Genomic DNA, 48,070 nt, shown 5'->3' with positions numbered 1-48,070 from the left:
GGTGGTGGTCATCGCTGCTCCTCAGCCAGTTCGTTCAGCATGCCGACGATGACGTTGCGGGCCAGTGGGAGCTTGAAACCGTTGCCCGACAGGGGTCTCGCTGAGGCGAGTTCGGCCTCGGCGGCCGCGCGGAAGGTGGCCTCGGTGGCCGGAGCGCCGAGGAGCATCTCCTCGGCCGTCGTCGCCCGCCATGGTTTGTGCGCGACACCGCCGAGGCCGATGCGTACCGCGCGCACGGTGCCGCCGGCCACTTCGAGGGCGACGGCGGCGGAGACGAGGGCGAAGGCGTAGGAGGCGCGGTCGCGGATCTTGCGGTAGTGAGAGCGGGCCGCGACCGGCAGGTGCGGCAGATCGATGGCGGTGATCAGTTCGCCGTGTCCGAGCACTGTGTCTCGTTGGGGGGTGTCCCCGGGGAGTCGGTGGAACTCGCCGAACGGGATGTTCCTTTCGCCTTCGGGCCCCTGTACCCGCACGACCGCGTCCGTCGCCGCGAGCGCGACCCCCATGTCCGAGGGATGCGTGGCGACGCACTTCGGTGAGGTGCCGAGGACGGCGAGGTCTCTGTTGTGTCCCTCGATCGCGGAACAGCCGGATCCGGGCTCGCGTTTGTTGCAGGGGGTGGTGACATCCTGGAAGTACACGCAACGGGTGCGCTGGAGAAGGTTGCCGCCGCACGTCGCCATGTTGCGCAGTTGCCCGGAGGCGCCGGCCAGCACGGCCTGGGACAGCATGGGGTAGAGCCGACGGACCCGCGGGTCGGCGGCGAGGTGACTGTTCGTGACGGCCGCGCCGATCCGCAGTCCGCCGCCGGGCAGGTCGTCGATCGTGCTGGAGGTGAGGCGGCGGACGTCGACGAGGACATCGGGCGTTTCCACTCCGAGCCTCATCAGATCGACGAGGTTGGTGCCTCCGCCCAGATACCTGGCGCGCGGCTCCCGTGACAGCAGGTCGACGGCGGCGGTCGCATCCCCCGGCTTCTCGTAGCGGAAGGGAATCATCGCGCCACCTGCTCGATCGCGGCTCGGATGTTGACGTAGGCGGCGCAGCGGCAGAGGTTGCCGCTCATCCGCTCGGCGATCTCCCCGTCGTCCAGCACGACTTTCTCGGCGGTGAGGTTCCCGGTCACGGCGCTGGGCCAGTCGGCGTCCGCCTCGGCCAGCATGCCCACCGCGGAGACGATCTGACCCGGTGTGCAGTATCCGCACTGGAACGCGTCGTGGTCGACGAAGGCACGCTGCATGGGATGCGGCTCGTCCCCGTCGGGGAGGCCGGCCGCCGTCACGATGTCCGCTCCCTGGTGGGCGACGGCCAGTGCGAGGCAGCTGAGCGCGCGCTCGCCGTCGAGGAGAACGGTGCAGGCACCGCATTGGCCGTGGTCGCAGCCCTTTTTCGGACTGGTGTTGCGCAGCCGTTCGCGCAGGGCGTCCAGCAGCGTGGTGCGGGTGTCCACCGTAAGCCGGTGCTCTACCCCGTCCACCCGGAGCATGATGTCCGCGTCCAAGACGTCGTTCCTCTCAGGAGTCCCTATCAGGAATGCGGCTGTCAGAGCCGCGATGCGCCGGCGGATGGCCGCTCGGGCGGCCATCGTTCTGGTTCGGTGTCAGCCGTGGGCGTCCGGCGTGGGGCGGGAGCTGGGGCCGTTGCCCGGCGGGCTGGGGCTTGAATCGAGGGCCACGGGCCATCGCTTCCAGATGGCCACGTGCAGGATGACTCCCATGCTGAGGGCGCTCACGCTGTAGGAGACCCAGTCGTCAGGGTGCAGGCGTCCCCAGTCCACGGTGTCCGCGTAGGAGTAGAGGGCCCAGTACATCAGTCCCGCCACGGCGATCGAGGTGAGCACGACGCCGGTACGGCCCGGTGGCGGGGTCAGCAGCGTCCACGGCCAGCGGTCGAAGAGCATCGCCACAACCAGAATGGCCGCGATTCCGCAGCTGCAGGCCGCGGTCACCTGCCGGGCAGTCATGTCCAGGGCATGACGCAGGAGCGTGTAGGTGGCCCAGGCACAGGCAATCACGACCACATTGGACAGCGGAAGACGGACGGCCCTGCGTCGCACGGCCGTGAACGGCCATCCGCGCAGCACCATGAAGAACACCAACTGCCAGGCGCCCAGTGCGGTGAGCCACGCCCCGTAGACGACGGATGAAACGGGGCCTCCGGGATCGCGGAGGCCGTCCTGCGCGGGTGTGTCGAGGTGTACCAGGAGGAGGTAGGCGCCTGCCCCCACGGCCCAGGCCGTCGCGAGTGCCGCGACACCGGAGGTGAGTCGGCCGAGCCGGCGGAAGGGCCAGCCCTCGCACACCAGCGTCAATTGAAGGAACGCGGTGAACACCCCCGCGGCGACGGGCAAGGTGTGCGGGAAGGTCTCCACGTGTCCGGGACCCGGTTCCGGATCAAACAGGGCGCTTGTGTCGAATCCCGCGACAACGGCCTGGCCGAGAAGAGTGAGAACCACCGCCGCGGCGACGGCGACCAGCGTGTCCGTCAGTCCCGACCAGCCCGCACGCAGCGTGCTGCCGGGCCAGTCCTCCCACCAGAAGGCGATGGTCGCGATGGCCGGAAGAGCGAAGGTGGTGAGCGGGGCCAGTACCTTGAGGGACGAGACCGGCCCGCCGGCGCCGAAGGCCAGCAGGAAGAACAGCGGGAGCAGAAAGGTCAGCCCGGCGAGGCCGATGAGGGGCTGCCCCCGCCCCGGAGCAGGGGCCGGCGCCCCCATACCGGGGGTCGGCGCACTGATCGGTGGCCGGGCCGGCAGCGGAGGAGTTCCGACATATCCCCGGGCCCGGTCGCCGCCGGCCGCCGGAACCGGCCCGGATGTGCCGCTCCCGGCGACCGCGCTTACCGGCAGGTGATGGCTGCTGCCTCTCATTGCTCGTTCCGGTCCTGCCGGGGCAGGGGTTGCCCGCACTCCGGAACACCGGGTCGCGCGCTGCTGGGAAAAGCCGTCTCTCCGGTGGCGACAAGGACGGTGGGGGTGTCGATGCGCACACTCCTCGATCGTCTGGCCAGGTCAAATTCTTCGTTCAGTTTGCACGTTTTAATACACTTTGCCAGCGAATCGCCGATCCGGGTGTGTTTCGTAGATGTCGGCTTCGGCGTTCCCGTCGGACGCGGACGCGAGTGACGTGCTGCAGCCGGGCGAAGGGCGCACCACCACCCGGCGGCAGCTCCTGTGCCTTGGAGCGCGCCGCTCCCCGGACCATTCGGCACCGCCCCTCAAGGCGGCCGTTCAGTGTTGGGTGCCGGTCGGCCACTCCTGCGAGGCGTCCGCTCCCCAGCTGGCCAGCAGGCGAAGCGCCTCCTGTGAGGGCGAGCCGGGCTCGGCGTGGTACGTCGTCAGCGACTGCTCCTGATCGCCGGGGAGCGCGAGGGTCTCGTAGCGCAGCGTCAGCTCGCCCACCATCGGATGTGACAGGCGCATGATGCCGTGCGTCTTCCTCTTGACGTCGTGGGCGGCCCACAGCCTGCGGAAGTCGTCGCTCTTCATGGACAGTTCACCGATCAGTGAAGCGAGGAGCGGATCGTCCGCGTGCAGACCGGCCCACAGCCGCAACTGTCCCACTACGTCGGACGCCTTGGTCTCCCAGTCCGTGAAAAGCTCCCGGGACGCCGGGTCGAGGAAGGTGATCCGGGCCCAGTTGCGATCCTGCGGGGCACGGGCCGCCCAGTCGCCGAAGAGGGCGGAGGCGGTTTGATTCCACGCCAGTACGTCCGCCCGGCGGCCCCACACGTACGCCGGTACGCCTTCCATCGCCGTCAGCAGCTCCCGCACCGCGGGCCGCACCTGCTGGGGCCGCGGCGCGGGCTGCGACCGGGGCCGCTTGGGCCGGGCCAGGCGCAGCAGGTGGGCGTGCTCGGCGTCGGAGAGTCCGAGCACGCGGGAGATCGCATCAAGCACCTCGTGCGAGACGTTGCGGGCGTTGCCCTGCTCAAATCGCGTGTAGTACGCCGCGGAGACTCCGGCGACCTGCGCCAGCTCCTCCCGCCGCAGGCCCGGCACACGGCGTCGCCGGCTGTGGTCGGCGAGCCCCACATCGGCCGGCTTGAGGCGAGCCCTGCGGGTGCGCAGGAACTCACTCAGCTCCGCACGCGGATCAAGTCCTCCGTGCGGGTCGGGCCCCGGAGCCGGCTCCAGGGCGGCTGACAGTCCGGTGCGGGTGACGCGATGCATTGCCATGTTTCGAGTATCGCTCCGACTCCGCGGCCCAGCCTGTCCCTACTGGTGATAGCCACACGAGACGTAGACGAAGCGGGTGTCTGGCTAACACCGTGCGCCCGCAGCACGCTCGATGTGGCCCTGACCAGCGGCTCGCAAACCATGCCGCACCCCGTGCGGCACTTCACCGGGAACAGCCTGTCCTGCGTCGGTGGCCTCCCGTCAGGGTGCCAAAAGCCCTCGGGCCACACCCAGCTCCTGGAAAGGATCATGACCGACACCATCACCGGGTCCACAGCCCCGACCGCGACGGCTGCCCGGCAGGACCGCCTCCCGGGCAAGGCCCTGCTCGGCCTCTTCCTGGCCGGCTTCATCAGCATCCTCACCGAATGCCTCCCGGCCGGTCTGCTGCCGGAAATGAGCCGCACGCTCGACACCAGCGTCTCGCTGACCGGTCAGACCGTCACGATCTACGCCCTCGCCACCGCTCTGGGGGCCATCCCCCTCGCGCGGATGACGGCCGCCTGGCCGCGCAAGCACGTCCTGCAGCTCGCACTGGCCATGGTCGTCGTCACCAACGTGCTCACCGCGCTGTCCGGCAACTACACACTGACGCTGGCCCTCCGCTTCGCCGCAGGTCTGGGGACCGGACTCATCTGGCCTCTCCTCGGCGGTTACGCCGCCCGCCTCGCACCCGCGGGACGGCAGGGCCGTGCCATCGCCATCGCCCTGGCCGGAACCCCCATCGGGCTGGCCCTGGGTATCCCCCTGGGAACCTGGCTCAGCAGCCTCGGCAGCTGGCAGCTCGCCTTCTACGCCTCGGCCGCCGTGAGCGCGGTGACCATGGCATGGGTCCTCGTGGCACTACCGAACCTGCCGGGACAACCGGTCAAGGCGCGTTTCACGATCCCGCAGGTGCTGGTCATCCCCGGGCTGCGCCCCATCCTGTTCGCGCTGGCCACCTACATGATCGCGCACAACATCATCTACACGTACATCACCGACCTCCTCTCCTACGCGGAAATGACCGACCAGACAGGCTGGATCCTGTTCACCTTCGGGATCACCTCCGTACTCAGCGTTCTCGTGGTCGGTACGCACATCGATCGTCACCTGCGCACGCTCGTGGTGAGCAGCACGGTGCTCTTCGCGGCCTGCGTGCTCGTACTGGCCGTCTTCGCGGATACGCCGGCGCTGGTCTACGTCGCCGTCGCGGTCTGGGGCTTCGCATTCGGCAGCTCCCCGAGCCTGTTCATCGGTGCCGCGATCAACGCCACCAAAGAATCCGCCGACGTGGCCCAGTCCCTGACCATCACAGTCTTCTCCGCCTCCATCGCGGCCGGCGGCTTCATCGGTGGCCTGCTCCTCGTGAACCTGAGCACCGCCTCGATCACCTGGGCGGCACTGATTCTCCTGACTGCCGCAGCCGCGACCACTGTCGCCGGCACGAAACACGCCTTCCCCCAGAAAGCGTGACGCGGTGACACATCGCAGCCGCAGCGCTCCACCAATAAACGATCCATCACCTGGGGCAGCCCAGCGAACCGAATACCGGAGATCTCGAAATGAGCAGCATCCCTCCAGCGCCCACCCAACGCACGCGAACCGGACACTGCCTGTGCGGCTTGGTCAGCTACCGATTCGATGCCCAGCCCGAGACTGTCGTCCTTTGCCACTGCGCCCACTGCCAGCGACACAGCGGCGCGGCGTTCTCAGTGAACGTTCTGGTGGCCCGCGACGCCCTGGAAATTGAAGGAACACCGAAGTCCTACCAGACCGTCGGGGTCGAGAACGGCAACCTGCGGGACAGGCTGTTCTGCGGCGAGTGCGGTACTCCGATCCTCACGATCCTTCACGAACGGCCCGATCTCGTGATCGTCAAGGCTGGCACCCTCGATGACCCATCGGGACTGGAGCCGTCCGCCGAGGTGTGGTGGCGCCGGGCCCAGGACTGGATCGAACCGGACCCGAAGCGAGCGAGATTCGACGGGGACGCGAAGTAGAACCCCGCCAGAACCACGGCTGTGCCACCCCTGTGCGCCGAGGGTCTGGCGAGAACCACACCTCCCCTATCCAGTAAAAGAAAAGCACCAGGAGTGGATCATGACCTTTCGCACAGTCAACCCGGCCACCGGTGAACTCGTGGAAGAGTTCCCGCTGCAGTCGGACGAGGACGTCTTCGCCGCACTGGAAACCGCGGACACGCTTTACCGTGAAGACTGGAAGTTCAGGCCGGTCGCGGAACGGGCACGAATCGTCAGCCGAGCCGCTCAGATTCTGCGCGCGAAGCGGGATGAATACGTGGAACACCTGACCCTGGAAATGGGAAAGGTCACCCGCTTCGGCTACTTCGAAGTCGACCTGGTCGCCGACATTCTGGACTATTACGCCGAGCACGGCGAGAAATTCCTCGCGGAACAGCCGCTGCCCGGCGAGCCCGGAGCGAAACTGACCGCCGAGCCCATCGGCGTCATCCTGGCGATCGAGCCGTGGAACTTCCCCTACTACCAGCTGGCCCGGGTCGCCGTGTCCCAACTGGTCGCGGGCAACGTGGTCATGATGAAGCACGCCGAGAGCGTGCCGCGGTGCGCTCTGGCGTTCGCGCGGCTCTTCGAGGAAGCAGGAGCGCCCGAAGGGGCTTACACGAACCTGTTCTGCGACATCGAGCAGATTGCCACGCTGATCGACGACTGCCGGGTACGCGGCGTCACCCTGACCGGCAGTGAACGGGCTGGGGCATCGGTCGGCGAACGCGCCGGACGCAATCTCAAGAAGGCGGTCCTGGAACTGGGCGGCAGCGACCCCGCCCTGATCCTTGAAGGCGCGCCTCTGGACCACGCCGTGGAACAAGTCGTGATGGGACGCACCTACAACTCGGGGCAGGGCTGCGTCAACATCAAGCGCGTCATCGTGGTCGGCAGGGAACGCGGCGCGCAGATGCTGGCCGCGCTGGCGGAGCGCTTCGCCGCGATCGAGGTGGGCGATCCGAAGGACGAGACCACCCTGGTCGGCCCCCTGGCCAGTGAGCGGGGCCTGGAAGGGCTGCTACGGCAGATCGAGGACGCGAAGGCTGCGGGAGCCAGGATCGTGCACGGCGGCAACCGCGTCGACCGCCCCGGGTTCTACCTCGAACCGACGATCATCACGGACATCGACGAGAACAACCCGCTCTACCAGGAGGAAGCCTTCGGGCCAGTGCTGTCCTTCTACGTCGTGGACAGCGAGGAAGAAGCGATCCGCGTGGCCAACGCCACGAGGTTCGGCCTGGGGAGCTACGTCTTCGACGCCGATGTCGAGCATGCCCAGCAGGTTGCCTCTCGCATCGATTCCGGCATGGTCTACATCAATTCCTGCTTCTCCGACTCACCGAGCCTGCCCTTCGGAGGAGTCAAGAACTCCGGATTCGGACGAGAACTGTCGGAGCTGGGCATCGGCGAATTCCTCAACCGCAAACTGGTGAGGATCGCGCCATAGCGTGCGCTGCCGACGAATGCCTGTGGCAGCGGCCCGACGGCGAAACAGGGCCTGGCACCTGGCCCACCGCGCTCACCCATGTCGCCAGGGGTGAGCGCGGTGGGCCAGCCGGTGTCCGCAGGTGCTCGATGTAGGTCTCCGCGTCACCGGCGAAACACCCGCAACGTCGTCCTGGGAAGACGGGTCTGATCCGGACGCTGGAAACCTCCTGACCCCCGCGCATGCTTGCCGAGCGGTCACCGGACGGGTGGCCGGTAAAGCAGCAGGAGGAACAGATGAGCATCAGGACACACGCGGTGGGTGGCCAGGGACTGACGACGTCGGTCGAGGGACTGGGCACGATGGGGATGACCGCGTTGTACGGCAGCCGGGACGACGCCGGGTCGGTGGACACCATCCACCGGGCGATCGAACTCGGAGTCACCCTCTTCGACACCGCCGACATGTACGGCCCGTTCACCGGCGAAGAGCTCGTCGGACGCGCACTGGCGCCCCACCGGGACCAGGTCATCGTCGCGACCAAGTTCGGCGGCATGCAGCTCGACACCACCGGCAAAATCCTCGGCGGCCCGAACGGTCGTCCCGACTACGTGCGATCCGCGGTGGAGGGCTCACTGAGGCGGCTCGGCACGGACCGCATCGATCTGTACTACCAGCACCGCGTGGACCCCAATGTGCCCGTGGCCGAGACCTTCGGCACCCTCGGCGAGCTCGTCGCCGAGGGCAAGGTCCGCTACCTGGGCATCAGCGAGGCATCTGCCGAAACCATCCGGGAAGCTCACGCCGCGGCGCCCCTCTCAGCCGTGCAGACCGAGTACTCCCTGTTCACCCGAACCGTGGAGACCAACGGCGTACTCGACACCGTACGGGAACTGGGCATCGGTTTCGTCGCCTACTCACCGCTGGGTCGCGGGCTTCTGACCGGTCAGCTCCGCTCGCTCGACGAGCTGCAGGCGGACGACTGGCGCCGTACCGCGCCCCGTTTCAGCGAGGAGAACTTCGCCCACAACCTCGCCCTCGCCGACCGTGTGCGGGTGCTCGCCGAAAAGGCCGGCGTCACTCCCGGGCAGCTGGCCCTGACGTGGGTGCTCACCCAGGGGGTCACCGCGATTCCCGGCACCAAGCGGCGCGCCTACCTGGAGGAGAACGTCGCCGCCGCGACGCTCACCGTGGACGCGGATACGCTGAACGCGCTCAGTGAGGCGATACCGGCCGGTGAGGTGGCGGGTGAGCGTTACGTCACGCAGGCGATGCGGGCAATCCAGGAGTGAACAACGCTATGGACCACAACGACCTGGGAAGCTTCCTGCGGGCACGGCGCGAGGCGCTGCGGCCGGCCGACGTCGGCCTGGTCGCCGGCGGCCGGCGCCGCACCCCCGGGTTGCGGCGGTCCGAGGTCGCGCTGCTGGCGGACGTCTCCGTCGACTACTACGAGCGCCTGGAGCAGTCCCGCAACGCGCACCCCTCCCCGGCCATGCTGTCGAGCCTGGCCAGGGCGTTGCGACTGTCCGGCGACGAACGCGACCACCTCTACCGGCTGGCCGACTACGCGCCGCCGCTGACCGGTGCGACGGGCCGGTACGTGGACCCCGCGATGATGTACCTGCTCGACGCTCTGACCAACGTGCCCGCGCACATCTTCGACGACCTCTCCACGATGCTGGCGCAGAATCGGCTCAGCAAGGCGCTCTTCGGCTCCTGGGCAGTGGGCGACGACCGCGCCGGCAACGTGACCTGGCGCTGGTTCACCGACCCCTCCTCCCGAACCTTCAACATCACCGAGGAGCACGCCGGGATCGGACGGAGCTACGCGGCAGACCTGCGTGCGGCTACCGCCCGCAGAGGTGATGACCCGGTGGCCAACCGGCTCATCACTGACCTGCTGCGGGAGAGTGAGGAGTTCGGACAGTACTGGCGGGAGATGGCCGTGGAGCCGCTCCGCTCCACCCGCAAGCACCTGATCCATCCGCACGCGGGGCCCCTCGATGTCCAGTGCGACGTCGTTCTCAGCTCAACCACCGGCCATCGGATGGTGATCTTCCGGCCGCAGCCCGGATCGCCCACCGCGGAGAACTTCAAGTTTCTCGACGTACTCGGCGAACAGACATTCAGCGACTGACTCATCCGGTACATACCAGGATGGGTGGAAGCCCTCGTAGCAGAGAAACCGCATTGAATGCGACGTGGACAACGGACAACCTCAAACCCTGTCCATAACTTCCGCTCTGTCTCCCGCCCGAAGCCGTTGTGCGACGGGCTGTTGCACGTGTCAGGCGGGAGGCAGTAGCGAGATGACGTCCGCATCGGAATGGACGCGTTCGGCGTAGTTCGTCATGTGCCGCTGTCCTGAGGCGTAGTCGAGGCGTTCTTTGTGCTTCGCGAGGCGCTGCTCACACAGGTCGATCATCTGCCCCCAGTCGTAGACCCAGATGGAGGTCTGCCCATCGTCCTGAAGACAGTTTTCTGGCAGCCTGTTGCTGCTCATGGCCCAGGCGAGATCGGTGTCGATGGAGTTGCCGACCAGCCAGAAGACCCAGCGTGTCGTTTTGTCGTGGCGGAAGCGTTCGTCCTGGGTGACGGCGCGCGCGTAGGAACGGATCTGCTGGGCTTCCGTCTCACCCAGTCGGACGGTGGGCCGCTTCAGTTCCACCACGAGGTGGCGTTTGGTCGAGTCGGCACCGGCGGCGCACGAGAGCATCAGGTCCAGGCGCCCCGCTAGACCATTGGCTCGCCGAATCGGTTTGCGGGCGCGCGGAACCTTCGGCTGGAGAAGGGCAAGGTGACGGTCGCACGCTTCTGTGAGGCCGATTTCACTGGCGGCGCCGGTGTACTCGTCGCCGAACACCCATAGTTCCTTCTCCAGCATGCGGTGCAGCTGGTCCTTCTCTCGAAGGTCCTGGCGAGACTCCGGCTCGAAGAGCAGCTTCTTGAGCAGTGCGAGGAAGTCGATGCGATCCAGTACGAGAGCGTTGGCGGCGATCAGGTTGGACAGCGGCGTCTGACGGACCAGCGTCTCCAGGCGTTCCTTGTCGGACGACGAGAGCTGGAAGAGCTCGTCCAGGACACGTGGCATTGCGGCCGGCTGTCTTCTCAGTGCCTCGCGCAGGAGGACGAGTTGGGTGCGCTGCGTTTCCTTGGTGCCCTTCAGCCGTTTTCTGATCAGTACGGCGACTTCGTCGAAGGTCTCTCTTTCCGCCGCTGCGGTCTCGCTGGTTGGTTCCCCCGCGTACGGGTACACACCTTCCCTGATCCATCTCTGGACCTGGTCGCGGGTGCGTTCGCGCTCCCGCTCGTGGAAATAGGCCCGTAGTTCTTCCCTGGCTGCCATGACGGCCAGGCCCAGTGGGGTGTCGTGGTGCTCGAACTCCCCCTCAAGCAGGTTGTGTTCGGTGATGTGCGCGAACTTGTCCCAGAGCAGGTACGCGCTGTAGTGGAAGTCCGGCGCTGGTACGCCGGCTTTGAGGGTGATGCGGTGTACGCCGTCGCCGTCGCAGATCAGCAGCTCGCGATTGGTCGGTTTCGTCTTCCACTCGATGACCCGCAGTACAGGGCCTTGTCCCTCGAAGCCTTGCAGGATCAGCGGCACCTCGTGACGGCGGTCGATAGCTTCTTCGGGGTCGAGTGCTTCCCCCTGCCACGACACGGTGACGCCCGGATACTTCATCAGGTACATCGCGAATCGGCGTGTCATGTCGTCGCGCACTGCCCCGATGGTCAGTCGGTTCTTACGGGGCGCTTCACCGATGACGCGGACCACCGTGCCTGTCTGCCCGACATCGGGCTGGGGCCCCTCGTGCTCGAACTCGGTCGCCCCGTCGGTGAATCTGACAGCTGAGCGATCACGCGCGCCCGCAGTGCCGTCGGCGACCGTGGTCCACGAGGCGGTGGAGCCGAGAGCCAGAACGCGAAAGCGCCCGTAGCCGTGGCGCCCGTGCAGCTGTCGGCCCTGTTGCAGGGTGCCGGGAGCACCGCGCTTCCATGAGCCGCCTATCCCGCTGAACGCTGCCGTCACCGACTCGCTGGGGATACCGAGCCCGTCATCAGTGATGACCACTGCGTCCACAGCCTCGAACTCATTGATCTCCAGGTCGACGCTGACGTTCGTCGCATCCGCGTCAACCTCAACCGCCCCCAACGGGTCGTTCCTGCGGGCGACGTTCTCCAGAAAGTCAGGCATGACCTGAACGGGAATCCGCATCGAGCCAGCATTCCACTCAACAGTGGTCAAGCAGGCCCTTATCCGTTGGATAGCTCCCCAGAGCCGCGTTTTTCCCAGCTTCCGCTGCTGCCGCGCTCGCCCCTGTCCGACGGTCGTTACGCGCGGTGGTGACTGGCGAGGGCGAGGCCCGCCGCGATCGCCGATATGCCGCCAAGGACCAGGTACATCGTCGGGTAGCCGCCCAGCGGTACGGCGAGGGCGGCTCCGGCGAAGGGGGCCAGAGCGGCGGCTGCCGTGGTTGGCGCTCCGAGGAGTCCGGACAGGCGGCCGTAGTGGGCTGTTCCCCAGCGGTCCGTGACGGCGGTTGCCTGGAGCAAAGTGAGGTTCCCGCGGACCATCCCTACCGCGATGGACAGGGTGACCAGTAGAACGTAGGGGCCGGGGGCCAAGGCGAGTGCCGCGGTGGTGGCGCCCCCGAGGGCGATCAGTGTGGTGGTACGGGCTGTTGCCCCGGTACTGCGAGCCAGAGGGGCGTAGAGGGTGCGGCCGAGGGTTTGTCCTGCGCCGCCGAGCCCGAGTGCCCATGCTGCTTCGGCGCTGGTGTAGCCCCGCTCCAGGATGAGCGGGACGAGGGCGATCACTGCGGCGGAGACGGTGAACGCGGAGAGCGTCAAGGCGGCGGCCAGTGTCCAGAACGGGCCGCTGCGGGCGACGCGGTCTGCTCCGATGCTGAGCTGCTGGGGGCCCTGAATGGCTTGCGGCCAGGGCGCGTTGAGTGCGAGTGCGTGGGTGGGGACGGTCACTGCGGCGAGGACGAGTGCAAGGACGCCGTACGTGGCTCGCCAGGACATGTGGTCGGCGAGCGCGGCGGTGATGGGTGCGAAGACGGTGGAGGCGAGGCCGCCCGCGAGGGTGACGATCGTGAGGGCGCGGACGTGGTCAGGGGCCCACCAGCGGGTGAGGGCGGCGAAGGCGGGCTGGTAGAAGGTTGCTGCCATCGCGAGGCCGGCGAGCAGCCAACCGGCGATGAAGAGCGGCAGGTTCGGGGCGGCGGCGATGATGAGGAGGCTCACGACGCCGAGGAGGGAGCCTGCGGTCATGACGGTGCGCGGGCCTCGGTGATCGATGATGCGGCCGACGCGGATGCCGGCGAAAGCGGAGATGAGCAGCGCGAGGGAGAACGCTCCTGTTGTGGCGCCGGGCGGCCAGCCGATGTCCGCGGTGATGGCGGGGTTCAGTACGGGGAAGGCGTAGAAGATGATGCCCCAGCTGGTGATCTGTGTGGCACACAGTGCGGGGAGCACGGCGCGGGGCCGCGACCGGTCCCCTGTTCCGGTCGCGGCCCCGCGGGTGTGAAGCTCCGTCACGAGCAGCAGCCGCCAGGGGCCTGCTCACCGTCGGCCGCTCCGGTCGCCGTGGCGCCGATCTGCACGAGCGCGGGTTCCGGTGCGCAGCAGCCCCCGCCGTCGCTCTGCTCCGTGCCGGCGGGGTCGTCGAAGAGGCCGGCGCCGCCGCAGACTCCGCTCTCGGGAAGGGTGAGTTCGACGCGGTCGGCGGATTCGGTGTCTCCGGCGATGGCCGCCACCACGGAGCGGACCTGCTCGTATCCCGTCATCGCGAGGAAGGTGGGCGCGCGGCCGTAGGACTTCATGCCGACCAGGTAGATACCGGGTTCGGGGTGGGACAGTTCGCGGTGTCCGTGGGGGTAGACGGTGCCGCATGAGTGCTGGTTGGGGTCGATCAGCGGTGCCAGTTCGACCGGTGCCTGGAGTCGCTCGTCCAGACGGAGGCGGATCTCGGAGAGGAAGGACAGGTCGGGGCGCAGGCCGGTGAGGACGATGATCTCGTCGACCGGGTCGAGGCGGCGGCCGTCCTCGCCGGTCAGGACCAGGCGTCCGTCCCTGGCGGGCTCGACGGACTCGGTGCGGAAGCCCGTAACCGCGTCGGCGTATCCGTTGTCGACGGCGGCCTTAGCGGCCAGGCCGAGCGCGCCGCGGGCGGGCAGCTGGTCGGCGGTGCCGCCGCCGAAGGTCGAGCCGCTGATACCGCGCCGCAGGATCCACACCGTGTGCGTGCCCGGTTCGTCCTTCGCGACTTCGGCAAGGGTGGCGAGGGCGGTGAACGCGGAGGCGCCGGAGCCGATCACAGCGGTGCGCCGGCCGGCGTAACGGGCGCGGACGGCCGGGTCCTTGAGGTCGGGGACGCGGTAGGAGATACGCGCGGCAGCGGCGCGTTCGCCGAGCGCGGGCAGTCCGTCGGAGCCGATGGGGCTGGGGGTGGTCCAGGTGCCGGAGGCGTCGATCACGGCGCGGGCGAGGATCCGCTGCTCGGTGCCGTCGGTGAGCCTGATGCGGACGGTGAAGGGCTGCTGCTCGCGGTCGGCGTCGACAATACGGTCGCGCCCGAGCCGGGAGACACCGGTGACGGTCGCGCCGCAGCGGACCTTGTCGCCGAGGAGGTCGGCCAGCGGCTGGAGGTACTGCTCGGCCCAGTCCGCGCCGGAGGGGTAGGCGGCGCCGTCGGGGGCGGTCCAGCCGGTGGGCTCCAGGAGCTTCTCGGCGGCCGGGTCGACGAGTTCGGACCAAGTGGAGAACAGCCGTACGTGCCCCCACTCGCGTACGGCGCTGCCCGCGGCGGGCCCGGATTCCAGGACCAGGGGCTCGATGCCGCGCTGGGTGAGGTGGGCGGCGGCGGCCAGGCCGACGGGGCCGGCTCCGATCACCACGGTCGGCAGGGCGGTGGTGGACACGTCGGTGAGCGGCGCAGACACGGCAACTCCTCCTTGGTTCGACATCCGTCAATGACTTGCACGCCCAGCCTGCCATCTGATTCGATGACCGTCAACATAGACGTTTATCGAATCAGTGGGAGTGTGTGATGGAACGGCTTGACGTCGCGGTCATCGGGGGCGGGCAGTCCGGTCTCGCCGCCGCCCACGCCCTGCGCGGACAAGGACTGAAGCCGGTGGTCCTGGAGGCGTCCGATCAGGCGGCTGGTTCCTGGCCGTACTACTACGACAGCCTCACCCTCTTCTCGCCCGCCCGGTACAGCTCACTGCCCGGTCTGCCGTTCGGCGGCGACCCGGACCGCTACCCCCACCGCGACGAGGTCGTCGCGTACCTCCTGCGGTACGCCGACCGGCTGGACGCCGAGATACGCACCGGCCACCGGGTGCGTGAAGTCCACCCGGACGGGGACGGGTTCACGCTCACCATGGCTGACGGATCCGAGGCCGGCGCCCGAGCCGTGGTGGCCGCGACCGGCGGCTTCGGCCGGCCCAAGCGCCCCGCGCTGCCGGGCCTGGACTCCTTCACCGGAAGAGTCCTGCACGTCACCGACTACCGCAGCCCCGAGCCCTTCGCCGGGCAGCGCGTCGTGGTGGTGGGCGCCGGCAACTCCGCCGTGCAGATCGCCTCGGAACTCGCCCTGCGCTCCCGTGTCACCCTCGCCAGCCGGGCGCCGGTGAAGTGGTTCAAGCAGCGCCCGCTGGCAGGGAAGGACCTCCACTTCTGGCTCAAGGCCACCGGCCTGGACACCGCACCGCTCGGCCGCTTCCAGAAAGCTCCGGCCACCATGGCCGTCATCGACGATGGCCGCTATCGGGCGGCCCTCGCGGCACGGGCGCCCGACCGTCGCCCGCTGTTCACCGGCACCGACGGCACCGAACTGACCTGGCAGGACGGCACGACCGAGCACGTCGACACCATCGTCCTCGCCACCGGCTACCACCCCGACCTCGCCTACCTCGCCGCCCTTGGCGCACTGGACGGGCACGGACGCCCCCGTCACCACGACGCAGCCTCCCTCACCCATCCCGCTCTGGCGTATATGGGCCTGGAGTGGCAGCGCAGCCTTTCCTCCGCCTCCCTGCGAGGCGTCGGCCGCGACGCCCAGCGCGCCGCCCGCCGGCTCGCTGCGCGCCTCACCGCCGCGTAACGGCCGACCGCGGCGGCAGCCTCTCGGCGCTTGGTTCGATGTGTGTCAACATAGACGTATGTCGAATGTGCAGGTGTTGCCGCTGCTGGAGCCCGAGGCTGCCGTCGCGCCGTGCTGCCCGCCGCTGACCGAACGGCCATTCAGCGCCGAAGAGGCCGAGGTGGCCGCCAGGATGTTCAAGGCGCTCGGCGACCCGGTCCGGCTCCGCCTGTTCTCGGCCGTCGCCTCGCACGAGGGCGGCGAGGCGTGCGTGTGCGACATCTCCGACGTCGGTGTCTCCCAGCCGACCGTCTCCCACCACCTGAAGAAGCTCAAGGACGCCGGACTGCTGACGTCCGAGCGGCGAGGCACCTGGGTCTACTACCGGGTGGAGCCCAGCGTTCTGGCGGCGATGGGCCAGCTGCTGTCCACTGCGGCCGGCCCCTGACCTTCGCCTCGACCTACAGGAGCCACACCGTGTCCACCCACGTCGGACGGGCGCCCACCGTCATCGTGCCGCTCCGAGCCGCGCACGCCGACGAGGTGCTGGCGATCTACCAGGCCGGCATCGACGAGGGCAACGCGACCTTCGAAACCGCAACACCGTCCTGGGAGTCCTTCGACACGGCGAAACTGCCCGAGCACCGCTTCGCCGCCCTCGCCGACGACGGCACGGTAGCGGGCTGGGCAGCCGTTGCACCCGTATCAAACCGCCCCGCGTACGCGGGAGTTGTCGAGCAATCGGTGTACGTTCATCCCGGCGCCCGGGGGCGCGGTATCGCCTCCGCACTGCTCGGAGCGCTGATCGAATCCACCGAGGCCGCCGGCATCTGGACCATCCAGTCCGGCATCTTCCCCGAGAACACCGCCAGTCTCGCGCTTCACCAACGAGCCGGCTTCCGCATCATCGGCACCCGCGAACGCGTCGGCCGCCACCACGGCGTCTGGCGCGACGTCCTCCTCATCGAACGCCGCAGCGCCAAGGTCGTCTGAAGGGCACCCTCGTAAAGGCCGGGCGCGATGCCAGAGGCACCGGGGATGATGCGGTGATGAGTATCGACATCGACTGGGCGCGCGCCGAACTCGCTCAATTCCTGGAACTGACCAAGCTGTACCGGCCTCCCGACCCGCAAGGCGTGGTCAGCTTCAGTCCTCGGCTGGCCAACCGGGGGCCACAGGGGGACATCGTCGCCAGTGCCCAGGTGGTTGAGCAGATCCTGGACCGTGTACTGCCTCGTTGGCGAGCTGAGGTCCCCAACGACCGCAATACGCAGATCAACCGCTGGTATCAGCACCGCGAGGCCGTCCAGCGGGCCGACGTGGTGCTTGAGCGCGATGCCGAAATCCGCCAACGCCTCGGCGGCGACGCCCCGCAGTTGAGCGCCGGTTCGATGCATCCGTGGGTGTGGGACGGGGCTCGGGCGCTGTGGCAGAGCGGCCACTTCCGCGAGGCGGTCACCGCTGCAGCCCGAAAGGTCAACGCGGAGACGCAGAACAAGGTCGGACGCCGCGACGTGAGCGAGACCGCGCTGTTCCAGAACCTGTTCAGCAAGGATCCCGCCAAGGCCGGCCAGCCCCGGTTGCGGCTGATGACCGACGACGGCAGTGACACGTTCCGCAGCATCCATCGCGGCGCCGCCGCTTTCGCCGAGGGCTGTTACGCCGGCATCCGTAACCCCAACAGCCACGAGGACGGACTTGCCGAGCTCCCCGAGCACGAAGCTCTCGAACAGCTCGCGGCGTTCAGCGTCCTGGCCCGTTGGGTGGACAGTGCTGTCGTCGCCAACTGACAAGCTGCGCGGTGATACACCAGTGCCTGACGCCGGGCACGAGGAGATGTAGCCAGGGTCAGCGCAGCAGGGCCGCGACGTCGCGTGCCGCGTCCCGGGCGGGGCGGCCGACGCCGGTGAGGGTGGCGGAGGCGGGGCCGGTCCAGTCGCCGTAGCCGAGCAGGTGGAGACGGGGTTCGCCCGCAGCCTGTGTGCCGTTCGTGGGGATGTGGCCGCGTTGCCCGCGCAGGGCGAGCGGGGCGAGGTGGGAGAGGGCGGGGCGGAAGCCTGTGCACCAGATGACGGCATCGATCCGGGCGCGTGTGCCGTCGGACCAGGCGCTGTCGGAGGTGAGGCGGTCGAACATTGGCTGCGCTTTCAGCAGTCCGGCATCGCGGGCTTCCCGTACGGGCGGTACGGCGACGATGTCGCCGAGCGAGGCGACGCCGCCGGTGTCCGTGTGGCCTTCGTCCAGGGCGCGGCGGCGGGCAGTCGCCGCGTCGAACAGGGCGCGGCCGTCGATGTCGTCGGCGAGGAAGCGCGGCGGGCGTGAAGTCACCCAGGTCAGCTCGGTGCTTGAGGCGAGGTCGGCCGCGATCTGCGCGCCGGAGTTGCCCCCGCCGACCACGACGACGCGCTGCCCGGCGAATTCGGCCGGAGTCCGGTAGCCGGCCGTGTGGAGTTGGCGGCCGGTGAAAACGTTCATGCCGGTGAAAACGTTCATGCCGGGGACGGCGGGCAGGAACGGCCGCCACCACGTACCGGTCGCCGAGATCACGGCTCGCGCTGACCAGACACCGGACTCCGTCTCCACCCGCAGTCGTGTGCCGTCTCGTCGTACGGCGTTCACGCGCACCGGCCGGTGGACGGGCAGGTCGTAGCGGTGTTCGTAGTCGGTGAGGTAGTCCACGACGTGCCCGGCGTCCGGGTACTCCTGCCCCGCTTGCGGGGGCATGAGCCGGCCGGGCAGTGAGGAGTACGCCGCCGGCGAGAACAGGCGCAGCGAGTCCCAGGCATGTTGCCACGCACCGCCCGCCCGGGTCTGGGCGTCGAGGACGACGAAGTCCAGGCCGAGTCGGCGCAGGTGGTAACCGGCGGCGAGCCCGGCCTGGCCGCCGCCGATCACCACCACATCGACGACGGTGGTCACGCGTTCGTCGTACTCGTCGTGGTGATCGCTGTGGGGGCGAACTTCCGTCGCCAGGCCAGGGCCACGTACACCAGACCGATCAGGACGGGGACTTCGATGAGAGGGCCGACAACGCCGGAGAGCGCCTGGCCGGAGGTGACGCCGAAGGTGGCGATGGCGACGGCGATGGCGAGTTCGAAGTTGTTGCCCGCCGCGGTGAAGGCCAGGGTCGTGGTGCGGTCGTAGGCCAGGCCGATGGCCTTGCCGAGCGCGAAGGTGCCGAAGAACATGATCGCGAAGTACACGAGCAGCGGGAGCGCGATCCGGGCGACGTCCATGGGCTGTGAGGTGATCGTCTTTCCCTGGAGGGCGAAGAGGATGACGATCGTGAACAGCAGCCCGTACAGGGCCCAGGGGCCGATCTTCGGCAGGAACGTGGCCTCGTAGGACTCGCGGCCCATCTTCTTCTCGCCCATGCGGCGGGTCAGGAACCCGGCCAGCAGCGGGATGCCGAGGAAGATGACGACGTTCAGCGCGATCTTCCACATGGAGATGTCGAGCTTCTCGCCGTCGCCCAGGCCGAGCCAGCCGGGGAGCAGGTCGAGGTAGAGCCAGCCGAGCAGGCCGAAGGCGATGACCTGGAACACGGAGTTGAGGGCGACGAGGACGGCGGCTGCTTCGCGGTCGCCGCAGGCCAGGTCGTTCCAGATGATGACCATGGCGATGCAGCGGGCGAGGCCGACGATAATCAGGCCGGTGCGGTACTCGGGAAGGTCCGGCAGGAAGATCCAGGCCAGCGCGAACATGACGGCCGGGCCGACGATCCAGTTGACCGCCAGGGACGACGCCATGAGCCTGCGGTCGCCGGTGACGGCGTCCAGCTTGTCGTAACGCACCTTGGCCAGTACGGGATACATCATGATCAGCAGGCCGACGGCGATCGGCAGGGAGATGCCGCCGATCTCGACCTTGGCGAGCGCGTCGTTCAGTCCGGGGATCAGCCGGCCGAGCCCGAGACCCAGGGCCATGGCGAGCAGGATCCACACGGCCAGGAACCGGTCGAGCGTGGAGAGCTTGGCGACGACCGAGGCGTCCTGCCCGCTCTGCGGTGAGGTGGCGGCGGTCGTGGTCGGTTCGCTGGTCACGGGCAGGCCCGCTTGATGTCGGCGGCCTGGTTCAGGCGTGCGGTCGAGGCCAGGGTGGCGAAGGAGCCGGCGAGGTCTTCAATGACTTCGGGGCGCAGTTTGTAGTACGTGAAGCGCCCGCAGGGCTCGGTGTCCACGACTCCGGCCTCGCGCAGGACGCGCAGGTGGTTGGAGAGATTCGTCTGCTTGGCGCCGGTCTCCTCGACCAGGTGCGTGGTGCAGAGCGTCTCGCGGGCGAGCAGGGTCACGATCTGGAGCCTGAGCGGGTCCGCGAGAACGCGGATCAGATCAGTGTCGACTGACGTCATCATGGAGTGATACTTTCACATCAGTGGCGACTGACGCCACCGGGTGCTGATATCACCCGTGCCTGACTTCACCGTGAGACAAGAGAGCCCTTCTGATGCCCGAGAAGCCTTCTGTGCTGTTCGTGTGTGTCCACAACGCAGGCCGTTCCCAGATGGCCGCCGCATGGCTGACCCATCTCGCCGGGGACCGCGTCGAGGTCCGCTCGGCCGGCTCGAACCCCGGCGACGCGGTGAACCCCGCCGCCGTCGAAGCCATGGCCGAGGTCGGGATCGACATCTCCGCGGAGACCCCGAAGATCCTCACCGTCGACGCCGTCAAGGAGTCGGACGTCTGCATCACCATGGGCTGTGGCGACACCTGCCCCGTCTTCCCCGGCAAGCGCTACCTCGACTGGACGCTGGATGACCCGGCCGGCCAGGGCGTCGAGGCCGTACGCCCCATCCGTGACGAGATCAAGAAGCGCGTCGAGGTCCTGATCGAGGAGATCGTGCCGGGGAAGACGGCATGAGCGAGATACGCGATGTCATCGTCATCGGTTCAGGCCCCGCTGGCTACACCGCCGCGCTCTACGCGGCCCGCGCCCAGCTGAAGCCGCTGCTGTTCGGCAGCTCGATCTCCGTCGGCGGCACCCTGACGACGACCACCGACGTCGAGAACTTTCCGGGCTTCCCCGACGGGGTCGACGGGCCGGTCCTCATGGAGAACATGCGGGCCCAGGCGGCGAAGTTCGGTGCGGAGATGGTTGACGACGACATCGTCTCCGTCAACCTGACCGGCTCCGTCAAGGAACTCACCGACTCACAGGGGACGGTTCACCGCGCGAAGACCGTGATCGTGGCGACCGGCTCCAGCTACCGCAAGCTCGGACTGCCGCGCGAGAGCGAGCTCTCCGGGCGCGGCGTGTCCTGGTGCGCCACGTGCGACGGGTTCTTCTTCAAAGGCCGCGACATCGTGGTCGTCGGCGGCGGTGACACCGCGATGGAAGAAGCTACCTTCCTCACCCGCTTCGCCAAGTCCGTCACCGTCGTCCACCGCCGCTCCGCCCTCCGTGCCTCGCAGGTCATGAAGAACCGCGCCTTCGCCGACGACAAGATCTCCTTCGCGTTCGACAGCGAGATCGCGGAGATCAAGGAGGAGGGCGGCATGCTCTCCGGCCTCGTCCTGCGGGACACCTTCACCGGCAAGACGCGAGACCTTGACGCGACGGGCCTGTTCATCGCGATCGGCCACGACCCGCGCACCGAACTCTTCACCGGCCAGCTGGAGCTGGACCACGAGGGCTACCTCAAGGTCGACGCCCCCTCGACCCGTACGAACATCCCCGGCGTCTTCGCCGCCGGTGACGTCGTCGACCACACCTACCGCCAGGCCATCACCGCCGCCGGCACCGGCTGCGCCGCCGCTCTGGACGCCGAGCGCTACCTCGCCGCCCTCACCGACACCGAGAACGCCGCAGGCCGTGCGAGCACCGCCGAGGCGGACAGGGCCCCCGCCGGCGTCTGACCCCTCGTCTACGGCCTGTCAGTGAGGACTTGGACGAGCTGGTCCACGGTGGGCGCACCGGCGAGCCCGTCGCGGGGTCGCGTAGAGGCGGCAGGCAAGGCCGTAACTCTCGCCCGGGGCCGGGAAAGGGTCCTGCCCGTCGATGCGGATCGTGGGTGATCCGGAGAAGCGAAGAGCCTGGGCCGTCGCGTTCGTGTCCACGGAACGCAGGCGCACCTTCTGGCCGGAGCGGCCGGTGACGTTCAGGGCTTTGGCGAGGCGTTCGTGGGTGAGGTGCCAGTTGGGGCAGCCTTCGAAGTAGAACAATTCAATGTCCACGGGCCCATGATGCGCCCGGCCTCACCCCGCTGATTCCGCAAGTTCTTCTCCGACGGCTTGACCGGGCAGCGGCGCTCAGGCGGTGGTCGACTTGGCGAAGTGTGTGGTCGTGGCCACGTTCAGCTTGGGTGTGGGAGCGGGTGGCGCGCTCGAACACCCGGGCCGCTTCTCGCAGTTCACGCTGGTGTGGTCGGCGCTGGTGGTGGCGAGTGCGTCCAGAACTTCCCCAGCCGCCGACCGAGACGAGCGGCAGGGCGAAGGCGAGCCCCCCGCAGCCGGCCAGCCCGAGGACGGGAACGGCGCGCGGCGGGCGCCCTTCGGCCGGGGTGAGGGTGGAAGCGGCGGCGTTGGCGACGGCGTAGTAGGCCAGGACGCCGAAGGAAGAGAAGCCGATCGCGCCGCGCACGTCGACGGTGGCGGCGAGCAGTGCGGCGACCGCGCCGACGGCGAGTTCGGCGTGGTGCGGGACGCCGAAGCGCGGGTGAACCGCGGCCAGGGTACGGGGCGGGTGCCGGTCGCGCGCCATGCCAGGGTGGTGCGGGAGAGCCCGAGGATCAGCGCGAGCAGGCACGGGCCGCCGGAGCGAGCGCGGCGAAGATGCCCGCCCCGATCATCGACCCCAGGCCGATCACTACCGCGTCGGGCATCCCCAGGCGCCGCTTCAATTCGCCGCCGTCGGCCGCGGTCCCCACCGCCGTCATCGCCTGCTCCTTCCCGGCAACCCGTAGCCGAGTGTCCTGTCCGTACGATCCCGGCGCACCGTCACGGAGCGAGGTGTCCGGCCGAAGCCAGGACATCCAAGAGTTCGTGAAGGCGTCGAGTTCGCGAGGTGCGGGGAGGGCACTGTGAGCGTGCCGGTCACTGTGAAGTCGGCCGTGTATGCCCTGAGTGGCGGCCTCGCTGGTGGCTGGTCTGTTACCCGGCTGTGCGTCACGATCAGGGGATGTCGATGAGCCGGCCGGTGATCTCGTCCGGCAGCACCCGGATCCACAGGGGCCGCGACCCGCCCGCCCAGGGGCGTGCACCCGCCCGGTCAGCCAGTGGGCCCGTGGTCGCGGAATCTGTGAGGTGCTCGGTTGTCCCCGTCACCAGCACGCTCCAGCCGCGCATCCGCTCCTCGTCCAGACGGTCGGCCTCGAAGGCGAGTGGCGTACCCGCGTCGACCGCCCCGACGCTTCCGGGCCGGGTCCGGTAGACCACGCTCCGGCCGTCCACCAAAAAGTTGACCGGGACGATCACGGGCGCGGTATCCCCTCGGAGCCCCAGTCGCCCAACCCCGTGTGTTCCGAGCCGGTCCCAGCACTCACGCTCCGTGAGACGCATCAGACGCGGGTGGGCTCCGGCGTTCGCCTGACCCGGCGGCGGATCGACGCGTCCGTGAAGCAGCTCGTCGGACGTCATGTCCAGCGCCTCGGCCAGCCGGGCCAGCCCCTCCGGGTCGAAGTCGCCGTGCAGTGATGCCAGCTCCCGCAGGTAGGACGGGGACATCCGAGCGCTGTGCGCCAGCTCGGACAGGGAGAGCCCCAGCTGGATCCGGCGCAGCTCCATCCGGTCGGCCACGTCCTCCGACGTTCCGGGCTCACTCTCCGCCGCGCCGTCCGATGATGCCTGCTCGTCCTGCGCCACCCTCGCCTCCATCGCCGACGCTTATGGACCTGTTCCCAGATGAACACGGGGACTCGGAACCTCGCCAGCGGGACGGGGGCCGACCGGTCCTTCTGCGGGGCGTCGGGCCGACAGGCACCCGTGCGAGCGATTGCCCCTTCAGTCCCCGGTCAGGGCCTGTCGGCCCCTCCTCGGTCCCGATCGGCGCGGCCACACTCGGAGTGAGATGGAAGGTCCGATCGAGGAGGGACCATGCGTCACACGCTGTACGGGGTTGCCGATGTGATGTCGAACCCCGTTGTCGCGGTCGCTCCGCGGGCCGGGTTCAAGGAGATCGTCGAGACCTTGAGGAAGTGGAAGGTGAGTGCCGTTCCGGTCCTTGAGGGCGACGGACGTGTCATCGGGGTGATCTCCGAGGCCGACCTGCTCGACAAGGAGGGATTCCGGGACGCGGACCCCAGTCGTCTGGAGCAGATGCGCCACCTCGACGATCTGCGCAAGGCGGGCGGGGTGACGGCACGCGAACTCATGAGCGTGCCCGCCGTCACAGTCCGGGAGGATGCCACACTGGCTCAGGCGGCCCGGACCATGGCACTGGGTGGACTGAAGCGGCTGCCGGTGGTCGACGCCGCCGGGATGCTGCGCGAGATCGTCAGCCGCTCCGACCTGCTCAAGGTGTTCCTCCGGTCCGACGACGACATCGCGGAGGAGGTACGCACAGAGGTGGTCGAGCCTCTCTTCCGCGTGTCCCGCGAGAACGTACTGGTCACGGTCGTCGACGGGGTTGTCACGCTCAGCGGCGCGATCCAGGACACCGCCCTTGTCCCGGTGGCGGCCCGTATGGTCCGGGCGGTCGAGGGTGTCGTGGATGTCGAGTGCGACCTGGTGGGACCGCGAGCCGCGTCGATGGGCCTCGCGCCGTCGGAACCGCGGCCCTGAAGGACGCCGCCCCGAGCTGTGCTTCCCGTGAGCCCTGTCCAATCAGACCTCGTGAGCCCACTGTCCGGTCAGACCGAGCCGTGTTCCGGGACCGTCTCACCGGGAAAGCCGTCGGTGCGCCACGACCGGCCGTCGGGCAGCACCGCGAATCCTTCGTAGCCGTCGAGGGATTCCAGCCAGTCCCGTGCCGACTCCCCTCTCGCGAAGGCGGCGGTCGCGTAGACGTCGGTCATCGTGAGCCCTGCGCCGGTCACGGTGACCGATGCCAGGCCGTTCGCGGGTATGCCGAGGTGTGGGTTGACGATGTGGGCACTGCGTTCGGCTGTTCCGGAGGTGGCGACGGCCAGGTCGCCTGCCTCGACGGTCGCGCACAGCTCTCCGGGGCGCAGCGGGTGGGCGATCCCGATTCGCCAGGGAGTGCCCGGTGCGGCCTCGCCTCTCAGCCGCAGGTCTCCGCCACCGTTCAGGCAGGTGTTGCGGGCCCCCGCCTCGTACAGGATCTGGGACGCGCCCTCCACCGCCCAGCCCTTGACCAGCCCCGACGGGTCGAGGAAGCCGGTCGCGAGATGGCTGAACCAGCCGGCGGTGTTTCGTGCGGCGCTTCGGCAGAGTGCGAGGACCTCGCGTACCTCCGCGGAGCAGTCGGCGACCTCGATCTCGTGGCGGGCCAGGCGGCTGATGGCGCTGTCCGGCCGGTAGGTGGAGTACACCTCGTCGACGTGGTGCAGCCAGGAGACCGCTTCGCTCAGCGCCGCCTCGATCGCGGGGCCGCGTTTGTCGCGGATGTCGAAGGACACGACGGTGCCCATAACGTGCTCGACATGGCGCAGACCGCGCACGGTGTCAGACACCGGCCCGGTCCAGTGCGCTCTGCAGGGACTGGATGTAGCCCTGGCTGGTGTAGCTCGCACCGGAGACCGAGTCGATGTGCGCGCTGTGGCTGCCCAGTGCTTCTTGCGTCAGGCGTGGCACGGCGTAGGCGGCGATCTCCTGGTCGCGTCCGTTTCCGGACGGCACTTGGAGCATCTTGACCGCGGTCAGTTCTCCGGCCTTGACCGTGGCGGCGACCTGCACCGTGCCGTACTGGGTCTGTACGGCGTCCCCGGTGTAGGTGCCGGTGCCCCGTCCGCCCGGTGGTGTCGCCGTCCCGGTCGGAGCCGGAGACGTCCCCGCAGGCGGGGCCGCCCCGAGCGCCGGGATGCCCGGCTGGTGCGGTTTGAGGGTGAGCAGCAGCACGACCAGGGCGCTGGTCGAAGCGGCGGCGATTGCGGCTCTGCGCACGGCGGGCCTCCTTAGAACTCGAACGACTCGTGGTGGATGTGGCGGCGGGGCACCCCGGCGCCCCGCAGAGCGCCCTTGGCGGCGTCGGTCATTCCGGGCGGGCCGCACAGGTACACCTCGTGCGCGGCGAGGTCCGGCACCAGGGCGCTGAGGGCCCGCGCCGTCAGGGGTGAGTGGCTGGAGGCGGGTTCGCCCACGACGTAGTGCACGACGGCGCCCCGCGCCGCGGCTATCGCGTCGAGTTCGTCGCGCAGCGCCAGGTCTTCCGGGCGACGGGCCCGGTAGACCAGTGTCACCTCGCCGGGAAGGGTCTCGAAAAGGGCCCTGAGGGGTGTGATCCCCACACCTCCGGCCAGCAGCAGGATCTTCCGGGCTCTGGTGCGGTCCGCCGTGAAGGCACCGTAGGGCCCTTCGGCCCACACCCGGGTGCCCGGCCGCAGCCCTGCCAGCGCCGCGCTGTGCTGGCCCGCCGCTTTCACGGTGATCCGCAGATGGTGGGGGAGCGGCGGCGCCGAGAGGGAGTACGGATTGGCGCTCCACCACAGGCCGGGGGCCAGGAAGCGCCAGCGGAAGAACTGTCCCGGCCGCGCGCCCAGTTCCGCCAGGTGCTCCCCCGTCAGATGGACCGAGACGACGCCGGGGGCTTCGTGACGTACGTCCGCCACCCGCAGCCGGTGCCGCAGCGAACGCCGCACGGGAACCAGGAAGCGGTACCACCCGACGAGGGCGGCGACGGTGAGGTACAGCGTGTACCAGGCCACTTGGGCTGGCCGGTGTCCGACGAAGTCGGCGCCGTTGCTGAGCTGGTGTGAGAAGGCCAGGAAGACGGCCAGGTAGGTGGCGAAGTGCAGATAGTGCCAGGTCTCGTAGCGCATCCGGGGGCGCGCGGCGCGCGCCGAGACTGCCGCCGTGAGGACGAACAGCAGGAAGGCGGCGGTGGCCTTGAGCATGTCCGGGTAGTGGAGGACCAGGGTGCTCGTCTGGCTCACCACTCCGCTGCCCGACGTCAGCGCGTATCCCCAGATGATCAGCAGGACGTGGGCGAGGACCAGCGACATTGTGTAACGGCCGCCCATGGCATGCCAGCGCGCGAGCCGATCGGTGCCGATGTTGTGGTCGAGCAGGGGGACGCGGGCCATCAGCGCGACCAGTACGGCGCAGGCGTAACCCGCCAGGAGCCCGGTGATCCGGCCCGCGTCGGTCAGCCACGCGCCCGCGCCCACGACCGATGTGGTGTCACTCCACCAGAGGCCGAGAACACCCGCGGCGCCCAGCCAGATCGCGCTCTGGACGACCAGGGGGATCATCGAACGCGGCCGTCGCAGCCGTGGAGCACGCTCTGCCCGGTGCCGCGCGTTCGTCGTCGTACTCATGGGCCCTCTTCCGCCGGTTTGGACCACCGTCGCAGCGCAACCTCTGAGGCTCCTCTGATACCGGTCACCGTCGGCGCATTCAGAGGAAACTCAGAGCGAGTCCAGAGCCCCGCCGCCCCGTTTCGGGAGGATGCTGGAGGGACCATGAACGACCACAGCACCTCAGCCCAGACCCTGCGGGGCAGTGACGGCGGCCCCGTGCGGGTCCTCGTCGTCGACGACGAGCCGGATCTCACGGAGGTCCTATCCGGCGCGCTGTCGGGCGAGGGCTGGCAGGTGCGGACCGCGGCCGACGGCGCTTCGGCCGTGGAGACCGCGCGTGTGTTCCGTCCGCACGCCGTCGTCCTGGACTGGATGCTTCCGGACATGGATGGCCTGCGTGTCCTGCGTGGTCTCCGGGGCGATCTGGACAACGTGTGTGTGCTGTTCCTGACCGCACGTGATTCGGTCCAGGACCGCATCGCCGGCATCACTGCGGGCGGCGACGACTACGTGACCAAGCCCTTCAGCCTGGAGGAGGTCTGGCCCGGCTGCGCGGCCTGCTGCGCCGGGCCGGCATGGCGCGCGAGTCGAGCGACGACCGGCTGGTCGTCGGCGAACTGGTGATGGACGAGGAGGCCCGGGAGGTCACCCGTGGGGGTGAGATCGTGGAGCTGTCTCGTACGGAATTCGAACTCCTGCGGTTCCTGATGCGCAACCCCCGCCGCGTGCTGTCGAAAGCACAGATCCTCGACCGGGTCTGGTCCTACGACTTCGGTGGCCGCGCACACGTCGTGGAGCTGTACATCAGCTATCTGCGCAAGAAGATCGACACCGGCCGGCCCGCGATGATCCACACCGTGCGCGGCGTGGGTTACGTCCTGAAGCCGGAGTACTGATGCGACCAGGGTTTCGCCGGATCCCGCTGCCGCGCACCCTCCGGGCTCAGCTGACCACCGGGATGGTGGTGCTGCTGGCCGTGGCGTGCCTGGCGGTGGGGGTCGCCACGGTCCTCGCGCTCGAAGGCTTCCTCGTACGCCGCCTCGACCAGCAACTCACCGCCTCCGGGGGACGGTTCGCGGCAAGCCTGGAGCACGAGGCCCGGCCCGACGCCGACAACACGCCCGACACGCGCGGCCAGTCGGAAGGCACCTTCGGCGCCCGCCTGCTGAACGGCTCGGTCGACGAGGCGGCGGTCGTCACGGACGAGGCAGACGCCGACGTACGCCTGAACACCGCCGACCGACAGACGCTCGAACGCCTGCCCGTCGACGGGGACACCCACAGCCGGAGACTGTCGGCGCTGGGCGCGTACCGCCTCACCGCCCTCCGTGGAGACGACGGGGACATTCTCATCACCGGCCTGCCACTGCACCCGGTCGAGGAGACGGTGCACCGGCTCGAAGGAGTGGAAGCGGCGGTGTTCGCCGCCGCCCTCGTGGTCACCGGGATTCTGGCAGCGCTCTGGGTGCGCGTCTCCCTGCGCCCTCTGCGCCGGGTGACCAGTACGGCGGCGAGCGTGGCCGAACGCCCCCTGGCCAGTGGCGAGGTCGCCATGCCGGAGCCCGTACCGGCCGGCGACCCGCGCACCGAGGTCGGGCAGGTCGCCACCGCCGTCAACCGCATGCTCGGGCACGTCGGCGACGCCCTGGAACGACGACAGGCCAGCGAAGAACGCCTGCGGCACTTCGCCGCGGACGCCAGCCATGAACTGCGCACCCCCGTGGCGAACATCCGCGGACACGCGGAACTCGCGCTCCGCACCACGAGCCCCGTACCGGCCGAGGTACACCGCGCACTGGACCGCATCCAGTCCGAGTCCGAGCGGATGAGCCGCCTGGTGGACGACCTGCTGCTGCTCGCCCGCATCGACGCGGGCCGCGCCCTCAGCCGCTCCCGGGTCGACCTGACCCGGCTGGTCCTCGACGCCACGGGCGACGCACGCGCCGCCGGGCCGGAGCACCGCTGGCGGCTGGACCTGCCCGAGGAATCGGTGACGACGGAGGGCGACGAACACCGTCTGCACCAGGCCGTCGGGAATCTCCTCGCCAACGCCCGCACCCACACCCCGGCGGGCACCGAGGTCACCGTCCGGCTGTCCGCCGACGACAACCGCGTCAGGCTGACCGTGACGGACGACGGTCCCGGTATCGACGAGGACCTGCTGCCCGAGGTCTTCGGCCGCTTCGTACGCGCCGACCACGGCCGCTCACGTACGACGGGCAGCACCGGACTGGGCCTGGCGATCGTCCATGCCGTGGTCACGGCCCACGGGGGCACGGTGGACGTCGAGAGCCGACCCCGCCGCACCGTGTTCACGGTGACGCTGCCGGCCTCGCCGCCGGACGCGGCGCGGACTTCGGCCTGAATCCGCGCCGCCGCCGACGCCACGCCTCGTGTGCTTCTCGTGGCACGAGCGGACCCGTTTGCCCCATCTGCCCACCCGCCGCAGGCTGGAATCATGACGTTCGCCGCCTCCGCCTCGGAGACACCGCACGGCTGGGCTGTCGAGAGGCCAGGGCCCATCGGCACAGGGCCGCTGGCCCGGGTGCGGCGCCGCCCGCCCGACCCGGGCCCCGGGGACCTGCTGCTGCGGGTGGAGGCGTGCGGCGTCTGCCGTACGGATCTGCACCTTGCCGAGGGGGATCTCGCGCCCCGGCGCCCTTCGACCGTCCCCGGCCATGAGATCGTCGGCCGCGTCGTCGCCGTCGGGGAGGCGGTGACCTCGTTCCGTATCGGCGACCGCGCCGGCGGCGCCTGGCTGCGCGGGACCTGCGGGAAGTGCCGCTACTGCGGGGCCGCGCGGGAGAACCTCTGCCCCCGGTCCAGCTACACAGGATGGGACGCGGACGGCGGCTTCGCCGACCTGGCCCTGGTTCCGGCGGCATTCGCCTACCCGCTCCCGGACGATCGTGACGCCGCCTCGCTCGCGCCCCTCCTGTGTGCCGGGATCATTGGCTACCGCGCGCTCCGCCGCAGCGCACTGCCCGAGGGCGGGCGGCTCGGTATCTACGGCTTCGGTGCCTCGGCCCATCTGGCGGCCCAGGTGGCCTTGGCCGAGGGCGCCACGGTGCATGTGCTGACCAGGTCTGTGCGGGCACGTGAACTGGCACTCGATCTGGGTGCGGCTTCGGCCGGCGGCGCGTACGACGCCCCGCCCGAACCACTCGACTCGGCCGTCCTGTTCGCCCCGGTGGGCGACCTCGTGCCGGTGGCCCTGGAAGCGCTGGACCGCTCCGGCACGCTCGCGGTCGCGGGCATCCACCTCTCCGACATCCCCTCGCTGCACTACGAGCGTCATCTCTTCCAGGAGCGTGACCTGCGCAGCGTCACGTCCAACACCCGCCAGGACGGACGCGACTTCCTGGCCCTCGCGGAGCGGATCGGCATTCAGGTCACCGTGAGTCCGTATCCGCTGGGCCGGGCGGACCAGGCGCTCGCCGACCTCGCGGCCGACCGCGTCAACGGCGCCGCCGTGCTCGTACCGGACTGACCCTGCCCCGGGGCAGATCGAGCCAGCGGGCGGTGCCGGGCGGGACAGCCGACGGGCTCCCGTCGAGCACGACGCGTACGGGATCCTCATTCGATTCCGGCACGGCGACCCGCACCCGCTGCGCCCGGATCCACAGGTCCACGTCCCAGTGGTTCAGGTAGCGGATGCCGACCCGGAACTTCGACAGCTGCGGCACCGGCGCGGGGTCGAGCCACAGCCCGTCGTCGCGGGTCTCCAGCCCGGTCAGGCAGCGCTGTACGAAATCCAGGGTCCCGGCCATGGCGCCCAGGTGGATTCCCTCCCCGGTGGTGCCGCCCTGAATGTCCGCCACGTCCCCGATGAGCGCCTCCTCGGCGTAGGCCCACGCCTCGTTCCTGCGCGCCCGTGCCAGCACCCACGCGCTGACCAGGGCGCTGAGCGTCGAACCGTGGCTGGTGCGGGGCAGGTAGTAGTCGATCGTGGCACGCCAGGACTCGTCGTCGAGCTGGTGGCCGAGCTGCCGGAAGAGACCCGCGAGTTCCCGCGGGGAGAAGAGGTAGCCGAGCATCAGCACGTCCGCCTGCTTCGACGCCTTGTACCGGTTGACCGAATCCCCCTCGGCCTCCAAGATCCGGTCCAGTCGGCGGATGTCGCCGTACTGTCCGCGGTACCGGTCCCAGTCGAGTTCGCCTAGGTCCGCGTATCCCTCGAACTGGCTGACGACGCCCTCGTGGTACGGCACGTGGAGACGGTGTGCGACGTCGTCCCAGCGCTCCGGCTCGGCCGCATCCATTCGAAGGCGCTCGAACAATTCCTGCCGCCGCGCGCCGGGGAGGGCACGGCTGAGTTCCACACCCCTTGCCAGAACCCATGCGGCGGTGATGTTCGTGTACGCGTTGTCGTCGAGCCCCGGCGCGGCGGAGTCCGGGTAGGCGTCGTGATACTCGTCGGGACCGACGACACCCCGGACGCGATAGCGCTCCAGCGAAGGGTCCCAGACCGCCGTGTCCGCCCAGAAGCGGGCGATCTGGATGACCATCTCCGCGCCCTCGCCGTAGAGGAAATTCTTGTCGCCGCTCGCCTTGGCGTACTGCCAGACGTTGTACGCGACCGTCGATCCGACATGGTGTTGCAGATGGGAGTGGTCCTCCAGCCAGCGGCCGGAGTGGGGGTTCAGATGGAGCCGCTGTGACTCCTCGCGCCCGTCGCTCCCGCTCTGCCAGGGGTACATCGCGCCCACGCGTCCCGCGTCCCTCGCGGCCCGGCAGGCCGCCGGCAGCCGCCGGTGGCGGTAGCCGAGCAGCGCCCGGGACACCTCCGGGAAATGCAGGTTCAGATACGGCAGCACGAACAGTTCGTCCCAGAAGACATGTCCGCGGTACGCCTCGCCGTGCAGCCCTCTCGCGGGTACCCCGACATCCAGTTCGGCGGTGTGCGGGGAGAGGGTCTGGAGTACGTGGAAGAGGTGCAGCCGCAGAATCGTGCCCGCCTCCCCGGGCACGTCGAGAGCCGCCCGCCGCCAGATGTTCTCCCAGGCGCGGTGGTGCGAGGCGAGCAGGCGAGAAAAACCCGGGGCCCTTCTTACGGCGTCGGTCGCGGCCTGCCGGGGACCGCTGATCGCCGGATCGCGGGAGGTGTACAACGCGACCGTCTTGTCCACGACGACCGTCGCGCCACAGTTGACGGGGATCGTCAGGGTCTGGACGGCCTTCCGGTCCGCGAGCCGTGTGTCGGCCCCGTCGCCGCGATGGCCGACCACTCGCACCCGCGAGGCCAGCGCGACAAGGATGTCGGAATTGATGGTGCGGCAGCACAGCCACACCGTGTCGGGCCCTCCGGTGCCGGTACGCCCCCCTGTCAGGTGCCGGTTCGCGAGATCCGCGTAGCGGTCGACGCCGACGTTACGTACATCGCCGTCGAGGGCCGCCTCGACCTCGACTTCGCCCGTCCAGCCCTCGGCCGTGAACGAGGTGCGCTGGGCGGCCAGATGGGGCTCTCCCATATGAACCAGCCGGCACTGCTCCACGCACAGCCGACGCTCCCCGCCGTCCTCTGCCGCCGCATAGACCGACCGCCGGGTGAGTGTGCCGTGCCGCAGGTCCAGCGTCTGCCCGTGCTCGACCAGTTGAGGGCCGCCGGGCGACAGCCATGGGCCGGGGCGGGCGCCTTCGACGCGTACGCGGTAGCGAAGCGGCAGCCAGTTGGGCAGATTGACCATGTCCTCGTTCTCGACCTGGCGTCCCGCGACGGCGGAGGTCAATCGGTTGTAGCAGCCCGCCGCGTAGGTGCCCGGACGATGCGGGGCGCCTGCGGAGGTCTCGGACGCCGATCCGCGAGTGGCGAAGTAGCCGTTGCCCAGGGTGCACAGAGCTTCACGCAGACGTTCCTGCTCCGGGTCGAAGCCCTCATACGTCCATGTCCACGCGAGCGCCGCCGGGCCCTCCTCGCGGTGGCGGTTCAACGCGGGGGCCCGTCGTCACCGCCGGTTTCGGGCTGCCAGGTCCAGTCGGCCACCTCGGGAAGGTCGGTCCCGTGCTCCCGGATCCAGGTGTGGTGCCGGAGCCGGGCGTCCTCCATGGCCTGCCGCGCCCGCGTGGCCCGGACGGCCAGTCCGGGGACACGGTCGATGACATCCATGACCAGCTGGTACCGGTCCATGTTGTTGCGCACCACCATGTCGAACGGGGTCGTGGTGGTGCCGGACTCCCGGTAGCCGTGGACGTGTAGATTCGGGTGACCGGCCCGGCGATAGGCGAGACGGTGGATCAGCCACGGATAGCCGTGGTAGGCGAAGATCACCGGCCGGTCACGGGTGAACAGCGCGTCGTACTGGCTGTCGGAGAGCCCGTGCGGATGTTCCGTCTCGGGAAGCAGCCTGGCCAGGTCGACCACGTTCACCACGCGCAGCGCGAGCTGCGGAAGATGGTGACGGATCAGCTGAGCGGCGGCCAGCACCTCCTGTGTCGGAACGTCCCCGGCACAGGCCAGCACCACATCCGGCTCCTTGCCCTCCTGCTCCGTACCGGCCCACTCCCAGACGCCCAGGCCGCGTGCGCAGTGGGCGCGGGCCTCGTCCAGGGTGAGCCAGTCGAAGGTGGGCTGCTTGCCGGCGACGACGACGTTGACGTAGTCGCGGCTGTGCAGGACGTGCTCGGCGACCGAGAGCAGGGTATTGGTGTCCGGCGGCAGGTAGACCCGTACGACCTCGGGGCTCTTGTTGAGTACGTGGTCGACGAAGCCGGGGTCCTGGTGGGAGAAGCCGTTGTGGTCCTGGCGCCAGACGTGCGAGGTCAGCAGGTAGTTGAGGGAGGCGATCGGCCGGCGCCACGGCAGGGAGCGGGAGACCTTCAGCCACTTGATGTGCTGGTTGACCATCGAGTCCACGATGTGCACGAACGCTTCGTAGCAGGAGAAGAACCCGTGCCGCCCGGTGAGCAGGTAGCCCTCCAGCCAGCCCTGGCAGGTGTGTTCGGAGAGGATCTCCATGACGCGGCCGTGCCGGTCGAGGTGCTCGTCCACGGGCAGGACCGCGGCCTGCCACGCATTTCCCGTGGCGCCGTACAGCGCCTGAAGCCTGTTGGAGGAGGTCTCGTCCGGGCCGACGACCCGGAAGTCGCGTCGCTCGCTCGTGGCCTCCATGACCGATTCGAGCAGGTCGCCCACCACGCGCGTCGGTTCGTGCAGGGTCGCGCCGGGGCGCTCGACCTTCACGGCGTACGGCTCCAGGGCTGGTACGGGCAGGTCCCGCAGGAGCAGACCGCCGTTGGCACACGGGTTCGAGCCGAGCCGGCGCGCGCCTTCGGGGACGCACGCCAGGACATGCGGGAGAGGGCGGCCGTCATGGTCGAACAGCTCCTCCGGCCGGTAGGAGCGGAGCCACGCCTCCAACTGCCGCAGGTGCTCGGGGTTTTCACGAACAGCGGGCAGCGGTACCTGATGGGCCCGCCAGGTGCCCTCGACCGGCAGTCCGTCCACGGTGGCCGGTCCCGTCCAGCCCTTCGGTGTGCGCAGAACGATCACGGGCCATCGGGCGCGTTCGGTGACACCTTCGTCCCGGGCGGTGCGCTGGATGAGCGCGATGGTGTCTAGCGCGGTGTCCATGGCCTCGGCCATGGCGCGGTGGACGGCGTACGGCTCGTCCCCGGTGACGTGCAGCACCTCGTGACCGTATCCGCGCAGCAGGTCGTCCAGTTCCGGCTCGGGGACACGGGCGAGCACCGTCGGATTGGCGATCTTGTAGCCATTGAGATGGAGGATCGGGAGAACCGCGCCGTCGTGCACCAGATCGAGGAACTTGTTCCAGTGCCACGACGCCGCCAGGGGGCCGGTCTCCGCCTCGCCGTCGCCGATGACACAGATGACCAGGAGATCCGGATTGTCGAACGCCGCGCCGTAGGCGTGGGCGAGGGAGTAGCCGAGTTCGCCGCCCTCGTGGATCGACCCCGGCGTCTCGGGCGCCACATGGCTGGGCACCCCGCCGGGGAAGGAGAACTGATGGAAGAGGCGGGCCATGCCGTCCGCGTCCCGCCCGATGTCCGGATACGTCTCGGAGTAGCTTCCCTCCAGCCAGGAGTTGGCCAGCACCGCCGGGCCACCGTGGCCCGGCCCCCAGACGCACAGGGCGTCCTGGTCCCGGGCCTTGATGACGCGGTTGAGGTGGGTGTGGACGAGGTTCAGCCCCGGGGAGGTGCCCCAGTGGCCGAGCAGCCTGGGCTTGATGTGCTCCGGGCGCAGCGGTTCGCCGAGGAGCGGATTGCCCATGAGGTAGATCTGGCCGACCGCCAGATAGTTGGCGGCCCGCCAGTGCGCCACCAGATTCGCCAGTTCGGTGTCGGTGACCGGGTCGTGTGCCGAGGTGCTCGCGTCTCGCATCGCTTCCTCCGGAGTGAAGCATGGACCGGACTCCAGCGTCCCCCCGACCGGCTTTCGCGGCCAACGCACCACAGGTCCCCGTCGGGGGTCCTGTCGGCCCCTGGCGTGCGGGAGACCGGACGGGCGGCGCATGGGCCCGTTCGGCCCTGGCCCGGCCCCGGAAGGTGGGCAAGGATGGAAACCGGGGCTTGATCCACGAATGGCGGAAGGGCCGACATGAGCGAGGTACGAGAGTTTTCGCCGTCGAACCCGATCCGGGTCTTCCTGCTCGACGACCACGAGGTCGTCCGGCGGGGCGTACAGGACCTGCTCGACGCCGAACCCGACATCGAGGTGGTCGGCGACACTGGTACCGCGGCCCACGCACTGGTCCAGGGCCCGGCGCTGCGCCCGGATGTCGCCGTGCTCGACGTACGGATTCCCGACGGTGACGGAATCACGGTCTGCCGGGAACTGCGCTCGCTCATGCCCCGCCTCGCGTGCCTGATGCTCACGTCGTTCGACGACGACGACGCACTCCTCGACGCGATCATGGCCGGGGCCGCGGGATATGTGCTGAAGGAGATCAACGGATCGGACCTGGTGGCCGCTGTGCGGACGGTCGCCTCCGGGCAGTCCATGCTCGACCCGGCGACCACGACCCGGCTGATGAGGAGTCTCCGCGGCGAGGAGGAGGGCACGGAGCACGAGCAGGACGCCCTGTCGCAGCTCACTCCCCGTGAGCGGGAGATTCTCGCGCTGATCGGGGAAGGGCTCACCAACCGGGAGATCGGCGGACGGATCTACCTGTCCGAGAAGACGGTCAAGAACCACATCTCGCGGCTGCTGGCCAAACTCGGTGTCGAGCGGCGCATCCAGGCCGCTGTTCTCGCTACGCAGGCGGCCTCCCGGGCCGACGACGACGGCACCGACTCCGCCGGCGACCGCGACGGCGGCTGCCGCTGATCAGCGCAGATCCGGCCCCCAAGACAGCGCGGATCCGCCTCCCCGAGACGAGCCGCACGGGCACCACCCACTCGTCATCGGCGGGGCGGCGTGCGCTCGCTCTCCTGCGGGGCGTCCATGCCAAGGAGACGGACACGGGTCGCCTGGAGGCGGTCCGCCACCACTTCCAGCACACGCCGGGTCAGTGCCAGCCCGAGGACGGGGTCCTCGTTGCACAGGGCCCGTGCCGCTCGGGCGTCGAACTCGTCCGCTCTGACCAGGCTGAAGGCTTCGGCGCCCAGATGCCAGGTGTACGGCGGTACCAGCCACGACCATCCCAGGAGATCGCCGTGGCCCAGCATGTCCAGCGTGCCCACGTCCCGTCCGTGGCCGCGCAGATCGAGGTTGACCGCTCCTGTCCGGATGACCCAGAACCGGTCCGCCAGGCCCTGGTCCTCGAAGATCCGGGTACCCGCCGGGAAGGACACCGGACGGGAGAATTCCATCAGACGCTCCCTTCCCTGGTGGGGCAGAGCGTTCAGCAGAGTCATGGCCATGGCCGCACCTCCCGAGTCCGCTCCGGCAGTGGATCCACCGCCCCCGCCGGACGGGTCTTGCCATCCAAGGATGCCTGCCGGGGCCGGCCGGCGGGCAGGGGCCGTCCGGCATCGCGGGTGGTCCGAACGGTCCCTTCGCTCCCGCGTTCCGGGGCCGCTGTCCGGACGCCTGGGTCATCGCGGGACGACCGGCACCGTCCATACGAGCCGCGTACCTCCGTCGTCGGGTGCCTCGACCGTCATGGTGCCGCCCAGGCCGTGGGCCCGCTTGGAGAGGTTCGCCAGACCGCTTCGCCGGCCGGCCGTACCGATACCCACTCCGTTGTCGGAGACTGACAGTGTCAGTGTTCCGCCGCGGACCACCAGGGACACCGACGCCGAGGCGGCGTGCGCGTGCCGTGCGACGTTGCTGAGCGCCTCCGCGAGGACGGCGACGACGTGCTCGGCGGCCTCCGGGGGCACATCCGTGTCGATCAGGCCCTCCATGCGCAGGGACGGAGTGAAGCCGAGAGAGCGCACCGCCTGCTGGACCGTGTCGGTGGCGCGGGAGCGGAGTCCGCGTCTGGACCGCCCCGCTTCCCGGACGCGCAGCCCGAAGATGGTCGAGCGAATGATCTTGATGGTCTCGTCGAGGTCGTCGACGGCCCGCAGCAGTCGCTCCTGGGCCCCGGGATGGTCGACGAACCGGACGACGCTCTGCAGGGTCATCCCGGTGGCGAAGAGCCGCTGGATCGCCAGATCGTGCAGATCCTGGGCGATGCGGTCACGGTCCTCCCGCACGGCCATCTGTTCGGAGGCGCGCCGGCGCTCGGCAAGTTCCATGGCGAGTGCCGCCTGCGCGGCGAACGTCAGAAGGGGAGCGGCCTCGGCCCGGGTGAACTGAGCGCCCGAGCGGAGCCTGGCCAGCAGCAGGACACCGCGCACCTCCTCGCTGGCGACCATCGGCACCGCGACGGCCGGTCCCAGACCGCCCCACCGCGGTGGGCCGGCGGTGATCCTCGGATCATGCTCCACATCGGCGCTGATGAGCGGCTTGCCGGCATGCAGGGCGGCACCGACGAACGAGCCTTCCCGGGGCAGTAGCAGACCGCTGTGGGCATCCGCGTCGACTCCGGTGGCGAGGGCGACACGCAGCGACGAGCCGTCCTTGTCGGGCAGGGCGAGAACTCCCAGGTCGGCGGAGAGGATGTGGCGCGCCCGGTCGACGATCAGCCGCAGAACCCGTGTCTCGTCAGCCCCGGACAGCAGCTCGGCCACGATCTCGGCGTTGGCCCGCAGCCAGCTCTGCCTGTCCCGTGCGGTCTCGTACAGCCGCGCGTTCTCGATCGCCACCCCGGCTGCCACGGCGAGAGTGGACAAGACTGTCTCGTCGTCCTCGTCGAAATCCCCGCCGCCGCGTTTCTCGGTCAGGTAGAGGTTGCCGAACACTTCGTCGCGGACCCTGATGGGAACGCCGAGGAACGAACGCATGGGTGGATGGTTCGGCGGAAATCCGTAGGACGTCGGATGGCTCGTCAGGTCCGACAGGCGCAACGGCTCGGGGTGGCGGATGAGTTCACCCAGGATGCCGTGTCCACGGGGAAGGTGCCCGATGGCGGCTGCCCGGTCCTCGTCCACGCCGACTGTCAGGAACTGGGAGAGGTGGGTGTCCTCTCCGACAACACCGAGCGCTCCGTACTCGGCGTCGACCAGCACCACCGCCGCCTCCACGATGCGCCGGAGAACTCGAGGCAGGTCCAGCCCCCGTCCGACCGAGAGCACGGCCTGGAGCAGGCTCTGCACCGATTCGGGATTGCCGTACTGCACGGCGCCGAGCTGTGCCCGCAGCTCTTCGGACAGGACGTCCTGCCGTTCGGGTACGCCGTCGCCGTACCTGCCCGTGTCGTCGGCCACGAGTCCTCCGTCGGGGCAGTGCTGCCGTCGGGCCCTTCTTCGGCCCGCGTTTCTCACGGTAGCGACTGCTTTCGTCACCGCATCCCGAAGCGCCGTCCCGTGGGCGCGGAGCGCCGCCGCGGGAGACGAACGGTGTCAGGCGGCCGGGGGTGGAGAGGACGGCCGCCGATTCCGGCGCAGGTGGATCCGACGGCCGGTGACTTCGGCCGGGGTGACGACGATCCACAGCCCGCGGTCGCCGCCGGCCCAGGGGGTGGTGTGAGCCAGTTCTTCCAGGCGCAGGACCTGCCCCGGATCGGTGGCCGCCCGGGCGTCACCGACGACGAGGACGCTCCAGCCCTCACTGAACGCTTCGTCGATGTGGTCCACCTCGAACGCGACTTCATGACCCTGGGCAGCCGAGGGCGCCGCCTCCGGCGATGTTCTGAAGGCCACCAGATCTCCGTCGACCGTGTAGTTCACGGGGAAGACGGCCGGCGCACCGTGCAGGGTCACCGCCACCCTTCCCACCCCGTGGCCGGCCAGGAGCAGTCGGCACTCCTCGGCGCTCAGGGCGGTCAGCTCCGGATCACGGCCCGCTTCCCCGAGGCCGGGCGGCAGATCGGCCGTCCCGCCGACCAGCTCCGTGACCGTGGTCTCCAGTGCGTCGGCAAGGCGCAGCAGGAATCCGGTCCCGGGCGCCGCCGCCCGCTCCTCCAGGTACTGGATGTATCCGGGGGCCGAGCCCGATCGCACCGCCACGTCTTCACACGTCAGCCCCAGTTCCTGGCGCCTAGCCGCTACCCGGCGTCCTAGATCGGACAAATGCGCGACAGGGGCGTCGGGCCGGAAACCCCGGTCAGGGTCACTGTCGGTCATCGCGGTTGCCGCCTCATGCTCCCGCCCTCTCCAGGACGACCTTCAGCGCGCCGCTGTCGGCCGCGGCCGAGAAGACCCCGTACGCCTCCTCCATCTGGTCGAGGCCGAAGGTGTGTGTGACCAGGGAGCTGGTGGGAAGCCGTCCGGCGGCCAGCATTCCCAGCAGCATCGGGGTCGAGGAGGTGTCCACCAAGCCGGTGGTGATCGTCACGTCCTTGATCCACAGGTCCTCCAGGTGCAGCACTGCCGGTTTGCCGTGGACGCCGATGTTCGCGACGTGCCCGCCGGCGCGCACCGTACGAGTGCACAGCTCGAAGCTCTCCGGCACTCCGACCGCTTCGATCGCCACATCCGCGCCGGTTCCGTCGGTGAGGTCTCTCACCAGGCGGGCGGGGTCCTCCGACCCGTTCGCCACCGCGTCGGCACCGAACTGCCGCGCGGCCTCCAGCCGCGCCGGGGAAAGGTCGACCGCGATGACCCGGCCGGGACTGAACAGCCGTGCCGTCGTGATCGCGGCCAGTCCGATCGGACCCGCTCCGACCACCACGACCGTGTCGCCGGGGCGGACCCGGCCGTTGAGGACGCCCACTTCGTACGCGGTGGGGAAGATGTCAGCGAGCAGCACGGCATCCTGGTTGCTCACGCCGCTGGACAGGGGGTGGACGGACATGTCCGCATGGGGCACGCGTACGTACTCCGCCTGCGTTCCGTCGATCAGGTGCCCGAGTACCCAGCCACCGCCGCCCAGGCACTGGCCGTAGCGGGCCTCGCGGCAGAAACGACAGCGCCCGCAGGCCGTGATGCAGGAGACCAGGACCCGGTCCCCCGGGCGCACGCTGCGCACGTCGTCACCGGCCTCGACCACCTCGCCGACGGCCTCGTGACCGAGGACCGTGCCCGGATCGACTTCCGGCACGTCCCCCTTGAGAATGTGCAGGTCTGTGCCGCAGATCGTGACGGCGTCGACGCGGACCACCACGTCCCCCCCGTCCTTGAGCGCGGGGTCGGGGACCTCGTCCCACGACGACTCTCCGGGCCCGTGAAGCACCAGTGCCCTCATGACGTGTCCCTTCCTTGGAAGTCTGGCACTCGGGGCTTGCCGAACCCCCTGTGCCGGTCCTGCGAAATGTGTTGTCAAACAAGCGGGACGACCGCGAGTGGACAAGGTGCGTGGTGTACGGCTGCCGCCAGGACGTTGCCCACCGGGGGTGATGCCCTCGGCCCCTTCTGGCGACGGCCGACGACGAGCAGCCCGGCGCCCACTGCGCCCCGTATCACCGCTTTCGCCGGGCTCTCAGCCCACACGCTGTCGACCACCCTCACGTCCCCGAACTTCTCCCGCCAGGGGCAGAGCATGTCGGCCAGTTCCCGTTGAGCGTGGCCGATGACTTCGCTGCGAAGGTACGGATCCGCGACGATGCCGCCACGCGTGTACGCGGCGGCCGGCAGGTTCCTGCCGTGCACCGCGCGCAAGTTGACATTCCGCCGGGCCGAGCTGGTGAAGGCGAACTCCAGTAGTGCGTCGCACGGGCCGTCAAGGCTCAGAGCCACCACCACGTCGCCTTCGTCGGCGGGCGGCTCGGAGTCCTCACGCGCCCGCACCAACACGGTTGGAGTCCGCGACCGCACCATGACGTGCAGACCCACGTCTCCGAGGAAGTAGCTCGCCATGGGGGACATGTCCCGAGAGCCGAGCACCAGCAGCTCCGACTCCTTCGCGGCCGCCAGCAGCGCGTCCACCGGATCCTCGGCCACCAGGTCCTCGACCACGGGCAGGTCGGGGTAGATCGGCTCAATGCTTTGCATTGCCTGGTCCGTGATCCACTTGGGCCAGTAGTTCGGGTCGTTCTCCTCGGTGGGCGGATGGTCCCGCGCGTCGGAGAGCAGCACCCACGCGTGCGTCATCCGCAAGGTCGCGTTGCGCTGTTGCGCCTCCCGCGCGGCCCAGCGGGCGGCGCTGAGGGACTCGGGCGTGCCGTCCAGGCCGACGGTGACCACACGGTTCATGATGTCCCCCGCCTTCCGGCGGATTCGGTGCGGCCGGTTTCTTCCGGCGGATGTTTGAGGTCTTCGGAGACGGCCACGACACCGTCCACGCTGCCACACAGCCGCAGGAGAACCGCGACGGTGTGTTCGTCGTCCACGGCGCCGTGGAGCGCGACCTGCCCCTCTTCGACGTCGGCCATGACGGCCGACGGTGCCAGCCGCAGCGTCCGCGTCAGGATGTCCCGCGAGATCTCCTCGTGGATGGCGCTATCCCGCCGGAGAAACACGCGCAACAGGTCGGACCGGCTGACGATACCCAGCAGCCTGTCCGTCTCGTCCACCACGGGCAGCCGTTTGACGTGTCGATCAGCCATGAGACGCGCGGCCTCCACGACCGTCCACTGAGGGCGCGCGCATATCGCCGGGGCGGACATGATCTCCGCGGCGACCACGCCCTCCGCCCTGGCGCGTTCCCATGCCTCAAGGTGGGGCAGTGGTGTCCTACCCGACATGTCGGACCTGTTTGCCGCCTTGTGCAGCAGGTCGGCCTCGGAGACGACGCCGACCGGACAGCCCTCGTCGTCCAGCACGGGCACGGCGCTGATGCCGTCATCCGACAGGGCTCTGGCGATCTCCTTGAACGGGGTGTCGAGGCGCACGCTCACGACGTTGCGGCTCATGAGTTCACCGATGCTGCGGTGGTCCATGTCCTGCACTCCTTCCAGGGCGGTGGACGCCCAGCTACGGTCACACCTCAAGCGTGACTCCCGTCGGCACGGCACCCCAGGTGCCACTCAGCCCTATCGGGCGGCGACAGGCCCTGGGACAGGTGCCCATACGGGGCCGACAGGGCTCAAGGTGGGGGACGGTCGGCCCCTGCCCGGAACTCCGTCGCGCCGCCACGCTGGAAGGACGACGAGGCCCAGGAGGCACCGTGTCCGTACAGACGATCGACGAGCGGACGGTGACGGGGCTCGTGTCCGACGCCATCGCCGCACCGTCGATGCACAACGCGCAGCCATGGCTGTTCCGGTACGCCCCGGGCACCGGCACCCTCACGATGTCTGCGGATCCGTCGCGTGCACTGCCGCACGAGGACCCAGCCGGACGAGGTCTGCACATCGGTTGCGGAGCCGCGCTCCTCAACCTGCGGGTTCCGCTCGCCCATCTCGGCCGGAGTTCCGGGACGACGCTTCTTCCTGATCCGGCCGCTCCGAGCCTTCTGGCGACCGTACGCATCGGCTCCGCCACGACGCCGGGCGCTCTCGCCGACCTGTATCCGGCCATTCGCGAACGGAATACGAGCCGGTTCCCGTTCTCCGAGCGGGAGATACCCACCGGCCTCCGGAACGCGCTCGTTGAGGCCGCCCGCCTCGAAGGCGCCGAACTGGCCTACCTCTCGTCCCCGCACCTTCAGGCGGTGCTGGATCTGATCAGAGACGGCGAGGGCTACAACCTCATGGACCCCGACCGGGACGCCGAGCGCGCACGGTGGACCAGGAACTCCAGGACCGACGTGACGACAGACGGGGTGCCGGACTACGCCTTCGGGCCGCGCAAGCGCGGTGGAACCGCCCCCGCCCGCGACTTCGCCGGGCTCGATGTGGTGAGGGGCCGGTCCACGGCCGACTTCGAGGGCCGGCCACAGCTGGCGCTGCTCAGCACGGCGGCGGACAGACCGGCCGACTGGCTGCGGGCGGGACAGGCACTGGAACGGCTGCTCCTCGTCGCCACACGGCACGGACTGACGAGTTCGTTCGCCACCCAGGCGCTCGAATGGTCCGACCTGCGGTGGCTGCTGCGCGATCCGGTGTCGGGGTCAGGGCATGTCCAGATGATCCTGCGGCTGGGATACGGCCCCCATGGACCGAGGACACAACGTCGGCCGGTACGTGAGGTGCTGACGTTCGCAGACTGAACAAGGGATCTTCCCGGCGGCCGACCGACACGCACATGGTCGGAGACGGGCGTCACCGAATCACTGGAGGAGGTTGTGGGAGTGATGGAGCTTCCGCTGGTCGTAGGAGTCGACGGATCGGAAGGCAGCCTCCAGGCACTGGACTGGGCGGTGGCCGAAGCGGATCGCCGCGGTCTGCCGTTGAGAATCGTTCACGCGTCGCTCTGGGAACACTACGAAGAGATACGGCCCAGGCTCGCCGCGGACCGCCCGTCCGAGCAGGTACTCGCCGAGAATCTGGTCGCGACGTCCGAGGAACGTGCGAACACCCTGGCCGCCCAGGTGAAGGTGACTACCGACGTCCAGCCCGAGGAGCCGGTGACAGCGCTCCTGAGAGAGGGGGACGACGCCGCGCTGCTCGTCGTGGGCTCCCGGGGACGCGGCCCGGTCACCGCAATGCTCCTGGGATCCGTGAGCCTGTCCGTCGCCGCCCGGGCCCGCTGCCCCGCGTGGTCCGAGGCCAGGAACCCGTCGACCGGACCGGCCTCGGGAGGGTCGTTCTCGGTGTCGGAGACGCCGCCGCGAGCGGCGCGGCGGCGCGCTTCGCGTTCCGCGAAGCCCGGTCGAGGGGGTGCGAACTCGTCGCCGTACGCGCCTGGCGCAGCCCGGTTCACGAGGCCGTACCCTATCCCCTGGCCGACAACGACCCGATGAGGGCGTACCGGCAGGGGGCTGACGAATGCGTGGACGCAGTGCTGGCCGGTGTGGGCGAGGATTTGACGGAGGTGACCGTCCGCCGGGAGGTCGTACAGGGCACCGCGCATCAGACGCTGCTCGAACACACCGCCCCCGGGGATCTTCTCGTCGTCGGTGCTCGCCGGCGCCCTGGCGCCGTCGGGCTGCAGCTGGGGCGGGTGAACCACGCGATGCTGCATTACGCGCCGTGCCCCGTCGCGATCGTTCCGGAAGGGCACTGAGGCTTCGCCGTTCCCGGCCGGTCATGCCCGACCGGCCAGGAACGAGAGATCGCCGCTGCCGGAGGTGCTGTATGCCACGTCATGTGACTGTCGGCCTGAACAACACGCCGGGGAGCATTGATGCCGCCTACTGGGGTGCGCACGAGGCGTCTCTCAGGAAAGCGCTCCTGCGGCTCGTTTGCGCGTGGGAGTGGCAGCCGTACTCCCGTGCCTCGCTGACCTCGAACGAGTTGGCGGAGCAGTGGTCCCGCCGGGTGCCGGTGGAGACGGCCGCCGAACTTCGCCACCGCTACCCGGACCTGCACATCACGGCGGAACGGCTTACGGGGCCTCCCACCGAGACACTGTGCCGGGCCGCCGGGGAGAGCCAGCTGCTGGCCATCGGCTCCGGAGGGCTCGCCACACGGACCGGATTCCTCGGGGGGTCGGTGGCATCCGCCACGGTGTCGCTCACCGAGCGGCCCGTCGTCCTTGTCGGTTCCGGCCGGCGGACGGCGGAGCGGGACGGCGAAGGGCGCGGTGAGCACGCACCGGCCGAGGTGGCCCCCGGCCCGGTGGTGGTCGCGGTCGACCTCGGCCGGCCGAGCAAGGAGGCGCTCCGGTTCGCCTTCGAAGAGGCGTCGCTCCGCAGGGCACCGCTGGACATGATTCACGGCTGGAACCACCCGGCGCACTTCGCACACGGCACCGAGGCCGATCAGGTCTGGCGGGAAGAGGAGCCCGCGCGGGACGAAGAGGCACTTCAGGCCACCCTGACACCGTGGTCCGAGCGCTACCCGGAGGTCCCGGTCCGAGAACACTCCGCGGTCGGAAAACCCGCCCGGGACCTGGCGGACGCCGGTGCCGGGGCCGCACTCGTGGTGCTCAGCCTGGAAGCGCACCAACACCGGCGGGGCTTCTCCCGTGTCGGGCACATGACCCACGCGCTCCTGCGCCACTGTCCGGTTCCGGTGGCTGTCGTACCACGCCGGTAGCCACCGCCCGAGCCACCCGTGCGCGAGTCACTCATGGGGAACCACGACGACCGGCACGGTCGCGTGATGGATCACCGACTGCGCCACATGCCCCAGTCGTGGCCCGAGGGGAACCCTCGGCCTCCGTCGGCCGACCACCAGAAGGTCGGCGTCGGCGGACTCGTACACGAGCTGTGCGCCGGGCACGCCGACCAGAGCCTTCGCGGAGACCGACACCGCGGGGAAGCGCTGTCGCCACGGCGCGAGTATTTCGTCGAGGGTCTTGGTGATGTGCTCGGCGATCTCCATTCCCACCCCTGGGTGGGCGATCTCCGCGTACCCGTACTGGGCAGGCAGCGACCAGGCGTGGACCACGCGCAGCGTGCACCCGCGGCGGGCCGCTTCGGCGAATCCGAAATCGAGCAGAACGTTCTGCGACTCGGCCGGTTCCTGGAGATCGAGGCCGAGCACCAGTGCGCCGCCCCCGGACGGCACACGCTCGGACGGCGCACGGGCGCTCTCACCGCTGTGGTGCCGGTCGGCGCGTACCAGAACCACGGGACGCTCCGCCGCCCCCACGACGGCCAGGCTGATCGATCCGACGATGAAACCGAGCGCGCCGTTGAGCCCGCGGGACCCGAGGACGAGCAGTTCGGCTCGGTCCGGTTCGTTGGCCTCGGCGAGGAGAATCCGTTCCGGGCGCCCGGCGGGCGCGGCGGTGGTGACAGTCAGCTGGGGATGACGAAGCCGGGTCGCTTCAGCCGTGTCCCGCAGGAGTTCTTCGGACCACTGCGACGGTGAGGTCGGGAAAGGTATGACCGAGGGAGGCGGAACGATCGGCAGCGGAGGCCACTCCTCCACATGGAGGATGCGCAGCGTCGACTGACGCACCTCTGCCTCGTGGGCGGCCCATTCCACTGCGGCGAGGCTCTCGGAGGAGCCGTCGATACCCACGGTCACGTTGGCGGTCATGGTGGACCTCCCTGGATCGGATTCACCCGCAGGGGCAGCCGACCGGCTGACTCCGCGTACCTTCTCCAGCGTCGTGGGGTGACCACGGGTGGGAGTAGGGCCGAGTGGTGCAGTCATGGCCGCCGTGGACCGGGCTTCCGGGACCCTTCGGTCCTGTCGGGGGCCTGTGCGGCCCTGTTGCCGCGTCGTCCGGCGATGACACCGTGGAGCTGTGCCATGTCGGTCCCGTTGGCCGGCTCAGAAACGCGCCCGGGGCCGCCGGAGCCGAGGAGGAACGATGACGGATCGCGCGACAGGCGACGAAATACTCGTGGGCGTCGACCCACGAGGCTTCCCGGCACTGGTCATCGCGTGGGCGGTGGCCGAGGCTGGTCTCAGAAACAGCCCTCTGCGCCTTGTGGTGGCCGTGCCGCCGATGCTCGACACCCAGCACGTCGACACAACACCCCAGTACATGGCGCTGCGGGCGCAGGGGGAACGAGCACTGACCGCCGCCGCGGAATCGGTTACCGGTCTCGCCCCGGAAGCGCACGTCGAGACGGAACTCCTGGACGGTTTTCCCGCAGCGGTGCTCAACCAGCGGGCGACGTCGAACACTCGCATGGTCGTCCTGGGCTCCCGGCGTCTCAGCCGTCCGGCGGAAATACTGAGCGCGAGTTCCGTGGCCGTCCCCGTCAGCGCGCACGCCGACTGTCCCGTCGCCGTCGTGAGAGCGACAGAGCAGAGCGGGCACGATTCCTCCGGGCTCGTCGTCGGGGTGGAAGGCAGTGCCTCTTCACGGGCCGCCGTGGCGGTCGCTGTCGAGGAGGCGGATCTCCGTGGCGTCGGCGTTCACGCCGTGTGGGCGTGGCGGCGCCCCGCCGTGGCGTTCGGGGACGATGAAGCCGGTGTCGAGAAACGCCGCAGACTGCTCGCCGAGGCGGTCGCGGGCCCCGCGAGCGCCCATCCGGACGTGAAGATCAGCCAGGAGGTACGGCGCGGGCACCCCGTCGAAGAACTCGCCCGAGCATCCGCCTCCGCTTCCGCGGTGGTCGTGGGGCGGCGCGGACGCGGCGGGTACAGCGGCATGCGACTGGGATCAGTGGCCCACGGTCTCCTCCACCGGGCGGAGTGCCCGGTGATCACCGTGCCCGCGGCCGAGGTGTGAGGACGAGCGGGGTGTTCCTCTGGGCATTCGCGGATAAGGCGTTCGGCTGACGATACGAGACCCCGGCGGAGCGGCCTGGATCGACGGAGGCTCACCGGCCAAGGGCTTCCTCGGCGGCGTCTCCGCAGGGCCGCTCGAATCCACCTTCCACTCCACTGATCACCCCTCACTGATCAGCGCTCACCGCCGGTGCGGGACACGGGTAGACCGTGTCCCGCACCGGCGTCCTGTCAGAGGATGCACCGCAGGACACCATCGGGTACCCGCGACGGCCTCCTGGAGCAAGGCTGCCCGTCACCCGGTGGAAGCTCCTCGCCACGGGCGCGGTAGCGCTCCGCCCGGCGCGTGTCGGCTGAGTTGAGGAGAGGGCGTAGTGGGCGTCGCCCGGTCTCGTCAGCCGACGCGAGAACGCCGCCGCACGCTGCAGACCGCCGTCATCGGCGTTGACGCAATGAGTCCGAACCACCCTTGAGCTGACGGCCCGGCGGTATACGTGCCGGTGCCGGTA

General features: G+C 69.6%; 43 protein-coding genes and 3 pseudogenes (1 of these 46 running past the window's edge). 20 read left to right on the top strand and 26 right to left on the bottom strand.

The window, feature by feature from the left end; translation table 11 throughout:
• Window positions 1-8: 8 nt before the first annotated feature.
• The 4 genes from IEY79_RS31795 to IEY79_RS31780 all read right to left on the bottom strand — a co-directional run bounded on the left by IEY79_RS31795 (window position 9) and on the right by IEY79_RS31780 (window position 4,177).
• Window positions 9-998, bottom strand: a complete 990-nt coding sequence (locus tag IEY79_RS31795) for an FAD binding domain-containing protein (RefSeq protein ID WP_189111112.1) — start codon at window positions 996-998, stop codon at window positions 9-11.
• Window positions 995-1,501, bottom strand: a complete 507-nt coding sequence (locus IEY79_RS31790; protein ID WP_189111111.1) for a (2Fe-2S)-binding protein — start codon at window positions 1,499-1,501, stop codon at window positions 995-997. The genes IEY79_RS31795 and IEY79_RS31790 overlap by 4 nt, the downstream gene beginning before the upstream one ends.
• Before the next feature lie 99 nt (window positions 1,502-1,600).
• Window positions 1,601-2,716, bottom strand: a complete 1,116-nt coding sequence (locus IEY79_RS31785) for a hypothetical protein (RefSeq protein WP_189111110.1) — start codon at window positions 2,714-2,716, stop codon at window positions 1,601-1,603.
• 513 nt (window positions 2,717-3,229) lie between these two features.
• The gene (locus IEY79_RS31780; RefSeq protein WP_229701295.1) at window positions 3,230-4,177 is read right to left on the bottom strand and encodes a helix-turn-helix transcriptional regulator; all 948 of its coding nucleotides are present in this window, start codon (window positions 4,175-4,177) and stop codon (window positions 3,230-3,232) included.
• A gap of 249 nt (window positions 4,178-4,426) precedes the next feature.
• Between IEY79_RS31780 and IEY79_RS31775 the strand changes: the two genes are divergently transcribed.
• The 5 genes from IEY79_RS31775 (at window position 4,427) to IEY79_RS31755 (ending at window position 9,749) form a co-directional block, all read left to right on the top strand.
• A complete protein-coding gene (locus tag IEY79_RS31775; RefSeq protein ID WP_189111109.1) occupies window positions 4,427-5,632 on the top strand; it encodes an MFS transporter in 1,206 nt (401 codons plus the stop codon).
• Window positions 5,633-5,721: 89 nt separating this feature from the next.
• Entirely contained in the window at window positions 5,722-6,159 is a 438-nt protein-coding gene (locus tag IEY79_RS31770; protein WP_189111108.1) for a GFA family protein, read from the top strand.
• A gap of 139 nt (window positions 6,160-6,298) precedes the next feature.
• Entirely contained in the window at window positions 6,299-7,630 is a 1,332-nt protein-coding gene (locus tag IEY79_RS31765; protein ID WP_229701293.1) for an NAD-dependent succinate-semialdehyde dehydrogenase, read from the top strand.
• Between the two features lie 275 nt (window positions 7,631-7,905).
• Window positions 7,906-8,901 carry an aldo/keto reductase gene (locus IEY79_RS31760; protein ID WP_189111106.1) on the top strand — a complete coding sequence of 332 codons (996 nt, stop codon included), beginning with the start codon at window positions 7,906-7,908 and terminating at the stop codon, window positions 8,899-8,901.
• Window positions 8,902-8,909: 8 nt separating this feature from the next.
• On the top strand, window positions 8,910-9,749 hold the full coding sequence (locus IEY79_RS31755; RefSeq protein ID WP_189111105.1) for a helix-turn-helix transcriptional regulator: 840 nt from the start codon (window positions 8,910-8,912) through the stop codon (window positions 9,747-9,749).
• Between the two features lie 150 nt (window positions 9,750-9,899).
• Here the strand turns inward: IEY79_RS31755 and IEY79_RS31750 are convergent, their stop codons facing one another.
• The 3 genes from IEY79_RS31750 to IEY79_RS31740 form a co-directional block, all read right to left on the bottom strand.
• A complete protein-coding gene (locus IEY79_RS31750; protein ID WP_229701292.1) occupies window positions 9,900-11,858 on the bottom strand; it encodes an ATP-binding protein in 1,959 nt (652 codons plus the stop codon).
• An 86-nt stretch (window positions 11,859-11,944) separates the two neighbouring features.
• A complete protein-coding gene (locus IEY79_RS31745) occupies window positions 11,945-13,156 on the bottom strand; it encodes an MFS transporter (RefSeq protein ID WP_189111104.1) in 1,212 nt (403 codons plus the stop codon).
• Window positions 13,153-14,559, bottom strand: coding sequence for an NAD(P)-binding domain-containing protein (locus IEY79_RS31740; RefSeq protein WP_189111103.1), 1,407 nt, complete (start codon window positions 14,557-14,559; stop codon window positions 13,153-13,155). Before IEY79_RS31740 ends, IEY79_RS31745 begins: the two co-directional genes overlap by 4 nt.
• A gap of 107 nt (window positions 14,560-14,666) precedes the next feature.
• Here IEY79_RS31740 and IEY79_RS31735 point away from each other — a divergent pair, with 107 nt between their 5' ends.
• The 4 genes from IEY79_RS31735 to IEY79_RS31720 are packed head-to-tail and all read left to right on the top strand — an operon-like array spanning window position 14,667 to window position 17,494.
• The gene (locus tag IEY79_RS31735) at window positions 14,667-15,725 is read left to right on the top strand and encodes a flavin-containing monooxygenase (RefSeq protein ID WP_189111102.1); all 1,059 of its coding nucleotides are present in this window, start codon (window positions 14,667-14,669) and stop codon (window positions 15,723-15,725) included.
• A gap of 58 nt (window positions 15,726-15,783) precedes the next feature.
• Window positions 15,784-16,152, top strand: coding sequence for an ArsR/SmtB family transcription factor (locus tag IEY79_RS31730; protein ID WP_189111101.1), 369 nt, complete (start codon window positions 15,784-15,786; stop codon window positions 16,150-16,152).
• Window positions 16,153-16,181: 29 nt separating this feature from the next.
• Window positions 16,182-16,697 (top strand): GNAT family N-acetyltransferase, encoded by a 516-nt coding sequence (locus tag IEY79_RS31725; protein WP_229701291.1) that lies wholly within the window; start codon window positions 16,182-16,184, stop codon window positions 16,695-16,697.
• Between the two features lie 56 nt (window positions 16,698-16,753).
• Window positions 16,754-17,494, top strand: coding sequence for a TIGR02391 family protein (locus tag IEY79_RS31720; RefSeq protein ID WP_229701290.1), 741 nt, complete (start codon window positions 16,754-16,756; stop codon window positions 17,492-17,494).
• Between the two features lie 58 nt (window positions 17,495-17,552).
• Here IEY79_RS31720 and IEY79_RS31715 read toward each other — a convergent pair whose 3' ends face one another.
• The 3 genes from IEY79_RS31715 to IEY79_RS31705 are packed head-to-tail and all read right to left on the bottom strand — an operon-like array spanning window position 17,553 to window position 20,058.
• Window positions 17,553-18,623 carry an ArsO family NAD(P)H-dependent flavin-containing monooxygenase gene (locus IEY79_RS31715; protein WP_189111099.1) on the bottom strand — a complete coding sequence of 357 codons (1,071 nt, stop codon included), beginning with the start codon at window positions 18,621-18,623 and terminating at the stop codon, window positions 17,553-17,555.
• Entirely contained in the window at window positions 18,620-19,747 is a 1,128-nt protein-coding gene (gene arsB, locus IEY79_RS31710; RefSeq protein WP_189111098.1) for an ACR3 family arsenite efflux transporter, read from the bottom strand. Before arsB ends, IEY79_RS31715 begins: the two co-directional genes overlap by 4 nt.
• Entirely contained in the window at window positions 19,744-20,058 is a 315-nt protein-coding gene (locus IEY79_RS31705; protein WP_189111097.1) for an ArsR/SmtB family transcription factor, read from the bottom strand. Before IEY79_RS31705 ends, arsB begins: the two co-directional genes overlap by 4 nt.
• A 92-nt stretch (window positions 20,059-20,150) precedes the next feature.
• Between IEY79_RS31705 and IEY79_RS31700 the strand changes: the two genes are divergently transcribed.
• The gene (locus tag IEY79_RS31700) at window positions 20,151-20,564 is read left to right on the top strand and encodes an arsenate reductase ArsC (protein ID WP_189111096.1); all 414 of its coding nucleotides are present in this window, start codon (window positions 20,151-20,153) and stop codon (window positions 20,562-20,564) included.
• A complete protein-coding gene (trxB, locus tag IEY79_RS31695) occupies window positions 20,561-21,559 on the top strand; it encodes a thioredoxin-disulfide reductase (RefSeq protein WP_189111095.1) in 999 nt (332 codons plus the stop codon). The genes IEY79_RS31700 and trxB overlap by 4 nt, the downstream gene beginning before the upstream one ends.
• Before the next feature lie 307 nt (window positions 21,560-21,866).
• On the opposite strand, the pseudogene IEY79_RS37670 reads toward trxB, so the two are convergent.
• From IEY79_RS37670 to IEY79_RS31680, 3 genes and pseudogenes are all read right to left on the bottom strand, one after another.
• Window positions 21,867-22,444 (bottom strand): annotated as a pseudogene (locus tag IEY79_RS37670) (hypothetical protein); the annotation flags it as partial.
• Window positions 22,432-22,578, bottom strand: a complete 147-nt coding sequence (locus tag IEY79_RS31685) for a hypothetical protein (RefSeq protein WP_189111094.1) — start codon at window positions 22,576-22,578, stop codon at window positions 22,432-22,434. The gene IEY79_RS31685 and the pseudogene IEY79_RS37670, both read right to left, overlap by 13 nt.
• Window positions 22,579-22,813: 235 nt before the next feature.
• Window positions 22,814-23,503, bottom strand: coding sequence for a helix-turn-helix domain-containing protein (locus IEY79_RS31680; RefSeq protein WP_229701289.1), 690 nt, complete (start codon window positions 23,501-23,503; stop codon window positions 22,814-22,816).
• Between the two features lie 231 nt (window positions 23,504-23,734).
• On the opposite strand from IEY79_RS31680, the gene IEY79_RS31675 reads away from it, so the two are divergent.
• Entirely contained in the window at window positions 23,735-24,421 is a 687-nt protein-coding gene (locus IEY79_RS31675; RefSeq protein WP_189111092.1) for a CBS domain-containing protein, read from the top strand.
• A 68-nt stretch (window positions 24,422-24,489) separates the two neighbouring features.
• On the opposite strand, the gene IEY79_RS31670 is transcribed toward IEY79_RS31675, so the two are convergent.
• The 3 genes from IEY79_RS31670 to IEY79_RS31660 are packed head-to-tail and all read right to left on the bottom strand — an operon-like array spanning window position 24,490 to window position 27,075.
• Complete coding sequence (locus IEY79_RS31670; RefSeq protein ID WP_229701288.1) at window positions 24,490-25,272, bottom strand: FAD:protein FMN transferase; 783 nt, start codon at window positions 25,270-25,272, stop codon at window positions 24,490-24,492.
• Window positions 25,265-25,702: an FMN-binding protein gene (locus IEY79_RS31665; protein ID WP_189111091.1), complete on the bottom strand. Its 438-nt coding sequence runs from the start codon at window positions 25,700-25,702 to the stop codon at window positions 25,265-25,267. The genes IEY79_RS31670 and IEY79_RS31665 overlap by 8 nt, the downstream gene beginning before the upstream one ends.
• An 11-nt stretch (window positions 25,703-25,713) precedes the next feature.
• Entirely contained in the window at window positions 25,714-27,075 is a 1,362-nt protein-coding gene (locus IEY79_RS31660; protein WP_189111090.1) for a ferredoxin reductase family protein, read from the bottom strand.
• 144 nt (window positions 27,076-27,219) lie between these two features.
• On the opposite strand from IEY79_RS31660, the pseudogene IEY79_RS31655 reads away from it, so the two are divergent.
• The 3 genes and pseudogenes from IEY79_RS31655 (at window position 27,220) to IEY79_RS31645 (ending at window position 30,547) form a co-directional block, all read left to right on the top strand.
• A pseudogene (locus tag IEY79_RS31655) lies at window positions 27,220-27,953 on the top strand (response regulator transcription factor).
• Window positions 27,953-29,422, top strand: coding sequence for a sensor histidine kinase (locus IEY79_RS31650; RefSeq protein ID WP_189111089.1), 1,470 nt, complete (start codon window positions 27,953-27,955; stop codon window positions 29,420-29,422). The pseudogene IEY79_RS31655 and the gene IEY79_RS31650 overlap by 1 nt, the downstream one beginning before the upstream one ends.
• 93 nt (window positions 29,423-29,515) lie before the next feature.
• Complete coding sequence (locus IEY79_RS31645; RefSeq protein WP_189111088.1) at window positions 29,516-30,547, top strand: zinc-dependent alcohol dehydrogenase family protein; 1,032 nt, start codon at window positions 29,516-29,518, stop codon at window positions 30,545-30,547.
• Here IEY79_RS31645 and IEY79_RS31640 read toward each other — a convergent pair.
• Both IEY79_RS31640 and IEY79_RS31635 read right to left on the bottom strand, forming a co-directional pair.
• Window positions 30,516-32,987 carry a glycoside hydrolase family 65 protein gene (locus IEY79_RS31640; RefSeq protein ID WP_189111087.1) on the bottom strand — a complete coding sequence of 824 codons (2,472 nt, stop codon included), beginning with the start codon at window positions 32,985-32,987 and terminating at the stop codon, window positions 30,516-30,518. The genes IEY79_RS31645 and IEY79_RS31640 overlap by 32 nt on opposite strands.
• A complete protein-coding gene (locus tag IEY79_RS31635) occupies window positions 32,984-35,398 on the bottom strand; it encodes a phosphoketolase family protein (RefSeq protein ID WP_189111086.1) in 2,415 nt (804 codons plus the stop codon). The genes IEY79_RS31640 and IEY79_RS31635 overlap by 4 nt, the downstream gene beginning before the upstream one ends.
• Window positions 35,399-35,614: 216 nt before the next feature.
• Between IEY79_RS31635 and IEY79_RS31630 the strand changes: the two genes are divergently transcribed.
• On the top strand, window positions 35,615-36,343 hold the full coding sequence (locus IEY79_RS31630) for a response regulator (RefSeq protein ID WP_189111085.1): 729 nt from the start codon (window positions 35,615-35,617) through the stop codon (window positions 36,341-36,343).
• A 74-nt stretch (window positions 36,344-36,417) separates the two neighbouring features.
• Here IEY79_RS31630 and IEY79_RS31625 read toward each other — a convergent pair whose 3' ends face one another.
• The 6 genes from IEY79_RS31625 to IEY79_RS31600 all read right to left on the bottom strand — a co-directional run bounded on the left by IEY79_RS31625 (window position 36,418) and on the right by IEY79_RS31600 (window position 42,323).
• Complete coding sequence (locus IEY79_RS31625) at window positions 36,418-36,879, bottom strand: cyclic nucleotide-binding domain-containing protein (protein ID WP_229701287.1); 462 nt, start codon at window positions 36,877-36,879, stop codon at window positions 36,418-36,420.
• A gap of 174 nt (window positions 36,880-37,053) precedes the next feature.
• Window positions 37,054-38,772 carry a sensor histidine kinase gene (locus IEY79_RS31620; protein ID WP_189111084.1) on the bottom strand — a complete coding sequence of 573 codons (1,719 nt, stop codon included), beginning with the start codon at window positions 38,770-38,772 and terminating at the stop codon, window positions 37,054-37,056.
• A 135-nt stretch (window positions 38,773-38,907) separates the two neighbouring features.
• Window positions 38,908-39,630, bottom strand: coding sequence for a helix-turn-helix domain-containing protein (locus tag IEY79_RS31615; RefSeq protein ID WP_189111083.1), 723 nt, complete (start codon window positions 39,628-39,630; stop codon window positions 38,908-38,910).
• A 13-nt stretch (window positions 39,631-39,643) separates the two neighbouring features.
• Window positions 39,644-40,690 carry a zinc-dependent alcohol dehydrogenase family protein gene (locus IEY79_RS31610; RefSeq protein WP_189111082.1) on the bottom strand — a complete coding sequence of 349 codons (1,047 nt, stop codon included), beginning with the start codon at window positions 40,688-40,690 and terminating at the stop codon, window positions 39,644-39,646.
• Between the two features lie 74 nt (window positions 40,691-40,764).
• On the bottom strand, window positions 40,765-41,637 hold the full coding sequence (locus IEY79_RS31605; protein WP_189111081.1) for a universal stress protein: 873 nt from the start codon (window positions 41,635-41,637) through the stop codon (window positions 40,765-40,767).
• The gene (locus IEY79_RS31600) at window positions 41,634-42,323 is read right to left on the bottom strand and encodes a CBS domain-containing protein (RefSeq protein ID WP_189111080.1); all 690 of its coding nucleotides are present in this window, start codon (window positions 42,321-42,323) and stop codon (window positions 41,634-41,636) included. Before IEY79_RS31600 ends, IEY79_RS31605 begins: the two co-directional genes overlap by 4 nt.
• 227 nt (window positions 42,324-42,550) lie before the next feature.
• On the opposite strand from IEY79_RS31600, the gene IEY79_RS31595 reads away from it, so the two are divergent.
• The 3 genes and pseudogenes from IEY79_RS31595 (at window position 42,551) to IEY79_RS31585 (ending at window position 45,464) form a co-directional block, all read left to right on the top strand.
• Window positions 42,551-43,534 (top strand): Acg family FMN-binding oxidoreductase, encoded by a 984-nt coding sequence (locus IEY79_RS31595; protein WP_229701286.1) that lies wholly within the window; start codon window positions 42,551-42,553, stop codon window positions 43,532-43,534.
• Window positions 43,535-43,618: 84 nt separating this feature from the next.
• Window positions 43,619-44,490 (top strand): annotated as a pseudogene (locus tag IEY79_RS31590) (universal stress protein).
• 83 nt (window positions 44,491-44,573) lie between these two features.
• Window positions 44,574-45,464 (top strand): universal stress protein, encoded by an 891-nt coding sequence (locus IEY79_RS31585; RefSeq protein WP_189111079.1) that lies wholly within the window; start codon window positions 44,574-44,576, stop codon window positions 45,462-45,464.
• A gap of 27 nt (window positions 45,465-45,491) precedes the next feature.
• Here the strand turns inward: IEY79_RS31585 and IEY79_RS31580 are convergent, their stop codons facing one another.
• A complete protein-coding gene (locus IEY79_RS31580) occupies window positions 45,492-46,415 on the bottom strand; it encodes a universal stress protein (protein ID WP_189111078.1) in 924 nt (307 codons plus the stop codon).
• A 277-nt stretch (window positions 46,416-46,692) separates the two neighbouring features.
• On the opposite strand from IEY79_RS31580, the gene IEY79_RS31575 reads away from it, so the two are divergent.
• The gene (locus IEY79_RS31575; RefSeq protein WP_189111077.1) at window positions 46,693-47,562 is read left to right on the top strand and encodes a universal stress protein; all 870 of its coding nucleotides are present in this window, start codon (window positions 46,693-46,695) and stop codon (window positions 47,560-47,562) included.
• Between the two features lie 434 nt (window positions 47,563-47,996).
• On the opposite strand, the gene IEY79_RS31570 is transcribed toward IEY79_RS31575, so the two are convergent.
• On the bottom strand, window positions 47,997-48,070 hold the end of the coding sequence (locus IEY79_RS31570) for a relaxase/mobilization nuclease domain-containing protein (protein ID WP_189111076.1). Its footprint extends 1,639 nt past the window's final position; the window shows 74 of its 1,713 coding nt (coding positions 1,640-1,713); the start codon falls outside the window, past its right edge; it ends in the stop codon at window positions 47,997-47,999.

The sequence above is a fragment of the Streptomyces camponoticapitis genome, assembly GCF_014646115.1.
In the GTDB taxonomy this organism is placed as follows: domain Bacteria; phylum Actinomycetota; class Actinomycetes; order Streptomycetales; family Streptomycetaceae; genus Streptomyces; species Streptomyces camponoticapitis.
Note: the sequence above shows the minus strand (reverse complement) of the source record. Positions and strands in the feature narration are given on the sequence as shown.

Coding starts and splice junctions, on each gene's coding strand:
- IEY79_RS31755 (WP_189111105.1), top strand. CDS start 8,910: ATGGACCACAACGACCTGGGAAGCTTCCTGCGGGCACGGCGCGAGGCG.
- trxB (WP_189111095.1), top strand. CDS start 20,561: ATGAGCGAGATACGCGATGTCATCGTCATCGGTTCAGGCCCCGCTGGC.
- IEY79_RS31730 (WP_189111101.1), top strand. CDS start 15,784: ATGTCGAATGTGCAGGTGTTGCCGCTGCTGGAGCCCGAGGCTGCCGTC.
- IEY79_RS31760 (WP_189111106.1), top strand. CDS start 7,906: ATGAGCATCAGGACACACGCGGTGGGTGGCCAGGGACTGACGACGTCG.
- IEY79_RS31635 (WP_189111086.1), bottom strand. CDS start 35,398: ATGCGAGACGCGAGCACCTCGGCACACGACCCGGTCACCGACACCGAA.
- IEY79_RS31615 (WP_189111083.1), bottom strand. CDS start 39,630: ATGACCGACAGTGACCCTGACCGGGGTTTCCGGCCCGACGCCCCTGTC.
- IEY79_RS31625 (WP_229701287.1), bottom strand. CDS start 36,879: ATGGCCATGACTCTGCTGAACGCTCTGCCCCACCAGGGAAGGGAGCGT.
- IEY79_RS31660 (WP_189111090.1), bottom strand. CDS start 27,075: ATGAGTACGACGACGAACGCGCGGCACCGGGCAGAGCGTGCTCCACGG.
- IEY79_RS31600 (WP_189111080.1), bottom strand. CDS start 42,323: ATGGACCACCGCAGCATCGGTGAACTCATGAGCCGCAACGTCGTGAGC.
- IEY79_RS31575 (WP_189111077.1), top strand. CDS start 46,693: ATGACGGATCGCGCGACAGGCGACGAAATACTCGTGGGCGTCGACCCA.
- IEY79_RS31610 (WP_189111082.1), bottom strand. CDS start 40,690: ATGAGGGCACTGGTGCTTCACGGGCCCGGAGAGTCGTCGTGGGACGAG.
- IEY79_RS31720 (WP_229701290.1), top strand. CDS start 16,754: ATGAGTATCGACATCGACTGGGCGCGCGCCGAACTCGCTCAATTCCTG.
- IEY79_RS31650 (WP_189111089.1), top strand. CDS start 27,953: ATGCGACCAGGGTTTCGCCGGATCCCGCTGCCGCGCACCCTCCGGGCT.
- IEY79_RS31705 (WP_189111097.1), bottom strand. CDS start 20,058: ATGATGACGTCAGTCGACACTGATCTGATCCGCGTTCTCGCGGACCCG.
- IEY79_RS31630 (WP_189111085.1), top strand. CDS start 35,615: ATGAGCGAGGTACGAGAGTTTTCGCCGTCGAACCCGATCCGGGTCTTC.
- IEY79_RS31675 (WP_189111092.1), top strand. CDS start 23,735: ATGCGTCACACGCTGTACGGGGTTGCCGATGTGATGTCGAACCCCGTT.
- IEY79_RS31795 (WP_189111112.1), bottom strand. CDS start 998: ATGATTCCCTTCCGCTACGAGAAGCCGGGGGATGCGACCGCCGCCGTC.
- IEY79_RS31735 (WP_189111102.1), top strand. CDS start 14,667: ATGGAACGGCTTGACGTCGCGGTCATCGGGGGCGGGCAGTCCGGTCTC.
- IEY79_RS31580 (WP_189111078.1), bottom strand. CDS start 46,415: ATGACCGCCAACGTGACCGTGGGTATCGACGGCTCCTCCGAGAGCCTC.
- IEY79_RS31685 (WP_189111094.1), bottom strand. CDS start 22,578: ATGACGGCGGTGGGGACCGCGGCCGACGGCGGCGAATTGAAGCGGCGC.
- IEY79_RS31775 (WP_189111109.1), top strand. CDS start 4,427: ATGACCGACACCATCACCGGGTCCACAGCCCCGACCGCGACGGCTGCC.
- IEY79_RS31700 (WP_189111096.1), top strand. CDS start 20,151: ATGCCCGAGAAGCCTTCTGTGCTGTTCGTGTGTGTCCACAACGCAGGC.
- IEY79_RS31605 (WP_189111081.1), bottom strand. CDS start 41,637: ATGAACCGTGTGGTCACCGTCGGCCTGGACGGCACGCCCGAGTCCCTC.
- IEY79_RS31645 (WP_189111088.1), top strand. CDS start 29,516: ATGACGTTCGCCGCCTCCGCCTCGGAGACACCGCACGGCTGGGCTGTC.
- IEY79_RS31780 (WP_229701295.1), bottom strand. CDS start 4,177: ATGGCAATGCATCGCGTCACCCGCACCGGACTGTCAGCCGCCCTGGAG.
- IEY79_RS31785 (WP_189111110.1), bottom strand. CDS start 2,716: ATGGGGGCGCCGGCCCCTGCTCCGGGGCGGGGGCAGCCCCTCATCGGC.
- IEY79_RS31770 (WP_189111108.1), top strand. CDS start 5,722: ATGAGCAGCATCCCTCCAGCGCCCACCCAACGCACGCGAACCGGACAC.